45 protein-coding genes and 1 riboswitch are annotated in these 54,215 nt (G+C 42.5%); of the genes, 31 read left to right on the plus strand and 14 right to left on the minus strand.

The window, feature by feature from the left end:
• The 4 genes from IRQ78_RS19380 to IRQ78_RS19395 form a co-directional block, all read left to right on the plus strand.
• The coding region (locus IRQ78_RS19380) for an EF-Tu C-terminal domain-related protein (protein ID WP_456107211.1) at positions 1-119 on the plus strand (119 nt) is incomplete at its 5' end.
• Between the two features lie 742 nt (positions 120-861).
• Positions 862-2,451: an alkaline phosphatase gene (locus tag IRQ78_RS19385; protein ID WP_054554097.1), complete on the plus strand. Its 1,590-nt coding sequence runs from the start codon at positions 862-864 to the stop codon at positions 2,449-2,451.
• An 11-nt stretch (positions 2,452-2,462) separates the two neighbouring features.
• On the plus strand, positions 2,463-4,259 hold the full coding sequence (locus tag IRQ78_RS19390; RefSeq protein WP_138601209.1) for an alkaline phosphatase: 1,797 nt from the start codon (positions 2,463-2,465) through the stop codon (positions 4,257-4,259).
• A gap of 72 nt (positions 4,260-4,331) precedes the next feature.
• Positions 4,332-5,048, plus strand: coding sequence for a hypothetical protein (locus IRQ78_RS19395; protein WP_166339644.1), 717 nt, complete (start codon positions 4,332-4,334; stop codon positions 5,046-5,048).
• Between the two features lie 53 nt (positions 5,049-5,101).
• Here the strand turns inward: IRQ78_RS19395 and IRQ78_RS19400 are convergent, their stop codons facing one another.
• Complete coding sequence (locus IRQ78_RS19400) at positions 5,102-7,168, minus strand: TonB-dependent receptor (protein WP_194442938.1); 2,067 nt, start codon at positions 7,166-7,168, stop codon at positions 5,102-5,104.
• A 231-nt stretch (positions 7,169-7,399) separates the two neighbouring features.
• Between IRQ78_RS19400 and IRQ78_RS19405 the strand changes: the two genes are divergently transcribed.
• From IRQ78_RS19405 to IRQ78_RS19425, 5 genes are all read left to right on the plus strand, one after another.
• Positions 7,400-8,194, plus strand: a complete 795-nt coding sequence (locus IRQ78_RS19405) for a VOC family protein (protein ID WP_166339640.1) — start codon at positions 7,400-7,402, stop codon at positions 8,192-8,194.
• A gap of 113 nt (positions 8,195-8,307) precedes the next feature.
• Positions 8,308-8,973: an SDR family oxidoreductase gene (locus tag IRQ78_RS19410; protein WP_054554102.1), complete on the plus strand. Its 666-nt coding sequence runs from the start codon at positions 8,308-8,310 to the stop codon at positions 8,971-8,973.
• Between the two features lie 138 nt (positions 8,974-9,111).
• Positions 9,112-9,492, plus strand: a complete 381-nt coding sequence (locus tag IRQ78_RS19415) for a hypothetical protein (RefSeq protein ID WP_054554103.1) — start codon at positions 9,112-9,114, stop codon at positions 9,490-9,492.
• Positions 9,489-11,825: a fatty acid cis/trans isomerase gene (locus IRQ78_RS19420; protein WP_194442939.1), complete on the plus strand. Its 2,337-nt coding sequence runs from the start codon at positions 9,489-9,491 to the stop codon at positions 11,823-11,825. The genes IRQ78_RS19415 and IRQ78_RS19420 overlap by 4 nt, the downstream gene beginning before the upstream one ends.
• Positions 11,826-11,923: 98 nt before the next feature.
• Positions 11,924-13,675, plus strand: a complete 1,752-nt coding sequence (locus tag IRQ78_RS19425; RefSeq protein ID WP_194442940.1) for a response regulator — start codon at positions 11,924-11,926, stop codon at positions 13,673-13,675.
• A gap of 13 nt (positions 13,676-13,688) precedes the next feature.
• Here the strand turns inward: IRQ78_RS19425 and IRQ78_RS19430 are convergent, their stop codons facing one another.
• On the minus strand, positions 13,689-14,312 hold the full coding sequence (locus IRQ78_RS19430; protein WP_138601195.1) for a DUF4097 family beta strand repeat-containing protein: 624 nt from the start codon (positions 14,310-14,312) through the stop codon (positions 13,689-13,691).
• Positions 14,313-14,441: 129 nt separating this feature from the next.
• Here IRQ78_RS19430 and IRQ78_RS19435 point away from each other — a divergent pair, with 129 nt between their 5' ends.
• Entirely contained in the window at positions 14,442-15,899 is a 1,458-nt protein-coding gene (locus tag IRQ78_RS19435; protein ID WP_194442941.1) for an ATP-binding cassette domain-containing protein, read from the plus strand.
• Positions 15,900-15,925: 26 nt separating this feature from the next.
• On the opposite strand, the gene IRQ78_RS19440 is transcribed toward IRQ78_RS19435, so the two are convergent.
• Positions 15,926-16,804: a TraB/GumN family protein gene (locus IRQ78_RS19440; protein WP_194442942.1), complete on the minus strand. Its 879-nt coding sequence runs from the start codon at positions 16,802-16,804 to the stop codon at positions 15,926-15,928.
• A 537-nt stretch (positions 16,805-17,341) separates the two neighbouring features.
• On the opposite strand from IRQ78_RS19440, the gene ilvG reads away from it, so the two are divergent.
• The 7 genes from ilvG (at position 17,342) to can (ending at position 25,793) form a co-directional block, all read left to right on the plus strand.
• Positions 17,342-18,991: an acetolactate synthase 2 catalytic subunit gene (ilvG, locus tag IRQ78_RS19445; protein WP_194442943.1), complete on the plus strand. Its 1,650-nt coding sequence runs from the start codon at positions 17,342-17,344 to the stop codon at positions 18,989-18,991.
• A complete protein-coding gene (ilvM, locus tag IRQ78_RS19450) occupies positions 18,988-19,233 on the plus strand; it encodes an acetolactate synthase 2 small subunit (RefSeq protein WP_054554110.1) in 246 nt (81 codons plus the stop codon). The genes ilvG and ilvM overlap by 4 nt, the downstream gene beginning before the upstream one ends.
• Before the next feature lie 103 nt (positions 19,234-19,336).
• Positions 19,337-21,193 carry a dihydroxy-acid dehydratase gene (gene ilvD / locus IRQ78_RS19455; protein ID WP_194442944.1) on the plus strand — a complete coding sequence of 619 codons (1,857 nt, stop codon included), beginning with the start codon at positions 19,337-19,339 and terminating at the stop codon, positions 21,191-21,193.
• 2 nt (positions 21,194-21,195) lie between these two features.
• A complete protein-coding gene (ilvA, locus tag IRQ78_RS19460; RefSeq protein ID WP_138601184.1) occupies positions 21,196-22,749 on the plus strand; it encodes a threonine ammonia-lyase, biosynthetic in 1,554 nt (517 codons plus the stop codon).
• A gap of 138 nt (positions 22,750-22,887) precedes the next feature.
• Positions 22,888-23,883 carry an ABC transporter substrate-binding protein gene (locus IRQ78_RS19465; protein WP_228482690.1) on the plus strand — a complete coding sequence of 332 codons (996 nt, stop codon included), beginning with the start codon at positions 22,888-22,890 and terminating at the stop codon, positions 23,881-23,883.
• Between the two features lie 50 nt (positions 23,884-23,933).
• Positions 23,934-25,112, plus strand: coding sequence for a methyltransferase (locus IRQ78_RS19470; RefSeq protein ID WP_194442945.1), 1,179 nt, complete (start codon positions 23,934-23,936; stop codon positions 25,110-25,112).
• An 18-nt stretch (positions 25,113-25,130) separates the two neighbouring features.
• The gene (gene can, locus IRQ78_RS19475; protein WP_054554114.1) at positions 25,131-25,793 is read left to right on the plus strand and encodes a carbonate dehydratase; all 663 of its coding nucleotides are present in this window, start codon (positions 25,131-25,133) and stop codon (positions 25,791-25,793) included.
• Between the two features lie 50 nt (positions 25,794-25,843).
• Here the strand turns inward: can and ubiK are convergent, their stop codons facing one another.
• Positions 25,844-26,107 carry a ubiquinone biosynthesis accessory factor UbiK gene (gene ubiK, locus IRQ78_RS19480; protein WP_054561163.1) on the minus strand — a complete coding sequence of 88 codons (264 nt, stop codon included), beginning with the start codon at positions 26,105-26,107 and terminating at the stop codon, positions 25,844-25,846.
• A gap of 111 nt (positions 26,108-26,218) precedes the next feature.
• Here ubiK and rep point away from each other — a divergent pair, with 111 nt between their 5' ends.
• Positions 26,219-28,231, plus strand: coding sequence for a DNA helicase Rep (gene rep / locus IRQ78_RS19485; RefSeq protein ID WP_054554116.1), 2,013 nt, complete (start codon positions 26,219-26,221; stop codon positions 28,229-28,231).
• On the opposite strand, the gene IRQ78_RS19490 is transcribed toward rep, so the two are convergent.
• From IRQ78_RS19490 to elbB, 3 genes are all read right to left on the minus strand, one after another.
• The gene (locus IRQ78_RS19490) at positions 28,221-30,800 is read right to left on the minus strand and encodes a bifunctional diguanylate cyclase/phosphodiesterase (RefSeq protein ID WP_054554117.1); all 2,580 of its coding nucleotides are present in this window, start codon (positions 30,798-30,800) and stop codon (positions 28,221-28,223) included. The genes rep and IRQ78_RS19490 overlap by 11 nt on opposite strands.
• A 183-nt stretch (positions 30,801-30,983) precedes the next feature.
• Positions 30,984-31,376: a c-type cytochrome gene (locus IRQ78_RS19495; RefSeq protein WP_054554118.1), complete on the minus strand. Its 393-nt coding sequence runs from the start codon at positions 31,374-31,376 to the stop codon at positions 30,984-30,986.
• A 184-nt stretch (positions 31,377-31,560) separates the two neighbouring features.
• The gene (gene elbB / locus IRQ78_RS19500; protein ID WP_054554119.1) at positions 31,561-32,211 is read right to left on the minus strand and encodes an isoprenoid biosynthesis glyoxalase ElbB; all 651 of its coding nucleotides are present in this window, start codon (positions 32,209-32,211) and stop codon (positions 31,561-31,563) included.
• 511 nt (positions 32,212-32,722) lie between these two features.
• On the opposite strand from elbB, the gene polA reads away from it, so the two are divergent.
• Positions 32,723-35,458 carry a DNA polymerase I gene (gene polA, locus IRQ78_RS19505; RefSeq protein ID WP_166339620.1) on the plus strand — a complete coding sequence of 912 codons (2,736 nt, stop codon included), beginning with the start codon at positions 32,723-32,725 and terminating at the stop codon, positions 35,456-35,458.
• 142 nt (positions 35,459-35,600) lie between these two features.
• On the opposite strand, the gene IRQ78_RS19510 is transcribed toward polA, so the two are convergent.
• The 3 genes from IRQ78_RS19510 to IRQ78_RS19520 all read right to left on the minus strand — a co-directional run bounded on the left by IRQ78_RS19510 (position 35,601) and on the right by IRQ78_RS19520 (position 38,070).
• A complete protein-coding gene (locus IRQ78_RS19510) occupies positions 35,601-36,677 on the minus strand; it encodes a phosphotransferase enzyme family protein (protein ID WP_054554121.1) in 1,077 nt (358 codons plus the stop codon).
• Positions 36,678-36,714: 37 nt separating this feature from the next.
• Positions 36,715-37,602, minus strand: coding sequence for an NTP transferase domain-containing protein (locus tag IRQ78_RS19515; protein WP_194442946.1), 888 nt, complete (start codon positions 37,600-37,602; stop codon positions 36,715-36,717).
• Between the two features lie 177 nt (positions 37,603-37,779).
• Positions 37,780-38,070, minus strand: a complete 291-nt coding sequence (locus IRQ78_RS19520; RefSeq protein ID WP_054554123.1) for a hypothetical protein — start codon at positions 38,068-38,070, stop codon at positions 37,780-37,782.
• A gap of 72 nt (positions 38,071-38,142) precedes the next feature.
• Here IRQ78_RS19520 and IRQ78_RS19525 point away from each other — a divergent pair, with 72 nt between their 5' ends.
• Positions 38,143-38,355 (plus strand): hypothetical protein, encoded by a 213-nt coding sequence (locus IRQ78_RS19525; RefSeq protein WP_054554124.1) that lies wholly within the window; start codon positions 38,143-38,145, stop codon positions 38,353-38,355.
• Between the two features lie 268 nt (positions 38,356-38,623).
• Here the strand turns inward: IRQ78_RS19525 and epmB are convergent, their stop codons facing one another.
• A complete protein-coding gene (gene epmB, locus IRQ78_RS19530; protein WP_188728096.1) occupies positions 38,624-39,637 on the minus strand; it encodes an EF-P beta-lysylation protein EpmB in 1,014 nt (337 codons plus the stop codon).
• A gap of 41 nt (positions 39,638-39,678) precedes the next feature.
• On the opposite strand from epmB, the gene efp reads away from it, so the two are divergent.
• Both efp and epmA read left to right on the plus strand, forming a co-directional pair.
• The gene (efp, locus tag IRQ78_RS19535) at positions 39,679-40,245 is read left to right on the plus strand and encodes an elongation factor P (RefSeq protein WP_054554126.1); all 567 of its coding nucleotides are present in this window, start codon (positions 39,679-39,681) and stop codon (positions 40,243-40,245) included.
• A 225-nt stretch (positions 40,246-40,470) separates the two neighbouring features.
• Positions 40,471-41,445 carry an elongation factor P--(R)-beta-lysine ligase gene (gene epmA, locus IRQ78_RS19540; RefSeq protein ID WP_194442947.1) on the plus strand — a complete coding sequence of 325 codons (975 nt, stop codon included), beginning with the start codon at positions 40,471-40,473 and terminating at the stop codon, positions 41,443-41,445.
• 75 nt (positions 41,446-41,520) lie between these two features.
• Here epmA and IRQ78_RS19545 read toward each other — a convergent pair whose 3' ends face one another.
• On the minus strand, positions 41,521-43,620 hold the full coding sequence (locus IRQ78_RS19545) for a TonB-dependent receptor (RefSeq protein ID WP_194442948.1): 2,100 nt from the start codon (positions 43,618-43,620) through the stop codon (positions 41,521-41,523).
• A 123-nt stretch (positions 43,621-43,743) separates the two neighbouring features.
• Here IRQ78_RS19545 and IRQ78_RS19550 point away from each other — a divergent pair, with 123 nt between their 5' ends.
• The 8 genes from IRQ78_RS19550 to IRQ78_RS19585 all read left to right on the plus strand — a co-directional run bounded on the left by IRQ78_RS19550 (position 43,744) and on the right by IRQ78_RS19585 (position 51,286).
• Positions 43,744-44,133, plus strand: a complete 390-nt coding sequence (locus tag IRQ78_RS19550) for an acyl-CoA thioesterase (RefSeq protein ID WP_054554129.1) — start codon at positions 43,744-43,746, stop codon at positions 44,131-44,133.
• Between the two features lie 124 nt (positions 44,134-44,257).
• On the plus strand, positions 44,258-44,659 hold the full coding sequence (locus IRQ78_RS19555; protein WP_054554130.1) for an META domain-containing protein: 402 nt from the start codon (positions 44,258-44,260) through the stop codon (positions 44,657-44,659).
• 63 nt (positions 44,660-44,722) lie between these two features.
• Positions 44,723-44,824: riboswitch (TPP riboswitch) on the plus strand.
• A 145-nt stretch (positions 44,825-44,969) separates the two neighbouring features.
• On the plus strand, positions 44,970-46,922 hold the full coding sequence (gene thiC / locus IRQ78_RS19560) for a phosphomethylpyrimidine synthase ThiC (protein WP_206769770.1): 1,953 nt from the start codon (positions 44,970-44,972) through the stop codon (positions 46,920-46,922).
• Between the two features lie 73 nt (positions 46,923-46,995).
• Complete coding sequence (locus IRQ78_RS19565; RefSeq protein ID WP_187490725.1) at positions 46,996-48,000, plus strand: FAD-dependent oxidoreductase; 1,005 nt, start codon at positions 46,996-46,998, stop codon at positions 47,998-48,000.
• A gap of 8 nt (positions 48,001-48,008) precedes the next feature.
• Positions 48,009-48,206, plus strand: coding sequence for a sulfur carrier protein ThiS (thiS, locus tag IRQ78_RS19570; protein ID WP_054554133.1), 198 nt, complete (start codon positions 48,009-48,011; stop codon positions 48,204-48,206).
• Between the two features lies 1 nt (position 48,207).
• The gene (locus IRQ78_RS19575; protein ID WP_194442949.1) at positions 48,208-48,990 is read left to right on the plus strand and encodes a thiazole synthase; all 783 of its coding nucleotides are present in this window, start codon (positions 48,208-48,210) and stop codon (positions 48,988-48,990) included.
• A gap of 15 nt (positions 48,991-49,005) precedes the next feature.
• Positions 49,006-50,529: a thiamine phosphate synthase gene (gene thiE / locus IRQ78_RS19580; protein WP_194442950.1), complete on the plus strand. Its 1,524-nt coding sequence runs from the start codon at positions 49,006-49,008 to the stop codon at positions 50,527-50,529.
• Position 50,530: 1 nt separating this feature from the next.
• Positions 50,531-51,286, plus strand: coding sequence for a HesA/MoeB/ThiF family protein (locus IRQ78_RS19585; RefSeq protein ID WP_054554136.1), 756 nt, complete (start codon positions 50,531-50,533; stop codon positions 51,284-51,286).
• A 64-nt stretch (positions 51,287-51,350) separates the two neighbouring features.
• Here IRQ78_RS19585 and asd read toward each other — a convergent pair whose 3' ends face one another.
• Positions 51,351-52,217 carry an archaetidylserine decarboxylase gene (gene asd, locus IRQ78_RS19590; RefSeq protein WP_194442951.1) on the minus strand — a complete coding sequence of 289 codons (867 nt, stop codon included), beginning with the start codon at positions 52,215-52,217 and terminating at the stop codon, positions 51,351-51,353.
• An 18-nt stretch (positions 52,218-52,235) separates the two neighbouring features.
• Positions 52,236-53,294: a small ribosomal subunit biogenesis GTPase RsgA gene (gene rsgA, locus IRQ78_RS19595; RefSeq protein WP_054554137.1), complete on the minus strand. Its 1,059-nt coding sequence runs from the start codon at positions 53,292-53,294 to the stop codon at positions 52,236-52,238.
• Between the two features lie 122 nt (positions 53,295-53,416).
• Between rsgA and orn the strand changes: the two genes are divergently transcribed.
• Entirely contained in the window at positions 53,417-53,962 is a 546-nt protein-coding gene (orn, locus tag IRQ78_RS19600) for an oligoribonuclease (RefSeq protein ID WP_054554138.1), read from the plus strand.
• Positions 53,963-54,215: the final 253 nt, after the last annotated feature.

The raw sequence follows: 54,215 nt of genomic DNA on the forward strand, positions 1-54,215 counted from the left end.
ACATCAAGATGACTGTAGAACTAATCTGCCCAATCGCGATGGACGAAGGTTTACGCTTCGCTATCCGTGAAGGTGGCCGTACAGTTGGTGCTGGTGTTGTTGCAACTATCGTTGAGTAATCAACTATAGTGATGCATTAAGCATTAAGAAAAACCCGAGCTTAGTCTCGGGTTTTTTTATGGGTGAAAAAAGCTATCAGCTGTCAGCTTTCAGACGTCAGATTCGATCGGTGGGGTTGTTTAGTGTGGTGTCTCACTCAGCATTCGGCCTGTTCATTCTTCGGGTAGGTTGGTTTGAGCGGAGCGAAACCCAACGTAAACAGTGCTATCAGCTTTCAGACGTCAGATTCGATCGGTGGGGTTGTTTAGTGTGGTGTCTCACTCAGCATTCGGCCTGTTCATTCTTCGGGTAGGTTGGTTTGAGCGGAGCGAAACCCAACGTAAATAGAGCTATCAGCTTTAAGACGTCAGATTAGACCGTTGGGGATGTTTAGTTCCGTGTCTCACTTAAGCTTCGCCCTATTCATTCTTCGGGTAGGTTGGTTTGAGCGCAGCGAAACCCAACACAATCCATGCAAACCTTTTCTTTGGTAAACCCAACCATCATAAAACACTCCCAAGGTTATGCTTGACCTATAACCTAGAGCCTTTACCCTCGCTAACTCACACCTAGCAGTTAACCCTATTATTTCCCCTAAAACTAATTACTTACTTATATCTAAAGTCGTTTTGGTTTCATCATTTCGTCATGAAAAGTCACTTTTTTAGTAACAATGCCTTCTTAGTATGGCTGCGCTAATTATCCAAGTGCAGTTTAGTTAGCACTCAAATTCTTAAAATAACGTACTAACGGAACGTAACGATGAAAATTAATAAAATTGCTACTGCAATTGGTTTAACGTTGGCATTGTCAGCGACAGCCAATGCAGGTGTGTTACCAGACAGTCAAAAACAAAATGATTGGTATAGTGCCGCTGAAACAAAATTAACAGAAAAAGAGGCGGCGGCTCAGGCTGAGCAAACGTTTAAAGCGAAAAATGTCATTTTATTTGTTGGCGATGGTATGGGTATCTCAACGCTGACTGCATCGCGTATTATGGCGGGGCAAATGGAAGGTAAGTCGGGCGAAGAAGGCTTACTAAGCTTTGAGGAATTTCCATACTCAGCGCAAATCAAAACCTATAACGTTGATGCGCAAACACCTGACTCTGCAGGCACGATGACAGCAATTATTTCAGGTGTTAAAACCGATGTAGGTGTAATTGGTGTAAACGAAAATATCGAGCGTGGCGAGTGTGCAACTGTTGCTGGTAACGAGTTAATTACCGCAACAGAACTGGCAGAAATCAAAGGTCTAGCAACAGGTGTTATCTCTACGGCGCGTATTACTCACGCAACACCGGCTGCAACCTATGCAAAATCAGCTGACCGTAACTGGGAAGACGTATCAGATATGCCGGCTGATGCTGTAGAAGCGGGTTGTGAAGATATTGCCTCACAACTTGTTAATTTTGAGAAAAACCTAGAAGCACGCTTCGTAGGTACTGACGTAGATGGTCTTGAAGTTGTGATGGGCGGTGGTCGTCGTCACTTCTTACCAAAAGACGCAACGTTTAACTCAACTGATGCAGTGAGCGAAGTAGAAGGTGACCGTACGGATGAGCGTGACCTAACGGCTGAGTGGCAAGAAATGTACCCTGATGGTAAGTACGTCATGGACCAAGCAGGCTTCGATACACTAAATGCTGACAGCAAACGTGTATTTGCATTATTTAACGAATCACACATGCAATACGAAGCAGATCGCGCTAACGATGTAGCGGGTGAACCGTCATTATCTGAAATGACAGGTAAAGCAATTGATATCTTAAAGAGCAATGAAAAAGGCTTTTTCTTAACGGTTGAATCAGGCCGTATCGACCATGGCCACCATGCGGGCAATGCTTATAACGCGTTAAACGATACCGTTGAATTTGCCAAAGCAGTGCAAACAGCAGTTGAGAACACCAACCCAGAAGAAACTCTTATTCTTGTTACTGCCGACCACAGCCACGTATTCACTATCGCGGGCTACCCAAAGCGTGGTAATCCAATCTTAGGTCAAGTAGTTGCTATTGGTAGCGAAGAGCCAAGCCTTGCGGCAGATGGTATGCCTTACACCACAGTTGGTTATGCTAATGGTTTAGGTTTTCGCGATTTAGGCGATGAAACCGACGCTGATGCATCTTATAGCGAAGCGGCATTTGCAGGCCGTGTTGATTTAACGGGTGTTGATACGACTACTCCTGGTTATCACCAAGAAGCCACTGTGCCACTAAGTTCAGAGACTCATGCAGGTGAAGATATTTCACTGCATGCAAAAGGTCCAGGTGCGCAACTAGCACAAGGCGTTGTGGAGCAAAACGTAATTTTCCACATCATTAACCAAGCTCTAGAACTAATTGAAGAATAATGGCGACGACGATGAAAAAACTAAATTTAATTTCTCTTGCTGTAGTAGTGGCATTAGCGGGTTGTTCTGATGACGATGACAACTCACCAAAAACATTAACCATTGAAAATACATTAGCTGTTGGCTCTGAGCAGTGCGTAAACGGTGGTACAGAAACCCTTACCGGTGAAGATAGTAACGATAACGGTGAGCTAGACTCAGCAGAAGTAACGGATACAAGCGTTGCATGTAATGCACCAGCAACGTCGTTAACGGCATCGCAATTAGCGCCATTGACTGATAATGAATGGTTCAAGTCAGCACAAGTTAAAGTCGCTAGTAGCGAAGAAAACATTGCTGCCGTTGTAAAAGAGTCAGGTAAAGCGAAAAACGTGATTCTGTTTGTTGGTGACGGCATGGGTATTTCAACTGTCACAGCAGCACGTATTATGGCCGGTCAACTAGAGGGTAAGCTAGGAGAAGAGCATCAACTAAGCTTTGAAACACTACCATTCTCAGGGTTTGCTAAAACCTATAACGTTGATGCGCAAACACCTGATTCTGCGGGTACGATGACGGCAATGGCATCGGGCGTAAAAACGGATGCTGGCGTTATCGGTGTTGATGAAGACATCGAACGTGGTAACTGTGCAACGGTTGCAGGTAATGAACTAGTTACAGCCACTGAGCTTGCTGAGATTGCCGGTAAGTCGACGGGTATTGTTTCGACAGCCCGTATCACTCACGCAACGCCTGCAGCAACGTATGCAAAATCGGCTGACCGTAACTGGGAAGACGTATCAGATATGCCAGAAGCGGCAGTTACCGCTGGCTGTGAAGATATTGCATCGCAGTTAGTTAACTTTGAAGCAAACCTAGAGGCACGCTACGAAGGCTTAGATGTTGATGGTTTAGAAGTTGTCATGGGCGGTGGTCGTCGTCATTTCTTACCGAAAGACGCAGCATTTAACTCTGCTGATGCTGTGAGCTCGGTAGAAGGCGACCGTACAGATGGTCGTGACCTAACAGCTGAGTGGAAAGCTAAATATCCTGCAGGTCAATATGTGATGGACCAAGCTGGTTTTGATGCAATTGATGCAGAGTCAACTGAGCGCGTATTTGGTTTATTCAATGAATCACATATGCAATACGAAGCAGACCGTGCAAACGATGTAGCAGGCGAGCCTTCACTTGCTGAAATGACAGCAAAAGCAATTGATGTGTTAGATAACAACGCCAATGGTTTCATGCTAACAGTTGAAGCCGGTCGTATTGACCACGGTCACCACGCTGGTAATGCTTACAATGCACTAAGCGACACAGTTGAGCTTTCAAAAGCAGTCCAAGTTGCTCTTGATAAAACCAGCATCGAAGACACGTTAATCATAGTAACAGCTGACCACAGCCACGTATTTACCATTGCAGGCTACCCAAAACGTGGTAACCCAATCTTAGGTAAAGTGGTACCTGTGGGTAGTGATGAACCATCACTTGCAGCAGATAACATGCCATACACAACGGTTGGTTATACCAATGGTGGCGGTTTCCGCGACTTAGGTGATGAGACTGATGCTGATGCAGGTTATAACTTTGCACCGGTAACGGGTCGTGTTGATTTAACAGATGTTGACACAACAACGCCAGGTTTCCACCAAGAAGCTGTTGTACCACTAGGCTCTGAAACACACGCAGCAGAAGATGTGGGTGTGTATGCAGTAGGTCCAGGTGCACATTTAGTAACAGGCACTAATGAGCAAAGCCTTATCTTCCATGTTATGGATTATGCCGCTGACCTTGTTAAACAAGCCGATGCTAAATTAGCACAATAATGAGTGTTTGGGAGGCTCCATGCCTCCCTTACTCAATTAGTTATAAAGTAAACCAAGACAAAAGAGAATCCCGTGAAAGCAGCCATCTTACTTGCCTCATTACTTAGTCCACTTGCTGTTGCAGGGCAATGCGATATGAACACCGGTTTTACGCAAGCAGACTATAAAGTCACCACAGAAATCGTTGCTAATAAGCAGCATACTGAAAACACTTTTACCCTTTGGCGCACGCCTCACCAGGTGGCTAAGCAGAATCCACAATTTATTGAATTATGGCAACAGTTGCGCAATCAACAAATTCGCCCAATTCGTTATTTTCAGCATGCCCAGCGTGGTATTGAGTATCAACCATCGGAAGTGCAAGGTGAACAAGATTGGAGTAGCAAATATCAGCTAGTAAGCGATAAGTTTTTAGCCTCAATGACGCACCAGAAAAGCACCGGTGAAGGCTGTGAGTTAACAGAGTATTACACACAGCAGCAGGGTGAGAGCAAAATAGAGCTAAGCTGGCTTGCCAATCAAAAGTTACTCAAAGCAATTCGTATTTCAACACCAACTTATAGCCGTGAAATTGCTTTAACAGCCAGTCATTACAACCAGCAAAAGATTCAGGCAGAATTTGCGAAATGGGATAACTATCAAACGACCGATTACGCAGATATCGGTGATAATGAAAGCGATCCATTTTTAGCTAAAATGATCAACTTAGGGTTTGTTGAGCATGGTGCAAGTGGATTTTATGATGCGCAAGGTAATCAGCTCAAAGGTGAGCATGGTCATCATCACTAATTAAAAAAGGCACCTTGGTGCCTTTTTTGTTGTTTAATTACTTTAGCTTAAATCTAAAATGCATAGTTCCAAGTTAGATTTACAGTTCGGCCAGTGCCTGCAAAATAGCGAGTTGCCGATGGGTTTGTTTGCCCATAATAAGTGATGTAGTACTTATCTAGCAGGTTATCGATACCTAGGCTAAATGCACCATACTCAGCACTTTGATATTGCACTGATAAATCAACGGTTGTGTAGCCGTCAAATTCTTCACCAGTATTAAAGTCGCGATCAAACACTTTATTAACTTGTAAGCGGCTAGACAAACTTGCTGGCCATTGTTGCTGCCAGTAAAGGTTTAACCGTGTCGGTGAAATATTGCTGCCGCCTAAGTCGCTCTCTACTTTATTGTCGCCATCACCGTCATATTGGCCTTCTGTATCAGCGTAACTTGCACCGAATGTTGTGCTGTTAGTTAGGTAATACTGTGCATTGGCTTCAAAACCTGAGATCTCAGTGCGTTCACGTTTTACACTGTAAATACCATCAGCATCAGCTTGTAAACGAGAGCCTAAGTCTGAGTCAGATTCAAAGTAGCTGGCTTTAATATTGAAGCTATCGCTTGCATATTCAAAACCTAATTCGCGGTTATCAGAAATCACAGGTTCTAGGTTTAAGAAACTTTCAACCGATAAGCCAGCTTGGTTTATACCACGCAGTACACGCCCCACATCGGCCATGCTAAAGCCTTCGCTGTAGCTTGCGTAGAAACGAAGGTCATCAGTCACTTGGTAGACAACACCTAAGTTCTCTAATAATTCGTTAAAGCTTGGCTCACCGCCTTCTACAAAGCTGCTGTTGTAAGATGCTAGGGTAGTAAAGTCATCTACTTTTAATTTGCCGTACTCGTAACGAACACCGGCATTGAAAGTCCAATCTTCTAAGCCGTCATAACGTAGCTGAGCGAATGGTGCGATGTTATTAAACTTGGTTTTTGGCACCCAATGACGACCTGTTTGCGCAAGCTCTTGGTATGTTTCGTCAGAAAGTAAATCGATACCGGTCGCAATATCAAACTGGCTGCTTAATAGGTTATCTTTATTATAAGTAACGCGACTTCCAAACTTTTGTGACTTGTTTTGAGATTGGTCGTAAAGGTTTTCACCAAATTCAGGATCTTGGAAAGTACCAAATGTACCGCCGCCATACATTGCCGCAAAATCTTGCGTGAATAACTGAACTGCAAGGTTGCCGCCAGCGATATTAGTGTGGTTGTAATCAAGGGTGAAGGTTGTTACACGGTTGCGTGGTGCATCACCTTCTATATCGCCTTTTTCAGCTGATGTGGCAAGGCCTGTTGTTGGGTCACCACTAATAGCAACAAAATCTCCATTACCCTCAATTTTGTAGTGGTTCAGCATCGCTTGAATACTTTGTTCATTATCAAGCTGATATTTAACTTTTAAAAATAGGTCTAGGCTGGTTGAGTCTTGCGTATCACCTTGTGTGCCATCTAACCCAACAAAGTCTCCGTTACCATCGCGATACATACCAGTACTACGTGCCGATACACCGCCAATAAAACTAATATCATCTAGCTGTTGGCTGAATAAGTAGCTGGCTTTATAGCTTTGGCTGTCGCTGCCACCGTCTGTCGGAGTGCTAAACCCTGCGCTCATTTGGTGATTAAAATCGCCTGCTGATTTTGTGATGATATTAATAATACCGCCGCTTGCGCCCATGCCTTGGATTGCATTAGCACCACTGATCACTTCGATGCGTTCGATCATAGCAGGATCAATTGTATTGCCGTCACGAGAACCATTACGCAACGGGTTCGACTGAGGTACACCATCAATCATGTATAGCGGTTCACGGCCACGTAGTGTTTCACCTGCGCTAGTCATCTTTTGACGGCTTGGTGAAAAACTCGGTAATAAATTACCTAAAATTTGCGATAGATCTTGAGTGTGAGCAAGTTGCTCAGCAATGTCTTCACTGGTAATAACGCTGATAGTTGCAGGTACAGTACTAACAGGTGCCGTACTACGCGTTGTAGAAACAGTAATACGCTCAATATCTTGAGCCTGATTTGCTAACGCAGCGATAGGAGTAAGTAAAAAAGGAAGCGCAAATTTCATTGACATCGTTAAATCGCTATATAATTGTTATTAAAAATTGTTCGTATTTATACATGTGTTTATTACTGCAATCAATATTGTGTAAAGGCTATAAAAACTTGGTTTACTTTGGTTTTTCTGTAAGTGACTGATAATGATTATTTAATTTTTCTAAACGGTTATTTAATTAATTTAAAAAATAATTGGTAAAAAAGCCGCTTGTTGATTACCGTTAATGAAGGAGGAACAGTCATGACCAAAATAAATACAAAACACCCTGCGGGTACTTTCTGTTGGGCCGAGTTATGCGCAAAAGACTGGCAAGCTGCAAAGCAATTTTACACGCAACTTTTTGACTGGGGTTTTGATGATCAGCCAATAGGTGAAGACATGTATTACACCATGCTGCAAAAGCAAGGTGATGATATTGCCGCTATGTATCAACTGCCTGCAAGTATGAGTGAGATGCCAACCCATTGGTTATTATATATTGCTGTTGATGATGTTGACCAAAGCACTGAGCTGGCAAAATCATTGGGGGCAACGGTTTTGGCAGGGCCACATGATGTCATGACGGCAGGTCGCATGGTGATGCTGCAAGAGCCTGGCGGCGCAACATTTGCCTTGTGGCAAGCGGGTGAGCATATCGGGGCTAAAAGAGTGCAAGAGCTTAACCTACTTTATTGGTTTGAGCTTGTGTCGAAAGACATGCAAAAAAGTCGCAACTTTTATTGTCAGTTATTCGGATGGCAGTTTGAGGTGAAACCCATGGAAGGTATGGACTACACCTTATTCACTATTGATGAGCAACCGATAGCAGGCATGCTCGAAATGACCGATGAATGGCCAGATGATATTCCACCGCATTGGATGCCGTATTTTGCGGTAGCAGATTGCGATCAGGCGGTTGCCAAAGCAACGCAGCTTAATGGCGCTATTTGTGTACCAGCAACAGACATTCCAGATGTTGGGCGTTTTAGTGTGATTACCGACCCACAAGGGGCCGTTTTTTCTATTCTTAAGTCAACCATTGATGAATTAACTTAAGCTCTTGGTTTTTGCCAATCTGTCCCAAAGTATACACCTAAGCCTCATCAAGATGCAGAAACTCGCACCTTGAGGTGGTTTAGGTATAAATACCCCAACTAAGGAGCAGATTGATGACTAAGCATGTGGTGGTTACAGGGGCCAATAAAGGTATTGGCCTTAATTTATGTAAACAATATTCAGCCAAAGGTTACCGTGTTACCGCGGTGGTTCGCACCCCAAGCGAAGAACTTCAAGCACTCGATGTGAAAATTATTAGCGACATTGATGTATCTAACGCCGATGATGTTGCAACACTTGCCAATTACTTACACGGCGACAAAATTGATATTTTGGTTAATAACGCCGGTATTTTTCACAACGAAACATTCGCTGATATGGACTTTGCTGCCATCGAAAAGCAAATTAGCGTGAACAGTATCGCGCCTATTCGTATTACGCATGCATTACAGCAAAGTTTAGGCATTGATGCTAAAGTGGCGATGATTACATCGCGCATGGGCTCAATTGCTGATAACGGCTCGGGCGGTTACATTGGTTATCGCATGTCAAAGGCGGCCCTTAATGCTGCGAGTGTTAGTTTAGCCTATGAGTTAAAAGATAAAAAAATTGCTGTTGGCTTATTTCACCCAGGCTTTGTACAAACGCAAATGGTTAATTTTGCTGGCGATATCAGCCCTGAAACTGCAGCAGAGCGTCTCATCAAACGTATTGATGAACTAAACCTTAGCAACACAGGTGGGTTTTGGCATTCAAATGGTGAAACGCTACCTTGGTAATACTTTTTTCACTGTTTTTATAACTCGGTTAGTTAGTAGCTAAAAAGCTGCTAACTGCTGATAAGTTTCGCTAATTTTTGAACTTATAGTTTGCTATACTCGTACAATTAAAAGTCATTTTGATGTAGAGAACAGCACATGGAATTAGAGCAAAATAGCGAATTAACCCTTCCTCTTTTTTATTTCGATGAAAACCTTCATAGCCGCGATATTGAATCTCCAGATCTATTATTACATGTAACGTTAAGCGAAGAGTTACTCGCGCAGCTTTGTCAAAACCCAGCTGCTGATAGCAGTGTCGCTATTGCTATTAATGAATATCGTCTTGAAGCGTTAAATGATGATTATCAAGTATTGATTAATAGTGAGCACGACGCGCAGTTAACTTTAGTTCGCGGGCCATTATTGAGCGCAATGCTTAGCTGTGACAATGATCAAACTTTTGTGTCGCCGCAAGTAGATATGATGCCAACCTTCGATTTAGGTGATGACGTTGAAGATATCGAGGAGGAAGGATGAGAAAAACCCTCACGACCGTATTCGGCCTTATTCTTTTAAGTGGCTGTGCATATTTAGGCGCTGCTCATTACGATGAATTGTTTGGTGAAGAGCAACCTAGAGAGCGTGTTGTTGCTGCATCAACACTTGAAGGCGCCGAGTTTTTAAGTGACGTAAAACCTATTCTTGACACTCGTTGTGTGGTTTGTCACGGCTGTTATGATGCACCTTGTCAGCTTAAGTTATCTTCTGTGGAAGGAATTGACCGAGGTTTAAGTAAAGAGCGTGTCTATGATGGCACACGTTTGCTTGCACAAGAGCCAAGTCGTTTACTATTTGATGCGACAACCACAGCTCAGTGGCGTGAAAAAGGCTTTACGCCAGTGCTTAACGAGCGAGTACAAACCGAAGAAGCGAACCTAGCGGGTAGCGTGCTTTATAACTCTTTGGTGCTTAAGCAAAGCAGCCCTCTGCCTAAGCAAGCTATTTTAGGCGATGAGTTTGATTTTTCACTCGATCGTGAACAAACATGCACCACAATGAATGAGTTTGATTCATTTGCTAAAGATAATCCACACAGTGGTATGCCATATGGTTTACCGGGGATCTCAAGCGAAGAGTTTCAGCACCTTGCTAAATGGCTCAGAAAAGGCGGATATCTTGCTCATATTGAGCCCCCTGAAAAAGGCGTACTTAAGCAAGTGGAGCGCTGGGAAGCTTTCTTAAATCAAGATGGTTCAAAGCATCAACTAGCTGCTCGTTATATTTACGAGCACTGGTACTTAGCGCATATTTATTTTCCTGAGCATGGCGATAAACACAGCTACTTTAAACTAGTTCGCTCTTCGACTCCGCCGGGAGAAGAGATCAAGCATATTAGCACGCGTCGCCCTTATGAAGACCCTAAAGTTGAACGAGTTTACTATCGTTTAATGCATGACCGCTCGACTATTTTAGCTAAAACACATTTACCTTTAGCATTAAATGATGAAAAACTTGCCCGCTTACATTCGCAATTTATTGAAGCTGATTATCAAGTGAATAAATTGCCAAGCTATAAGCCTGAAGTAGCATCAAATCCGTTTAAAGCTTTTGCAGCAATTCCAGTAAACTCGCGTTATCAATTTATGCTTGATGAAGCAGAGCTTATAATCATGGGCTTTATTAAAGGTCCTGTTTGTCGTGGTCAAATCGCGTTAAACGTGATTAACGATCAGTTTTGGGTTGGTTTTGCTAAGCCTCAAATGGCGGCGACACCTAAAGTCGGTGAAATGTTGTTACAACATGAAGATGCGCTAGCTTTACCTGCAGAAGAAGAAAGTAACGCTTTACCGATTTCTAGTTGGGTAAAGTACTCAAAACGCCAAAACAAATACTTATCAGCAAAAGTTGCACTGGCAAATAAGATGTTTGAGAACGGTCAGCACCTTACCACCGATTTACTTTGGCAAGGTGATGGTCATAACCAAAATGCAGCGCTGACGGTGTTCCGTCATTTCGATAGTGCAACGGTTGTAAAAGGGTGGATAGGCCAGCAACCAAAGACTGCTTGGATACTCGATTATGCCTTATTTGAACGTATTCATTACTTGCTGGTGGCGGGGTTTGATGTGTACGGCAATATAGGTCATCAGCTTTTAACTCGTTTGTATATGGACTTTTTACGCTTAGAAGGCGAAGCAAATTATCTGGCGTTATTACCAGAAGCTAAACGTAAAGAAGTTAAAGCTCAGTGGTATCGTAAATCACCACCTAGTTTAACCAGTTTCTTTGAAGATGAACTGTCATTTAGTCAACCTACTGGCATTGAATTCAAAACAGCAGATCAGCAGTCTGAGCTGTATAACATGCTTAAAGAGAAGCTCAAACCAATTTTGAGTCCTCGTTATGACTACACCAAAGTGCCAGAACCGCTTGCACAAATAAATGATTTGCCTGTCAAAGCAATTAATCTACTGCCGCAAATTTCGTTTGTGTTAGTCAAAGAGGGCGATGAACAGCACAAAGCCTATACTCTTATTCATCACAATGCTCATTACAATATTTCGAGTTTATTGAATGAAGAAGGGCAGCGAGCTTATGACGAAGATACTGTAACAATTGTACCGGGGTTTATTGGTGATTACCCAGAAGCAATTTGGTATCTACATAACGAACAACAGGTTGCTGCATTTGCAGCTGGGCTTGCTAAAGTGACTGATGAGACGGCATATAGAGACCTGAAAAGCGAATTTGCGATTCGTCGAACGCATCCTCAGTTTTGGCAATACAGCGATATTTTGCATCGTGTAGCTAAAGAATACCGAGGTGTCGAATTTGGGTTATTTGATTATAACCGCCTCGAAAATAGGTAGTCTTTAAGTACAGCTTTGTTTGTTGATAAAGCCCACTTAATAGTGGGCTTTACTGCTTAATTTAGACTAGAATAAAATAAAAAAGATCAGAGAAATGCATGTTAAACCTAGTTATTGATATCCGTAAAAGATATCGCTGGGGGTTATTAGCGATAGCGCTTCTAATATCCTTGTCAGCGGCCTTGATTCAATCTTTGTTGTATATCCAAAAGGGTGATGCCGAGGTGATCAATATTGCCGGCAAGCAACGAATGCTCTCTCAAAAGATTGCTTTGCATGGTAACGCATTAATTTATGACAAGTCTCTGCCTGTAAAGCAACAGCATCGCAAGCTGCTACAAGACACCGTTGAGCAGTTTATTGCAGGTCACCAGTTTTTGGTTGCTCGCGATGGTCCAAATACGTTTCGTCATTTAAATCAGGAGTTAGAGGCACATTACTTTGCTGCTCCAAATAAGCTTGATGCGCGTGTTAAGCGCTATGTAAGTAAAGCACAGAAGCTATTAAATAGCCGTGACGACTACACAGATTTTGACGGGCCTGTTTTCGAAACTCAACAAGTTGAAGTCTTATTAAATGAATTAGATGTAGCTGTTGAGTTGCTTGAGCAAGAGTCTGTAAAAAAAGTCACATTTATTGCAACAGTTGAATTAATATTTTGGTTAACGGCTTTGCTGTTGTTATTGATTGAACTATTTTTTGTCTTTAAGCCAATGGAATCATTAATCGCTAAAACAATTAATAAGTATCAAACTCAAAAAGAATATGCGGAGCAAATAAGCAAAAATAAAGAGCGCTTTATAGCTCGCGCAAGTCATGAATTTCGAACACCAATACAAGGCCTTACAGCCTCTATTGAAGCGCTTGATATCAATGAACAACAGCTCGCAACTAAAAAACAAGCTGTTTATTGTGTGAATAGATTAGTCGCAATGTTAGATGAACTTGTTGATTTACAACAGCTCACAACAGGAAATTGGCAATTAAACCCGAGTCGTGGAAATTTAAAGTTGACTCTAAAACACGCGATCACCCCATTTGAATATGTTTGCGACGAAAAGAATATTCTGCTTAGTATCGATATTCCAGAATCTCTTAACAAAGATGTACTCACTGATCATGCTCGTTTACAGCAAGTTTTGGCTGAACTCATCAACAATGCAGTAAAGTTTACTGCTGAACAAGGTCGAATTGCGATCACAGCAAGAAGCCAAGGCGAACAAAACTATATTATTGAAGTGCAAGATAACGGCAAAGGATTTGAAAAGCCACCGACCGATATACTCAGCTTGGAAAATGATAGCGAGCAACATTTTCAAGGCCTTAAAACTGGTTTGTTGAGGGTGGTGCATATTGTTAAAGCTTTGCAGGGGAATATTGAGTTTTTAAGTGCTCAACCGCAAGGTGTTAAAGTGGTGCTTAGCTTAGAGTTAAGTAATGCCGCTGGTGATGACGCAGAGGTTTTATTACCCAATAAGTTACACTGCTTAATTGTGGAAGATAATCAGTTGAATGCCACTATATTAGGTCGTATTTTAGGGCAGTTAAATTACAGCTTTGATATCGCTGAAAATGGCTTAATCGCCACAGATAAAGCGTCAGATAAGCAGTATGATTTAATCTTTATGGATTTGAATATGCCAGTTATGGATGGCTTTAAAGCGATTGATATTATTCGTAATGAGCAGGGGCAACAGGTGCCAATTTTGGTGGTGACGGCCAATACATCAAATGATGATTTACAACGTGTGTATGAACTTGGGGCTAACCTACATGTATACAAACCGATATCACTAGATTCAGTGCAAAAAGCTCTCAGTATTTTATTTACCGAGAGCTCACAGGGATAACCAAAGCGTTAAATTAGTTTGTTACTTTGATGTCGCCAACACCTACTTCAACGTCAATATCATGCAGTCCATTGCCTCGGTAGCTTGAGTGAGAGCTAACGACTTTGCGGCTGGTGTTAGCCTCTTTTTTCAAGCCGCGAATCTTGGTGTCGCCCACACCGGTATCCAGTTCAATGCGTCTGTAATCGTCAAGCGCACTATCAATTCTTACTGCGCCCACACCAAGCTCAATCTCAACTGAATTACTTGCGTCGTTAATTTCAATATCACCTACACCTAGCTCAACATCAATTGCCATTGATTTAGGCATTTTTACATACCAGTTTTGTTGAATGTCATCGTTATCTAATTTTAAGCTAAGTGAGCTGGCACTTTGCGAGTGGCTTAATTCGATATCAGATAAGTCAACATCAGAGCTGAACCAGCTATTGTCATTTTTTGGTTCAATGCGAACCGTAACCACGACTTCACTGCCGTCATAACTTTCGACTTCTAAGCTGCCCACCGGAAAATCAATATCAAGCTGGCTTGCGCCATTCACTGTAAAGTTATGATTTAGCTCACGTGAGTCTTTTGCCATTGCGTATGTTGTTGTAAGTGCTAGGCCTATTGCTGCTACACAAAGTAATTTTTTCATTGTCTGATTCCTGTTAATGACCTTTTATACCTTAGTCGCAGCCGTGTTCAAAAAAGGTTTAAACGATTTTTAATTTTTTATCGAATGCGGTAACGTCAAGCTAACGGTAACTTAGAATGAGGATTCAAAGTGCAACAAGTGCAGTTGGTTAATGTTCGAGCCAGCCTGAAGGGCCAAGGCAATGACGTTTATTATTTAGATGAGCTCAATATCAATGTATCGCCATTGCAGCAATGGGTTTTACTTGGCGCTAATGGGGCGGGTAAATCGGCTGTGGCCGCTGCCATTGCTGGTTTTGCGAAAATAGAGCAAGGCCACTATGAGAATAGCTTTGAGCGTATAGCATTGGTATCGCCAGATAGCCAAAAGCAGCTCCTCGCGGTCGAGTTAACTAAAGATCAAGATGATATTATTGAGGGTGTTACGGCTACGAATACAGTTTATGAGCTGATTATTGCAGGTCGAGACGAGCAACAGCTTGATAGTGATTTGCTACAGCAACTAATAAGCCTATTTGATTTTAGTGACAAACTTAGCAAGGCATTTCGCGATTTATCGACCGGTGAAACCCGCAAATTGATGCTGATTAAAGCCATAATAGGTCGGCCAGATTTACTTGTGCTTGATGAGCCTTTTGATGGCTTAGATGTCAAGGCAATGGCTGGGTTGAATCAGTTACTCGCTGAGCTTAGTAAAACGACGACCCTTATTTTTGTGCTTAATCGCTTAACTGAGATCCCTGACTTTGTGGATCATTACGCCTACGTTAAAGAGGGCCATGTGGCTCAGCAATTAGCAAAGCCTACAGCCGAGCAGCGCGATGATTTACTTAAGCTATTGCACCTTACTCATACACAGCTACAAATACCTGAGGCAAATATTGACCATCAAGCGCCTCCGCTCACAGACTCTATGCTGGTAAGATTAAACAACGCATCAGTCAGTTATGGCGGTGAGGTTATTTTTGAAAAACTAAACTGGCAAATTAACCAAGGCGAACATTGGCAGTTAACAGGTAAAAATGGCTCAGGTAAAACCTGTTTGCTGAACCTTATCACGGGTGATAACCCGCAGTGTTACAACAACGATATCAAGGTGTTTGGCTACCAGCGCGGCAGCGGTGAGAGTATTTGGCAAATTAAACAACACATTGGTTATATCTCTAACGCGCTGCATATGGATTATCGAGTGAGTATCACCGCACTCAATACGGTTGTTTCGGGCTTTTATGACAGCATTGGTCTTTACCAAAAAGCCACTGATAAGCAACTTGCCATTGCCAAAAAGTGGTTAGCGTTATTAGGTTTAAGTGATAAACAAAGCAGTTCATTTAGCCAACTGTCTTTTGGTGATCAGCGCTTATTGTTGATTGCTCGGGCTATGGTTAAACACCCTAACTTATTGATTCTTGATGAGCCTTGCTTAGGTCTTGATGAAGCGAATAGGCAGCGCGTGTTATTACTAATAGAAAAAATCTGTGCTGCAGGCACCAGCACCGTGGTGTATGTTAATCACCACGCGAGTGACAAAATAGTCGGTATCAACAATTATTTAGAGATGGCTGATTTCACAAAAAAAGCGCCATAAGGCGCTTTTTAAACGATTGAAATCATTTAAATACGGGTAACGGTAAAACCCTTATCTGTTAATTGCTTCAATAAGCCGTGTTGCTCTGGTAAGTGCAAAGCGCCCACTGCAATGAACAGCTTTTCTTTACCGATGCGAGTAGATAGTTGATTAACCCAATCGTTGTTACGGTCTATCAACATCACTTGCTCGCTTAGCTGACCATACTGAGAGTCATCAAAGCTTTCGTTATAAAACTGTGTAAGTGTTTTCATGTCACCTGATTTCCAAGCCTTGATCAGGCCAAAAAAGTAGGTGTCTACATCTGCAAGTTGGTCGAACGTTTCTTCGATCATTTTGTCATTCATGATTGCTAAGTGCTCAAACATTTCCATTTGGCGTTCAAGAGTTTCTAGCTCACCAACAGAAATTTTATGTTCTTGAGCATAAGCAAGTACTTGCTTGTCTATGCCGTATTGATCTGAAAAACCAACGCTTTGGAACTCCATTTGCATCATGGTGACCATCACCGCCCACGGTGCTAAGTTCTTAAACATCGCAATATCAATTGATTTATCCGCAAAGTACTTTTGCAGTTTTGCATAGTTTTCTGATGATAATTCTGATTGTAAGGTTTTGCCATTTTTCAGCATCATAAATGGTAATGAGCGACGCTGCATTTCCATCGGTGAAATAGCGCTGATATCCACCTCAACAATGACTTTATCTGAGTTATCGAGTGCTTTTTTTACCTTGCTCGGTAAGCCTTTCATGCTGTTGTCACCCACATGTACGGTACCAAATAAATATGAAGCAACGCCGTTCTTTTCTACTTTCCATAATCCCGGCTCGGCAAGTGCATGTTGGCTAAAACCAAGCAGTAGCACCATAAAAAACAGGGCATTTATACGTTGGACGAATTTCATAACTTTCCTTTTCATTACGTGGTTATTTTCAATACTAAACTAATTTTTTAAAGAGGCGTTAAATTAAATCGGCTTTAAGCAGAAAAAATTACATTTAATTGCCAAAAATTAATCAATCATAGAATGGCAGATAAAGAGGTATGAAATTTCAATATTAAGCAAATTGCGAAAAATAAATCTTATTAATGGTAAAGTTTAGATATTTATTTCTATAAAGTCGTTTTTTTGCTTGTTTTTTGAATTGAATTTTATGTTGACTTAACGCCCCCAGCGCGGTACTAATAGAAAAAGACAGCGGGATGGCTAGATTTCCGCTACAAATGAACAGAATTTGGTTACAGATAAATGCTTACAAACAAACTTTCTCTAATTCTAATTAACGTCGTGGTGATTATTATTACCGCGGGGGCTAGTTAGTGCTTAGAGAAAAGTGAAGCATTTAAAAAGCCCCCCGCACTTAACAGTCCGGGGGGCTTTTTTGTTTTAAGGTTTGAGTCGCAGCAAATACACAATGTCACTGAGGAATGAGGATTTACGATGACAGGCGCAGAGTTAACAATCGATTTATTAGCCAAACATGGCGTTAAGGATGTTTTTGGTTACCCAGGCGGTGCCATCATGCCTATTTACGACGCCTTGTACGGTGCGCCAGTCAAACATTATTTGACGCGTCATGAGCAAGGAGCGGGTTTTGCAGCAGTAGGGTTTGCCCGCAGCACAGGTAAGTTAGGTGTGTGTTTTGCAACATCAGGCCCTGGTGCAACCAACTTAATAACCGCTCTTGCTGATGCAATGATGGATTCAGTGCCGTTACTTGCCATCACAGGACAAGTACCTACCGCCGCAATAGGCTCCGACGCCTTTCAGGAAGTGGACGTGTTAGGTATGTCGTTATCATGTACTAAACATAGTTACATGGTTGAAAGAGCTGAAGATTTAGCCGAAATCCTACAAGAAGCCATCCACTTAGCGCAAAGCGGCCGCCCAGGTCCTGTGTTAGTTGATATCCCGAAAGACATCCAAATGGCACAAGTGCCATTCCACCCTTGGTTAGCCGCCGAAGATCATTTACCAAAATTAGACCCGAACCAAGTTGCAATAGCTAATCAAATCTTAAGTGAAGCGCAGCGCCCTGTGGCGTATATCGGTGGTGGTGTACAAGCTGCTGATGCACAAAACGAGCTTATGCAGTTTTTAGAAAAAACACATATGCCTGCGGTATCAACGTTGAAAGCGTTAGGCAGTGTATTACCTGATTATGAATATGATTTGGGTATGCTAGGTATGCATGGCGGTAAAGCAGCTAACTTAGCAGTGCAAGAGTGTGATGTTTTGGTTTGTATCGGTGCCCGTTTTGACGACCGTGTTACTGGCAATTTAAGCAAGTTTGCCGCAAAAGCAAAAGTGATACACCTTGATATCGACGCAGCAGAGGTTGGTAAGCGTAAGCCTGCAAAAGCGTCATTAGTGGCAGATTTAAAAACGTCATTACCGCAACTTGATTGTTTTGTAACGCCTGATGAATGGTTAACGCATATCGAAAGCATGATGAAAGAGCATGCATGGCGTTATGACTATCCAGGCGAGAAAGTATTTGCCCCTTATTTATTAAACCAGCTAAGCCAAAAAATGCCATCAACGGGTGTTGTGTGCTGTGATGTGGGTCAGCACCAAATGTGGGTGGCGCAGCACATGAAGTTTAGCCACCCAAGCAATCATTTAAGTAGTGGTGGTGCAGGTACCATGGGCTTTGGTTTACCGGCCGCTATCGGCGCTCAAGTTGCTCGTCCAAATGATTTTGTGATCACGGTGTCGGGTGATGGCTCAATCATGATGAACATTCAAGAACTGGCTACAATTCGCCGTAACAATCTGCCAGTTAAAATTCTAATCTTAGATAACCAGCGCTTAGGCATGGTACGTCAATGGCAGCAGCTATTTTTTGAAGGTCGTTATTCTGAAACAAACCTTTCAGATAATCCTGATTTCGTGCAGTTAGCAGCGGTGTTTGGCATTCCAGGTCAAACCATCACTAAAGCAGATGAAGTCGATGCTGCGGTTGATGCGCTAGTTAATAGTGAAGGTCCATACATTCTGCATGCCTGTATTGATGATAAAGAAAATGTATGGCCGCTTGTACCACCGGGTGCTGCCAATGATGAAATGATGACGGAGACAGTAAAATGAAACACACCCTAACGATTGCACTAAAGAATCAAAGTGTCGCTGTAGAGCGCTTTTTACGCGTTGCACGTCATCGCGGCTTTGACCTAACAACCATGAATTTAGAAATGGCTGATGAAGCGTTTCACGTCACTATGACAGTAGACAGCGATAAGCCAATTTATCTACTAACATCACAATTGAATAAATTGGTTGATGTTAAACACGTTAATGTTGAAAACCAATTTCAACAGCAAGCAATCTAGTAAAAATCAACAGGTAACTAGAGCAATCAGATTGATGCTTTAGTGAGAAATAAATTAGGAATGAGGAAGTCAGTGGCATGCCACTGCAATAACTGAGGTAATTATGGCTAAATTAAGAAGTGCAACAACAACAGAAGGTCGCAAACGTGCAGGGGCGCGTGCTTTGTGGCGTGCAACAGGGATGACAGATAAAGACTTCGGTAAGCCAATTATCGCTGTTGTTAACTCATATACTCAGTTTGTACCGGGTCATGTTCACCTTAACCAACTTAGTGAGCTGATGGCTGAAACCATCACCCAAGCCGGTGGTGTACCAAAAGAATTTAATACTATTGCAATCGACGATGGTATCGCAATGGGTCACGGCGGCATGCTGTATTCACTACCATCGCGTGACTTAATTGCTGACTCTGTGGAATACATGGTTAATGCACACTGTGCCGATGCCATGATCTGTATTTCTAACTGCGACAAAATCACCCCAGGGATGATGCTAGCTGCACTGCGTTTAAATATTCCGGTTATTTTCGTATCAGGTGGTCCAATGGAAGCGGGTAAAACACGCCTAGCTGATATCGACATTAAACTTGATTTAGTGGATGCCATGGTGAAAGGCGCTGATACCACAGTAAGCGATGAAGACTCTGAAAAAGTCGAGCGTTCTGCGTGTCCTACTTGTGGTTCGTGTTCGGGTATGTTTACTGCCAACTCAATGAACTGCTTATTAGAAGCGATTGGTTTAGCGCTGCCGGGTAACGGTACCACACTTGCTACGCATAAAGACCGTAAACAACTTTACGTTGAAGCAGGTGCGCGCATTGTTGATTTATGCCGTGAGTATTATCAAAAAGATAATGCAGCAGTATTACCACGTGCGATTGCTAATCGCACTGCCTTTATGAATGCAATGGTAGTTGATATTGCTATGGGTGGTTCATCAAATACGGTTTTACACTTATTAGCTGCCGCGCAAGAAGCGGGTGTCGATTTTGACATGTCGCACATCGATGAGCTTTCCCGTAAAACTCCTTTCCTTTGTAAAGTGGCACCCGCAACCAATAAATATCACATTGAAGATGTGCACCGCGCTGGTGGCATGATGGCAATTATCCGTGAGTTAGGTAAAGCAGGCCTTGTTGATTTATCTGTTGATCACGTTGCAGGCCACAGTATGGCTGAAATGGTGGCTAAATGGGATGCCACCGATCCGAATAATGAAGTAGCGCAAAAATTCTATAAAGCAGGCCCAGCCGGTATCCGTACTACAAAAGCAATGAGCCAAGAATGTCGCTGGCCAGAACTTGATAATGACCGTGAAAACGGCTGTATCCGCAGTGTTGAAAATGCCTTTCGTCAAGATGGTGGCCTAGCTGTACTTTCAGGTAACTTAGCCCTTGATGGCTGTATTGTTAAAAGTGCTGGCGTAGTTGAAGAAATGCTGCACTTTGAAGGCCCTGCTGTTGTATACGAATCACAAGATGATTCGGTTGAAGGCATCCTTAATGGTGAAGTAAAAGCAGGCGATGTTGTTGTAATTCGTTACGAAGGGCCAAAAGGCGGCCCAGGCATGCAAGAAATGCTGTATCCAACGAGTTACTTAAAATCAATGGGCTTAGGTGAAAAGTGTGCGCTTATCACCGATGGTCGTTTCTCGGGTGGTACATCAGGTTTATCAATTGGTCACGTTTCACCAGAAGCAGCAAGCGGTGGTGCAATCGCTTATGTTGAAAATGGCGATAAAATAGTAATTGATATCGCAACCCGCGAAATCACTTTAGCGCTGTCAGATGAAGAGCTTGAAGCACGTAAACAAAAGCAACTTGCACGTGGTAAAGACGCTTATAAACCACTTGATCGTGACCGCTATGTTTCATCTGCACTTAAAGCCTATGCATTACTTGCAACCAGTGCAGACAAAGGAGCTGTTCGCGATTTAGCAAAACTTGAGGAGCTTAGTTAATTATGGTTTCTCAAGAGCTCGATTATTTTCGCGCTATCATCCAAGCGAACATGGAGCCGCTTGCAAAAGTCACTGAGGTCAGCGAAATGGCTGATCTTAGTGCACGGTTAGGCAACCATGTGTGGTTAAAGCGTGAAGACCAACAACCGGTTTATTCATTTAAGCTTCGTGGTGCTTTTCATAAACTGAGCAAGTTGCCAAAAGGGTCTGATGTGATCACAGCCTCAGCGGGTAACCATGCGCAAGGGGTTGCACTCAGTGCCTCATTTTTAGGACATAACGCAACGATTGTGATGCCAGTTACAACACCAGAAATTAAAGTGAATGCAGTACGTTCACTCGGTGGTGAAGTGGTATTACACGGCCATCATTTTGATGCGGCAAAAGCCCATGCTTTAGAACTGACAGAGCAGCGTAACGGGGTGTTTGTGCCACCGTTTGATGATCCTGATGTGATTGTTGGCCAAGGTACCGTTGCCCGTGAATTAATGCAGCAATTGAACGACCTCGATGCTGTTTTTATTCCTGTTGGCGGTGGTGGTTTACTTGCAGGCATGGCGGTGTACATTAAGTCGTTACGTCCTGATATCAAAGTCATTGGTGTTGAAGCTGACGAGAGTGCTTGCCTAAAAGCAGCGCTTGAAGCGGGCAAGCCCGTTGAGCTTGACCGTGTTGGCAGCTTTGCAGATGGTGTAGCCGTAAAAGTCATCGGCACAGAAACATTTCGTTTAGCGCAAAAGTTTTGTGATGAAGTGGTCACTGTAACGGGCGATGAAATCTGCGCCGCAATGCAAGATATCTTTGTTTCGACTCGTGCGATAGCAGAACCTTCAGGGGCGCTATCAACAGCAGGGCTGAAAAAATGGTGCCAACAAAATGGTGTTAAAGGCTTAAACGTTGCTGCAATTTTATCGGGTGCAAACTTAAACTTTGACCGCTTACGTTATGTTGCAGAGCGGACTGCTCTTGGTGAAAAGAACGAAGCACTCCTTGCTGTGACCATAAAAGAAGAAAAGGGTAGCTTTAAGCAGTTTTGTAATTCACTAGGTGGCAGAGCTATCACCGAGTTTAATTACCGTTACGCAGGCCCCGGCGAAGCACAAATTTTTGTTGGTATTGCATTAAGACAAGGGCAGCAAGAGCTTGATGAATTAAAAGCGGCACTGACAGAAAACGACTACACGTTTTGCGATCTATCAGATAACGAGCTGGCTAAATTGCATATTCGTTATATGGTGGGTGGTAAAGCGCCTGCTCAACTTCATGAGCGTTTACTACGCTTTGAGTTTCCTGAATACCCAGGCGCACTGGCGCGATTCTTAGATACCCTTGGTAGTAATTGGAATATCACTTTATTCCATTATCGTAATCATGGTGGAGCGATTGGTAATGTGCTGGCGGCCTTTGCTATTGAACCGAGTGATTATGAGGTATTCAATGAGCATTTGAACCGTTTGGGATACAACGTTCAAGATGAAACGAACAATCCATGTTTCACCCAGTTCTTAACTAGCCAAGGTCAAGAATTAAGTGAGGTTAAAGCGGCAAATCAGTAGCTTAATATAATCAAGGCTGCTAATTAGTAGCCTTGTTTTTTTGTCTATTTTTCCTATAGTTATTGCACGGTTCTCAATCAAGGATGATGCGTGCAAGGAATGAAAAGTCTACTTGGGTTAATCTGTCTAATGCTCTCTATGAGCGCACAGAGCGTTGATAACGTTAGCTTACAATTAAAATGGACTCACCAGTTTCAATTTGCAGGTTATTATATGGCTGCAGAAAAAGGCTTTTACAAGGAAGCGGGCCTTAATGTTGCTATTATACCTGCCGACCCAAATGATCCTGATACCTTTCCTAAAGTGTTAAACGGCCAAGCCGACTTTGCCATTACTCACTCAGGCATATTACAAAAACGCCAGCAAGGCGCATCGGTTGTTGCCCTTGGAGCCATTCTGCAGTTTTCGCCTTACTGCTGGATGGTAAAGAATAACTCAGATATTTTTCAGCCCAGAGACTTTGTTGGAAAGAAACTCAGCAAAGTTAGCTCACTAGAAAATGCAGAACTCTTGGTCATGTTACAGCGTGCTGGATTGAGCCAAGAAAGCTTGATGGCAGCTAGCCATGAAGGCGGCGTTAAAGAGTGGCTTGCCGGTGATTTAGATGCGGTGCAAGTTTATGTGACCAATGAGCCTTACAGCATGACTCTTAGAGGGGTTGGCTATCGACTCATTTGCCCGCAAAAGTTCGGCTTGAATGTGTATGGTGATATTTTATATACCTCTGAGCAGTTTTTAGCGAAGAAGCCTGAGGTTGTAGAGCGTTTTTACCGCGCGAGCCTAAAAGGGTGGCGATATGCTTTATTGCACTTAGAAGAAAGCATCGATGTGACCAAGCAGCACTATGCTAAACATAAAAGCGTACAGGAGCTGGCTTATGAAGCACATGTTTTGGCAAGCTATATTCAACCTCCAGGGATTAAGTTAGGCAATATGTCGATGGCAAAATGGCGTTTAATTGCAGATCTATATGGCATCGAGCAAGCTGATTTTGATCAGGCTTTTGATGGCTTTATGTATGATCAGCAGCAAGCTGAAGCTATTGAGCTGTCGTGGATGTTGATCCTCGCCATCATTTTAAGTATTGCGTGTGTGCCATTGTACAGTCGCTTGATCAGCAGTAACCGACGTTAAATAAGATAAAAGCTGTTATACTGCTCTTTATTTCTTGTCGCTAAGTAGTTATGACACTTGCCGAGCACTTTGCAGCTTTAGATGCACTGCTATTTTCAACCCGCCAATACTGGCAATGTACCGCATTTGATTTTGATGATCTTCCTTGGCCTGAATTAGCCAACTTATTATGGGCGCTTGATGACCAACAAGTGAGTGAACTTGATGCCGATCAGCAAGCTTTATATCGTTATTTTACTGAGGCAATAGAGGGTATCGACCAGTTGACTGAGTTGTGTAATTTGCCTGCTATAAGTGCTGCCCGTAATGAATTTCCATTTTGGATAAGTAATGGCATTAAGGGCCGTAAGTTTGAACAACTACAAGACTTTGTCGCGGCCATTAGTCAGCAGTCATTAAACCAGCCTGTTTTAGAATGGTGTGCTGGTAAAGGGCATTTAGGTCGTATGTTGGCATTTAATGGGGCACCACGTGTCCATAGCATTGAGCTACAACAACACTTGTGCGATCAAGGTCAACACAGTGCTAAGCAACAGCAATTGGCGATGCAGTTTTCACAGGCTGATGTATTAACCGATGACACAGATGGCTTTTTTGAAAGCCAGCAGCATGCAGTTGCATTGCATGCCTGTGGTCGTTTGCATCAAACATTTATGCAGCAAGCAAGTAAAGCGAAAACCCAGCAAATTAGTTTTTCACCGTGCTGTTATCATTTATTCACTGATAACGCTTATCAAGCAATGAGCGAGCCCGCAAAAAAAAGCCAACTTGCGCTTACTCATCGTGATTTAAAATTGGCACTACAAGAAACAGTAACAGCACCGAGCCGAGTTGATAAGGTCAGAAAAACAGAGGTTGAATGGCGTCTTGGATTTGATGCGTTACGTAAATCACTGACCGGTGAAATGCACTATGTGAGTGTACCGTCAGTGAACAAAGCAATCTTCTCTGATTCTTTTAACTCATTTTGTTTATGGGCTGCTGAGAAAAAATCATTACATTTACCTGAAGGCATTGATTACACTAAGTTTTTAGAGATAGGTAAAAAGCGCAAAAGGGTCACCGAGCGAGTTGAACTCGTCCGACATGTGTTCAGAAGGGCAATTGAAGTTTGGCTCGTGCTCGATCGTGCTTTATATTTGCAACAACAAGGGTATCAAGTAACAGTTAGTACGTTTTGCGAAAAGCAGCTGACACCAAGGAATATCTTGATCCAAGCTAATTATTAAAAACCGTAAAGAGGCGCAATGAGAAAGTTAAAAAATTTATTCGAAAATAATAGACGTTGGGCAGCGCGTACGAGTGAAAATGATCCTGAGTTTTTTAAAATTCTATCAATGCAGCAAAATCCAGAGTATTTGTGGATCGGTTGTTCTGACTCGCGTGTACCTGCAAACGAAATTGTAGACTTATTACCGGGTGAGCTATTTGTTCACCGTAACGTAGCAAATGTCGTTGTGCATACTGACCATAACTGTCTTTCGGTAATGCAATACGCTGTTGAAGTGCTGAAAGTGAAGCACATCATGGTCGTTGGTCACTATGGCTGTGGTGGTGTTCAAGCAGTATTAAACGAAGCGCGTTTTGGCTTAATTGATAACTGGCTACGCCATGTAGGTGATGTAAAAGAAAAACACATCGAACAACTCAATGCATTACCTGAGCAAGAGCGTTTAAATAGCTTAATTGAACTAAACGTTATCGAACAAGTACGTAACGTGTGCCGTACTAACATTGTGCAAGATGCTTGGGCGAAAGGCCAAGATTTAACAATTCATGGTTGGGTGTATGGCTTAGCGAATGGTCACCTTAATGATCTTGAGTCGGTTGTGACCTGTGCTGAAGAAGCTAGTGATACCTACGGTATCGCCGTTAAGCGTGTATTCGAACGCGTGGCAGAAAAAAGCTAAAACCTAAACTAGTTAGGTAGAAAAAAGGAGAGCTAATTCGCTCTCCTTTTTTATTGTTCGTCTTGTTTGCTAGCAAGTTGCTGCTCGAGTAATGCAACTTTCTCTTCAAGCTCAGTGAGTTTTTCACGAGTACGAATAAGTACTTGGCTTTGAATATCAAACTCATCACGGCTTACAAAGTCCATCTCAGCAAGTTTGTTTTGAATAGCTTGCTTTGTTTTGCCTTCAACTGTTTCGGCAAGGTTTTTCACGCCTTGCGGCATGTTGTCAGTAATTTGCTTAGCGATTTCTTCAAGTTTTGCTGGGTTGATCATCTTCGTCCCTTGAGTCACGTAAAAAAACAATCTTACCTTATTGGCTAGGCGTAGTGTAGTGATTACGGTAAAATTGCCCGTCCTGTCTTTGGATAATTTCTTTAGGGGCTTATGAAACTCAACCCAAAACAAGATGAAGCGGTAAAGTATATCAGTGGACCGTGTCTGGTATTAGCCGGTGCGGGCTCTGGTAAAACGCGTGTTATTACTAATAAAATCGCTTACTTGGTGCAAAAGTGTGAGTATCAAGCGCGCAATATTGCGGCGGTAACTTTTACCAATAAAGCGGCAAAAGAAATGCGCGAGCGTGTAACGCAAACACTGGGTAAACAAGAGTCGAAAGGCTTATGGGTTTCAACGTTTCATACCCTTGGGCTTGAGATCATCAAAAAAGAGTTAACGACGCTAGGGTTTAAACCCGGTTTTTCGTTGTTTGATGATCAAGATACCAACCAGTTACTAGCCGAGCTGACCGAAGAAGAACTAAAAAAAGACAAAGACTTACTCAACCTACTAAAAATGCAAATAGGTAACTGGAAGAACGAATTGATTCTGCCAGAGCGTGCTGTTCGCGAAGCCCGTGAGCCACAAAAAGCCTTATTTGCTCAGCTGTATGCGCGTTATCAAAATCAACTACGTGCTTATAATGCCCTTGATTTTGATGATCTGATCATGATCCCTACTTTATTGTTAGGCCAAAATGCTACTGCGCGTGAGCGTTGGCAGCAGCGTTTTCGTTACCTACTGGTGGATGAGTATCAAGATACCAACACCAGTCAGTATCAGTTGGTTAAGTTATTGGTGGGTGAACGAGCTCGTTTTACAGTGGTAGGCGATGATGACCAATCAATTTACTCATGGCGCGGTGCTAAGCCTCAAAACCTTGTACTATTGAGTAAAGATTTTCCGGGCTTACGTTTAATTAAGCTTGAACAAAACTACCGAAGCGCAGGGCGAATTCTAAAAGCGGCGAATATTTTGATCGCCAATAACCCTCATGAGTTTGATAAAAAGCTATTCAGTGAACTTGGTTATGGTGAGCCAATCAAAGTGATTGGTTGTCGTGATGAAGAGCATGAATCAGAGCGAGTGGTGGCAGAGATCATTTCTCATAAATTCATGAAACGCACCAGCTACAAAGATTACGCGATTTTATACCGTGGTAACCATCAAGCGCGCGTGTTTGAAAAAGCACTTATGAGCAACCGCATTCCCTATAAGATCAGTGGCGGCATGTCGTTTTTCTCGCGTTCAGAAATTAAAGATATCATGGCGTATTTACGCTTATTGGTGAACCAAGATGATGACAATGCCTTTTTACGTATTGTAAATACGCCACGCCGTGAGATTGGTACGGTCACACTCGAAAAACTTGGCACCCTTGCTAATGAAAAGCATATCAGCTTATTTGCAGCCTGTTTTGAACCTGAACTTGCTCACCGATTAAAAGGCCGTGGTTTTAATGCCTTAGCTGGCTTTGCTCGCTGGGTGGTTGAGCTTTCTGATAATGCGGTACGCGGCGATACCCTTGAGGCTGTGAAAGAGTTAGTTAGACAAATTAACTACGAAGCATACCTTTATGAGTCATCACCAAGTGCAAAAGCTGCTGAAATGCGCATGAAGAACGTTTCAGAGCTTTATCGTTGGATCACCGACATGCTAACAGGGGATGCAGACAACCCGCCGCTGAACCTTGCTGAGGTGGTTAGTAAACTGACTTTACGTGACATGCTTGAACGCAACGAAGAGGAAGACGAATCTGATGCGGTACAATTACTGACACTGCATGCTTCAAAAGGTTTGGAGTATCCGTATGTGTTCATGGTTGGCATGGAAGAGGGGTTACTACCACACCAAGTAAGTATCGATGAAGATAACGTTGAAGAAGAGCGCCGTCTTGCTTATGTAGGTATAACCCGTGCTCAACAAGAGTTGGTAATGACTTATGCTAAGTTACGTCGTCAATTTGGTGAAACGTCAGATACTGAGCTCAGTCGCTTTGTGCAGGAGTTACCACAAGATGACTTAGCCTTTGAAGCGAAAAAGCCACCGTCTTCACAGGCTGAGCGTATGGAAAAAGGCCAAGCCCGTGTAGCTAATCTAAGAGCGATGCTTAAGAAGTAATTATTTGTGCGCTTGGTGTTTCGTATTCGAAGGGCGCCAGCGCATGCTGTTTACCAATAAACAACGACAACCCGTGCTTATCGAGTAACGTGCGGTAGTTAAAAATCGACGGTCCTTTCGCGATTACTTTGATATTTTGCAGCTTAGTAATCGCCAGTACACCTTGCAGTTGTAAGTGATAGTTTTCTTGCTGTAATACGCGCTTGCTAAATGTTGAACTTAATAACAAGTAATCGAATTGAAACTCAGTCAGTAAGTTTAACTCACAGCGATCTTTAGCAAATTCATTCAACCCAATCGAAAATCCTTGTGCGACCAAGTTTTTTAAATTTTCAATTTGTACCGCTGATGCGTAACGAATTTCTTGTTCGTTGAATAACAGACACATTCTATTCGCATCGTGGGCTTTTAATAGCTTACATAGTGCTTGAAAATTAATACGTTCAAGGACTAAGCCAGAGCAAGGGAACAATACTTTTTCTTTCTTACTGTCACTTACTAAGCTGAATGCTTGTTTTAGTAAGTTAAGTTCAACCTCAAAGTGCTGTACTCTATCGGTCGCAAACTTCTTAAGTACTTCAAAGCTGGTGCTGCCAAGTACTGGGTGTTCACCAAATGCTTCGAGTAAAGACTCTGCGCGAGTTTGCTCATCCAAGGTAATGATTTCGGCACTTCTAAAGTGCATAGGCAAGTCATCTAAGTGATGCATATTGTCAGCATCATGTTGCACATTACTGGCATTAAGCAGCGGATGGAAACATTCAAAGCGATTACGGCCTGCATTTTTAGCGTAATACATGGCGGCGTCGGCATCACGTATAATTTCATCGGTGTGCTTGTAGCTTGGTTTTGAGTAAGTAATACCAATACTGGCACCACTTTGAATGCATTGACCCTTCATACAGAAAGGTTTTCTCATTATTTCGATGATACGTTTGGCAACATCTTGAGCTTGCTGTTGCTCAGTTAAGTGAGTGAGCAATACCACAAACTCATCACCACCTAAACGTGCAAGTAAATCATGCTCACGGATACAATGCGAGAAAGATTCAGCAACACCAATTAAAAATTGATCGCCTGCTTGGTGACCAAGGTGATCGTTGATGTCTTTAAATTTATCAAGGTCAATAAATAACACTGCAAACTGCTGCTCTGGATAGCGCTGATAATGCTGCAATGTTTTTTCTAACTGTGTTAGGAATAAACTGCGATTAGGTAAACTGGTTAATGAGTCATGATGTGCATCGTGGTACAGCTGTTGTTCTATTTTTTTACGCTCTTCAATTTGCATCTGTAAGTGAAGGTTTGCTTGGCGTAACTCTTTCGTTTTCTCTGCAACTCTGTTTTCCAGCTTTTGATGATTTAGCTTTAACTCTTGATTTGCTAAATGGGTTTGAATGACGTTGGCTATTTGATGCGATACAAAGGTAATTAACTCACAGTCATCTTGCGTGAATTCGTGTTTATTATTATACGCTTGGCAAACTATTAGACCAATGACACCTTGCGATGTTTTAAGTGGTGCACCTAACCAGCTAGTTGCTGTTCGTTCAGCCGGGACGTCTACGGGCCTTTCAACAACGCCTAACTTAATAAGATTATTTGCTTTATCAATATCGATGACTTGGCATTCTTCGGAGCTTAAAACAAGTTCACTAAAACCTTTTGCAAAAGGTCTCGGCCTGCCTGTGTCATTGTATTCATCGACACAGTACGGAAAACTTAACCAGTGAGTTTGCTCATCATAAAGGGCAATATATAGATTGTCTGCATAGGTAATGGTTTTAATAATTTCGTGAACATGTTTATAAACGTCGTCAAGATTTTCACTTAAGGTTGCCAGCTCTGATATTTTAAAAAGGATCTGTTGACGCTCTAACGCTTTTTTACGTTGCTGTATTTCTTCATTGAGAGCTTGATTACTTTGTGTCAGTGCACGAGTACGAATTTTAACTTCTGATTCGAGCAGTTCACGTTTCTTAACTCGTTCGATGGCCGTTGCCAAATAAAGTGACATTACTTCTAGCAACTCAATTTGTTGCTCAGAATAACTCAGGTCTTTTTCATAGCTTTGCGCGACCATCACTCCAATTATTGACTTATCGCGGTATACAGGAACTCCAACCCAATGCTCGGCAGGTGTGCCAAAGCATTTGAGTAAGCCTTGTTCAACCGCTAGCTCTGTTTGTTGTTTGGTAAAGTAGCTGGTTTTACCTTGCTTAAATACGTAACCTGTCAGGCCTTCTTTAAAGTACTGTTCATACTTCAATGGCACAGAGAGGCCATCTTTTTCGTCGGCAAAATAAGATAACTCAAGGTTATCGTAAACAGGGTTATGCAAAACCACGAAGAAGTTTTTACTTGGAATATAGTCTTGCAGGATGTTGTGGATAGCAGGGTAAAGCAAGGTTAATTCGGCAACAGTACTCGCTTGCTCTGATAATTGTAAAAGAGCATGTTGCAAGTGATGTGATTGCTTATACTTTTGTAAAAGCGATTTTAAGCGAACATTTTTACGTGCAAGCTTATCAAAGTGTGTTGCTGAATCTTCCAATGATTTAGAACTCATTTTATTATTGTTTAAATATCGTCCTTAATAGTTCCACTTTTTTATTAGATCGTCAAGTAACAGCTGTTAACAAAATAGTAATTTATTATGGTCATATTTGGCTACAGAGCTAGCCTCGCGCCCTGATAAAGGCATAAAAAAAGGGCTTATAAAAATAAGCCCTTAGTATTAGATTTGAAACTGTTACTTGCTAGTCATGAAATCGATAGCAGCGCTGATCTCTTCATCAGAACAGTCCATACACGTACCTTTAGGAGGCATCGCGTTGAAACCATTGATTGCATGGTCAAGTAAAGTGTCCATGCCTTTAGCAATACGAGGAGCCCAATCATCAGCTGATTTAGGTGCGCCTAGTGCACCAGTGCCGTGACAAGCAAAGCATGCTGCTTGGTAAACTTGTTCACCAGAACGAGGGCCTGTAGGTTCAGCAGCGACTGCAGCTTTATCACCTTCTAGATAGACAGAACCAATTGGCGCTAGACGCTTTTTGATAGCATCTTCAGTCAAAGAGTTGTCATACGCTTGTGCATATGCCGTTGTTGCTAGCAGTAATAATGCAGCTGATAGTTTTTTCATTTTGCCTTGCTCACTTCGATTTGAACGTGATCAATCACGATATATATGACGGAAATTAGAACGATTATAACGCTAAGCCACAATTTATAAAATGATCTAAAAGGCTTTTTCTTGAGAAAAACCGTCATTTTTTTGCGTTAGCGCAAGAAAAGCCAGCATAAAATACTGGCTCTTAGCTTGATGCTTAAGCAAGCTCTAATACTTTGTTAACTAATTTTTCGATACCCGCATCTGCATCTAAAATACTTTGGGCCAACATATAGGCTGGGGTAGTGACCACTTTATGTTGTTGATCAACAACGATATCGTTCACAGCACAGCTTTGGTGTGCTCCACCAAGTTGTTCTATAGCTGCGGCGGTCTCTGCATCGCTCCCAATGGTTGTTTTTACACCTTTACCATAAATAAGCGGCAGCATGGCAGGCGCAATACATATATAACCTGCTGCTTTGTTGGCATCGACAAAAGCCTTCGCTGTTGTCAGTACATCACCTTGAACTTGGGCATCTGCACCTTTTACTGCAAAGTCAGATAGGTTTTTCGCGGCCCCAAAGCCACCTGGTACGATCAAGGCATCGAACTCATCTACATTTAGCTCAGTGAGCGCTTTAATTTCACCGCGGGCAATACGTGCAGCTTCAACTAGCACATTACGATTAGGTGTCATTTCTTCACCTGTTAGGTGATTAACGGTGTGCATTTGTTCGATATCGGGTGCGAAGCATTCATAGCTCGCGCCTGCTTTAGCGATATGTAATAAGGTTAACACAGCTTCATTGATTTCTGCGCCGTCGTAAACACCGCAACCAGCTAAAATTACAGCAACTTTTTTCATTTTTGAACTCTCCTTAATGCGACTAGCTTAAGTTTAACAAGGATACGAGCATGGCGACAAAATAAAAAATTTTCGTCGCTTGATAACTCGCAAAGCATGATGAATAGCTGTTTATGCCTTTTTATAAATTACTAACGAAAAAAAAAGTATAAAGGATCGCTATGATCTTTGATCCATTATGCTAGAATACTCCTCCGGTTATGAAAAGGGATGTTAATTCGGTATCGAATAAGCAAAAGGTTATCGCTACTAAAACCGTTTTCCACATCGGACAAAAATAATAAAAAAAGAACGCCGTAATATCTTTTTTAAATAAAAACATAAGCTTATCTAATTTTCCTAAATGTTTTTTCATTTTGGGAGAATTAACTGTGTCTGTTATCTACAAAGTTATCCACAACTTGCTCTGTCATAAAGCTTTATTGGTTAATAATTCACAGTCGTTTTCTTCATGACCTTATGGCATGCTTACAAACAATTTAATGTTATTCAATTAGGATCCAATTTCACCATGGCTCAGATCCCTGAAAATCCACTTATTCTTGTAGATGGTTCTTCTTATTTATTCCGTGCATACCATTCGCCACCGCACCTTACTAACTCAAAAGGTGAAGCGACAGGCGCAATCTATGGCGTAGTTAATATGCTTAAGAGTTTGATCAAGCAATATGATCCATCGCACATGGTGGTGGTATTTGATGCCAAGGGTAAAACCTTCAGAAATGATATGTACAGCGAATATAAAGCGAACCGTCCGCCAATGCCGGATGACTTACGCACACAGATCGCACCACTGCATAACATTATTAAAGCAATGGGTTTTCCGCTGATTAGTATTGAAGGTGTTGAAGCTGACGATGTTATCGGTACGTTTGCGCGAATAGCCTCAGAGCAGCAGCGTCATGTGCTGATCTCGACTGGCGATAAAGATATGGCGCAGCTTGTTAATGAGCATGTTACGCTGATCAATACCATGACAGATAGCATTTCAGATCCAGAAACCGTGGTTGAGAAGTTTGGCGTTGGTCCTGAATTGATCATTGATTACCTTGCCCTAATGGGTGACAAAGTCGATAACATCCCAGGTGTTGATGGCTGTGGTCCAAAAACAGCGGTGAAGTGGCTGCAAAAATATGGATCATTACAAGGTGTCATTGATCATGCAGGTGAAATAAAAGGCAAGATTGGTGAAAAGCTTGCTACAGCACTTGATCATTTGCCACTTAGCTATGAGTTAGCAACAATTAAGTGTGATGTTGAGGTTGAGTCAGATCTTGAAAGCTTTAAGCTGCAAGAGCCTAATCGTGACGAATTGATTGCACTTTATGGTGAGTGTGAGTTCCGCCGTTGGTTAGCTGAGCTACTTGATAACCCTAAAGACGCTGACACGCATTTAGATGTGCCAACTGAAGCTAACGAACTACCAAAAGTTGCTGATGCACACTACGAAACAATCTTAACTGAAGAGCAACTTGATACCTTAGTGGCGCAGTTAAATGACGCCGAATTGTTTGCTTTTGATACTGAAACAACCAGCCTTGATTATATGCAAGCGCAATTGGTTGGTATGAGCTTTGCGGTTAAAGCCGGTGAAGCGGCTTACCTTCCGGTTGGTCACGATTACCCAGATGCGCCTGAGCAATTAAGCTTAGAAACCGTAATGGCAAAAATTGGCCCAATCTTAGCTGACGAAAACAAAGCGAAAGTGGGGCAAAACCTTAAGTACGATAAAAGCGTGTTAGCTAACGCAGGCTTTGAATTAAAAGGCATTAAATACGACACCATGCTGGAGTCGTATGTATTTAATAGTGTAGGCAGCCGCCATGATATGGACTCGTTGGCACTGAAATACCTTGGTCACAAAAATATCAGCTTTGAAGATATTGCCGGTAAAGGTAAAAAGCAGTTAACGTTTAACCAAATTGAGCTAGAAAAAGCGGCGCCTTATGCTGCTGAAGATGCTGATATAACGCTACGTCTTCATCAAGTATTATGGCCAAAAATTGATGCTGATAGCCAATTAAAATCGGTATTCGAAGAGATTGAGTTACCACTTGTCACAGTGCTTTCTGATATTGAGCGTACTGGTGTTGCAATTGATAGCAACATGCTAGCAGCTCATAGCCAACGTTTAGGTGAACGCCTGTTAGAGCTTGAGCAAGAAGCTTATGATATTGCAGGTGAAAAATTTAACTTAGGCTCACCTAAGCAACTGCAAGCTATTTTGTTTGAAAAACTTGAGCTGCCTGTTATCAAGAAAACACCTAAGGGTGCACCTTCGACAGCAGAAGAGGTGTTACAAGAACTTGCTCATGATTATCCGTTACCAAAAGTGATTATTGAGCACCGTGGTTTATCTAAACTTAAATCAACCTACACAGATAAACTTCCGCTAATGGTTGATGAGCGCACTAAGCGAGTGCATACCTCTTACCATCAAGCTGTAACAGCAACAGGTCGTTTAAGTTCAACTGATCCTAACTTACAGAATATTCCAATTCGTTCAGAAGAAGGCCGTCGAATTCGTGAAGCCTTTATTGCTGCACCTGGCCATAAAATTGTGGCTGCCGATTACAGCCAAATTGAATTACGTATCATGGCGCATTTATCTCAAGATAAAGGCCTATTAACTGCCTTTGCGAATGGTTTAGATGTTCACAGTGCAACAGCGGCAGAAGTCTTCGGGGTTAGCCTTGAAGAGGTTACCAGCGATATGCGCCGTAAAGCTAAAGCGGTTAACTTCGGTTTAATTTATGGCATGTCGGCGTTTGGTTTATCACGTCAATTAGATGTACCACGTCATGAAGCACAGCATTATATTGATAAATACTTCGAGCGTTTCCCTGGCGTACTTGAGTACATGGAAACAACCCGTGAAAAAGCAGCTGATAAAGGGTATGTAGAAACGATTTTTGGCCGCCGCTTACATTTACCTGAAATCAATGCCCGTAACGGTGCTCGTCGTAAAGCCGCTGAGCGTGCTGCGATCAACGCACCAATGCAAGGGACTGCTGCAGATATCATCAAAAAAGCGATGCTAAAAGTTCATCAATGGGTGAACGCACAAGCTGCAGGTTCAGTTAAGCTGCTCATGCAAGTGCACGATGAATTAGTGTTCGAAATTAAAGAAGAATCTGTGGACGACTATAAAGCTGAAATTTGTAAGTTAATGTCAGAAGCCGCTACTCTTGATGTGCCTCTGATTGTTGAAGCCGACAGCGGTGACAACTGGCAACAAGCTCACTAATATCTAAACTAAGAGCCACCGATATAACAATTCGAGTGGCTCGGTCTGATTAGTTAAGGAGTGGTCGGTAGCTCCTATCATCCCCATAGCTTGACGTGAAATTGCTCCAAAAGTTTAACCCCAAACTTTAATTGTAAGCTCGTTACTTATTTATTTCTAAAATAGCTTTTAGGGTATTCTCTTTTTCAAGAATATCGCGATACAGTGCGAACTGGTTTCGGGCTCGTTCGAGATTATGGTGAGCATGTTTAGTCGCAAAGTAATTGTCACCATCAATAAAATCAGTAAGAAAGCGCAAGCCAATCATAAATGTCATTACTTTTGTGCCAAGCCAAAAGCTCTCTTTTTCTGCATCAGTGATTACATTTTTTAATGGTTCTACATAGCCCTTAACAATAGCTGCAAAAATTTCTTCGCGAACTGTTACATTTTTCAGGTTAGTTGAGTCCTCTTGCTCAGGTGAACAGAAAGTGCGCACCATGTCACCAAAATCAAATAACCAATAGCCAGGCATACAGGTATCTAAATCGATAACTGCTTTTGCATCATCAGAATCTTTACAAAAAAGCATGTTATTGATTTTTGTATCATTATGACAGGGTCTTAATGGGATCTTACCTTCCAGTTTCTGTAGTTCATCAATTAGCGATTGCTGATTTAAACAGAACTCGATATCTGGTTGGCAAAGCTCGATACGATTTACAGGGTCATTTTCGATTGCTTTTCTGAAAGCATCAAAACGCATTGCTAAATTATGAAAATCTGGGATAACATGATGTAGTTGCTCAGCCTGAAAGTCTTGTAAAGCAAGCGCAAATTGACCAAATGCATTGGCCGCAGTTTGTGCTTGAGAGATGTTTGCTACAACATCCTCACTGTAACTGCCGCCAATAAATTCGAGTGCACGCCACACGCCTTGGTCACATTCCACCAAAAAATCATTTTTTATTGTCGGTACATGACGAATAATCTCGAGACTATATTCACCTTTCACATGTTTGTCGTTTAGGTGCTTTTCGATAAGCCTTGCATTCTCTACAAGCTGCTCAGGGTTAGGAAATACATCAGTATTTAGTTTTTGCACAACGACAGCATTATCTTGTGACTTAAGAAGCATCGTTGTGTTTATATGGCCGTTGCCAATAGGTTTCAGTGTCACGTGATCTGAACTTAAGCCAAAATGCTCAGAAAGATAAGTTGCAACAGGATTCGACTTCATTAATTTTCCATTACTTTTTGTAAGAAGAGGTGTAGATTTATTCATTAAGCCCGAGGCGTAACTGACGTAATGTACTTGCTATTGCATCCAATTCAGCTTTGTAGGTTACGCCGTACCATGGCTCTTGTGCGGTATAAACGGCGACAGTTTGATTGTAATCTTTAATCGCAAGTTGTATCTGATTTGGTAAATAATACTCTTTCGTGACACCGTTGTCAGTATTTTCTAAAAACTGTACAAAGCCCTTTTCTAGAACCATGAATAAATCATCTGTAATCCCCCAAAAACTCATTGAACCAAGAGCTTCCTGAGCAATACTCTGACGCTCACCTAGAGAGTTATTACCTAACAAAATATCTTGCTCTAGCTTGATATCAAGATATTCAACAACATCGATTAAATGTTGTTGCTCATCGATGCTACACACTCCGCGATTGACCCCTCCTTGAGTCGATAAAGTATCAACTACAGGGTAACCAACCATAGCCCAATCATTACTACGCTTAAAATGTTCGGCGATAATTTTAAACGAAGAGGCCCCATAATAATCATCGGCTGTAATTACAATTGCAGGGTTCTTTACATAGGGTTTTGCACATAAAAGAGCGTGGCCTGTTCCCCAAGGCTTTTGCCGCTCTTTAGCTAAAGAAAGATACTTTTCTGGAATTGCAGTGATTTCTTGATTAACTAAGATAACTTCAAGTGATTTAGGCAAACGGGGTAAAATTCTTGCTTCAAATTCGGCTCGAATATTAGCATTTATGATGATAACAGCTTGAGTTACACCTACTTGAACAGCATCTCGAATACTTAGTTCCATAATAGTGCTGTTAAGACCTGGAATATCAGCAATTTGTTTGTTTCCACCAAAGCGACTACCGAGTCCGCCAGCTAATACGATTAAGGTTAGAGAATGATGAGTCATTGCGCGAGTAATAAGATGAACAAAGGAAAAGTGTACCAGAACCTTTGATATTCGAGCAACGGCTGTTAATAAGGATTGTAAGTGTTAAAAAGCACCATGTTAAGAGAGATTTAAGAGGGCACAAAGTAGAGCTCAGTGCTCCTCAAAAATCATCAGCACGTTGTAGTGATTAAGTGCTTATTTGAAGGTTGCTAGCAACTGTAATAACTGTTGCAGTTTAATAACGGTTTTTTTCAGCTTCTCTTCGTCCATACCGTCGTTGCTTAAGCTTTCTACATCAGCCGCAACATCGAGAACGTAAGGTTTAAAGCGTTTCGCTTCAAAATCAAAGCCAGCATCTTTTGCAAATAAGGCTTTGAATTTGCCATGGCCTTGCTGCTGTAAATCATCTAATTTTTTATCAGCATCAAGTGCCTGACGATAAACGATTTTTAGGTTAGCATTGAGTTGTTCAATAATTGAATCCATTTTTTTCCTAAAGCTTTAGACTGCAATGCCGATATAGTACGTGGATTGTCATAAAAAGTCAGGTAATGAACTATGAATATATCAGGATCAAGCTTACCAGCGATGAGTGGCGGTGGCGAAAGCGCAGAAGTTTACAGCGCATCGCTTGCTAAAAAACAGCAAAAGGCTGATGGTGCTGCGGCACTTGCACTTATCGAAGGCGCAGCAATGAATACCAGTGCTGCACAAACACCTGCTAAGTCGGTAACTGCGACATTAGGTAACAACGTAAACGTATACGTTTAGTTGTTAAATTAGATAGGGCGTGTTGACCCTTTATGATTGATTTTGCAGCAGTGTGTTTGGTATTTAGGCAAGGCAGAGCCTATGTAGTGTGGTTGTTCCACATAAATAGGCGATAACGCAGCATTAATGCCAAACACGCGCTGCCCTTCGGGTTCTTCCTAGGGGCGATTAACTCTTTGTTACTCGATTTTTACTTAGCCCACTAGGTTACAAATCTCGCGCCGCGATTAAATCGCCCCTAGAGTGAACGAATTTCAATCAACAAAGGTCAACACGCCCTTAGATCGATAGGCGTTTTACTTTTTTCGCCGCCGATCTCGCGCACCAACTTAGGAACCAAGAACCCCGGCAATGCTGCCAGCATAGCCGTCACGATTTCCCGTGCCTGACTCTCAGCTATATCAAAGTGGCTGGCACCTTCAACTTTATCAAGTAGATGTAAGTAGTAAGGTAAAATGTCTGCTTCGAATAGCGCTTCACTAAGTGCAACTTGTGACTCGACAGAATCGTTCACATCTTTTAGTAACACCGCTTGATTTAATAACGTCACCCCCGCAGCCTTTAATTTTTGCATAGCGGCTTTAAAGTCATCATCAATTTCGTTAGCGTGATTGATATGGTTTATAAACACCACTTTTAACGGTGACGCGGCAAAGCGTGCACATAGCTCATCGGTAATTCTTGCTGGGATCACCACAGGTAAGCGGCTGTGTATACGTAGGCGTTTAATTTGCGGAAGCTGCTCTAACTCATCCATAAACCAACTAACGGCATCGTCTTTGGCCATCAATGGATCACCACCGCTTAAAATGACTTCGTTGATGTTGCTGTCAGCTTTAATATAAGCCAGTGCGTCAATTAAACTGCGTTTGTTTAATTGGTTTTCTTGATACGGAAAGTGGCGTCTAAAACAGTAGCGGCAATTTACCGCACAACCGGTTTTAAACATCACTAAAACCCGAGAGCGATACTTATGTAACAAACCAGGTTGGTTGTTATCTTGCTCTTTTAAAGGGTCTTTATCGTAACCGGTTTTTGCTAAAAACTCTTGGTGTCTTGGCATCACTTGCAGCAAAAGAGGGTCGTTTATGTCGCCATAACGCATTTTTTTGATAAATGGCAGCGGCACGCGGACAGGAAAAAGACTGCGTGCTTTGAGGTCTTTTTCGTCTACTTTGCTTGATAATCCTAGCATTTCTAGCAAGCGTTCAGGACAAGTGACAACATTTGCCAATTCTTTTTGCCAGTTTTTATGCAAATTTACTTCATTTCTTTGTATCATTGACACGTAGATTACTCGAAATTATTTAGACAGAGGAAACGATGGCGAATTATAGCACCAATGAGTTCAAGGGCGGCCTAAAAATTATGTTAGACGGCGAACCTTGCAGCATCTTAGAAAATGAAATGGTAAAACCAGGTAAAGGCCAGGCGTTTAACCGTGTTCGTATTCGTAAACTTATCACAGGTAAAGTACTAGAAAAAACATTCAAGTCAGGTGAATCAGTTGAAGGTGCAGACGTAATGGATACAGATTTAGCGTATCTATACACTGACGGTGAGTTCTGGCACTTCATGAACAACGAAACATTTGAGCAAATCGCTGCTGACGAAAAAGCGCTTGGCGACAATGCAAAATGGTTAGTTGAAAATGACGTTTGTACTATCACGCTTTGGAACGGTAGCCCAATCGCCGTGACTCCACCAAACTTCGTTGAATTAGAAATCACTGAAACAGATCCAGGTCTAAAAGGTGATACAGCGGGTACTGGCGGTAAACCAGCAACATTAAGCACAGGTGCTGTTGTTCGTGTTCCTCTATTCGTACAAATCGGCGAAGTGATCAAGGTTGATACTCGTAGCGGTGAATACGTGAGTCGTGTTAAGTAATAGGCTTTTATAATACCAATTCGCAATAATACTTAATCATTTTGAGGGATTAAACCTGTAGCTAGCTGCGTTAAAAACTTCTGATTTAGAACAACTAAATAACGAAATTTTTGCCTTGCTATCAACGAGGTTTTATTGCCTCAAAATAGACCACTTAATTAAGCGAGTTGGTATGAAATTTTTATAAAATCCCAGCTTCTGCTGGGATTTTTTTTGGGAAACACTATGTCTAATGTCCTTTGGCAACCAAGCGCCGATATTGAAACTTTACGAGAGCGTGCCGTCATCATTCGCCGTATTCGCGAGTTCTTTTATGCACGTGATGTTATGGAGGTTGAAACGCCAAGCCTTAGTGCTGCCAGTATAACCGATGTGCATTTAGTGACTTTTAGTACCGAGTTTGTTGGCCCTGGCCATGCTGGTGGCTTACCACTTTATTTGCAAACGTCACCTGAGTTTGCCATGAAGCGTTTACTTGCGGCGGGCTCTGGGGCTATTTTCCAGCTGTGCAAAGCCTTTCGTAATGAAGAGGCGGGTAGTCATCATAATCCTGAATTTACAATGCTTGAGTGGTACCGCCCAGGCTTCGATGAGTTTGCGCTTATGGATGAAATGGATGAGCTTATGCAATTAGTGCTCGGCGTAGAAAGCGCAGAGCGACTCACTTATCAGCAAGCCTTTATGAACGCCTTAGGTGTAGACCCTTTAACTGCTGATATTAGCACATTGCAGCAACTAGCAACAGCGCAGGGCTTTGCCGATATTGCCGCGAATGAAACGCATCGCGATACCTTGTTGCAGCTATTATTTTGTATGAAGGTTGAACCAACGATTGGCCAAGAAAAGCCTTGTTTCGTTTATCATTTTCCAGCTTCGCAAGCAGCGCTTGCCCAAATTTGTCAGCACGATGAGCGAGTAGCTGGACGCTTTGAGTTATATTTTAAAAATATGGAACTGGCAAACGGCTTTAATGAGCTGACCAATGGCAAAGAGCAAGCAGCTCGTTTTAGTGAAGATAATCAATATCGTGAAGCAAATGGATTAAAGCAAGTGCCAATGGATGAACGCTTAATAGCTGCACTAGAGCATGGCTTACCACAATGTGCGGGTGTCGCACTGGGTATAGATCGACTCATTATGCTGGCAACGAATAAACAAAAGATTAAAGACGTACTCGCCTTTGATGTTGAAAGGGCTTAACTTATTTGGCTCTAGGCTCTAGGCTCTAGGCTCTAGGTGTTTGGGTGCTAGGTAAAAAACCTAGCACCTAATTGCTTATAGCTCGTAAATAAATGTCACACCGGCAACCATAGGTTCGCCAAGTTGTGTGTATGTATGAGTGGTGTAACCATCTAATGGGTCGTTACCAAACTCAAAACCACGGGTTGGTACGTCTTCATCAAATAAGTTACGTGCCCACGCATTAATGCTCCAATTATCACTTTCATAACCAAATGAAGCATTCACTAAGTTGCTGCTAGGTGCTTTTGAGTTATGGCTATCAGAGAAGTAGTAATCGTCTTTGCCTTCTACTCCAATTGATGCATATAGTGCTGGCGTAAAGTTATAACGCGCAGTGAATGCATATTGGTATTTAGGAGCTTGTGCTTGATCTCGACCATCTTGATCTAGGCCTGATTGCGCAACAAAGTCATTGATTTCAGTATGTAGATAACCTGCACTACCCGTTAGTAGTAAATTGTCAGTAGCTTGGAAGCTGCCTTCAATTTCTAAACCGTAGTTTTCACCAGAGCTTGCGTTATCGATATAGCCTGTGAATTTTTGACCTTCAACTTGCCATGATTTTAACTGCATATCTTCGCGGTACATGTAGAAAGCGGCAAGACGTAACATAAACTTATCGTCCAAAGAGCTGCCTTTAACACCAAACTCACCGCTCCATAGATATTCAGGGGCAAATGATGTGTGATTAGCAAAGAAATCAGCATCTAGGTTTAAGCCTTCGTCTTTTGCTTTTGCTAAAGCTTCAGAGTTAATACCGCCAGCTTTATAGCCACGAGTAATGCTAGTGTAGATCATGGTGCGATCAATCACTTGGTATTCAAGTGCAAGCTTACCGCCCACCATGACATCATCGGTTTCTTCAATAAAACCGTTGTTGTCGGTGTAGTCGCCCTGATACTGCTCAACACGCAAACCCGTAATTAAGGTTGTTTTTGGGCCGATAGGTGTTGCTAATTGACCATATGCAGCAATATTGCTGGTTTCATAATTAGATGCAAATGGCTGTGCCAGCCAAGTGTATTGACGTTCTAAGTCAACTTCGCGGCCTTGATAGTAAATGCCTGCGACCCACTCGCCAGATTTACCACTAAATTGCAGCTCAGCCGCTTGATCTTGGCGATCGCGAAAGTAAGCATCTGTTGAGCTATAACCCCAATCATGCAAGCCAGCAGCACATAACTCAGGTTGGGCTTCATCATTACACACCCAGTCTTCGTCATAGCTGTATAACAGCTCGCTGTCGATACCAGATAGGTTTAAGCTAACATCAAAAAAGTCAAAGCCGGTGTATATGTTTGCTAGGCCAACCGCAATGCTTTCTTGGTTGTCTTGGCCTGGCTCATCAGCAACACTGTAACGGCTGTTATCTAGTGTGAAGGCGTCATAGCCGTTATTTATATCGATGTAATGTACATTCAGTTCAGTACGTAAATGCTCGGTCAATTGGCTGTGTAACTTAAAGCGAGAAACAAGCTCATCTTGTTGCTGTGTATCTTCACCTAAATAACGGTTTTCAACATAGCCATCCGATTCACGTTGATAAATGCTGGCGCGTACTGCTGTGTCGTCAGTAATACCCGTACCTGCGGCTATACCTGCTTCATAGCTGTTGTAGTTGCCAGCACCTAATTGTATTTTCACACTTGGATCAAGAGTGGGGGTTGCAGATTCCATTTGAATCATGCCAGCTAAGGCATCAGCACCAAAGCGAGTCCCTTGTGGGCCGCGATAAATTTCAACTTGGTCGATATCAAATAACAGTGAACTGCCGCCTAAACCAGAGTAGTTAATACCGTCGATCACTAAGCCAACCGAAGGATTAATAGGGTCAACAAACTGTGAGCGTAAACCAACACCACGAATTTGCACGAAACGACCACGAGATGCCCCTGAGGTAAAGTTTACATTCGCTGCACTAGCAAGCATCTCATCTAAAAACTTTGCACCGCGTTGATTGATTTCATGGTCTGAAAACAAGCTTGCGCTGGCACTAAGGGTTTGAATGCTTTCTCTTTTGAAATCACCGGTAACTTCAATTTTTTCAAGCTCACCGTCTTCAGCGTAAGCAATCGAAGATGCTGCGAATAAAGGCAGGATGGCAGCAGATAATAATGATAAACGTCGTTTCATGCGGATTCTTAACTCCATTTTCGGGACTGCTATTCTAGCAACCTAGCTAGCCAAATGGCTATAAAATCAATTTTTATGATATAAACGCAGGCAATTATACGTAAATTGATTAGGAATACGACTATGACCTTTAAAGTAGACTTTAAAGTGCGTGATTATGAGTGTGATTTACAAGGAATTGTAAACAACAGTGTTTATTTTAATTATTTAGAACATGCACGCCATGAGTTTTTACATGCCCAAGGTATCGATTTTGCAAAGCTCGCAAGAGAAAAAGTAAACCTTGTCGTACTGCGTAGCGAAATGGATTACAAGGCATCACTTATGCCGGGTGATGAATTTTACGTTGCAGTTGAACCTGAGCGTATCAGCCGTTTAAAGTTTGCTTTTAGGCAAACGGTGTATCGTAAACATGATGACAAAGTGATGCTGCAAGCTTTGGTGATTGGCACGTCGGTAAATGAAAAAGGTCGTCCTTTTTTACCAGAAGAAGTCGATAACTTATTCAAATAGTCTGCTTTGTTCTTTGATAAGCTAACTTAGAACAATTTTTTACAGATAAAACATGTTTTTTTAACGATCAATTGCGTTAAATGTTGTTATTATTACTACATTGAAATTTGAATAGTTAAAAAATATGAAGTTAGTAGCCTTGCCTCTTCTTTTTGTATTATTTTGCATGGGCTGCTCATCGACAGGGACAGTCACTAGTGAGCAATTAAAATATACACAGTGGCAATTATCAAAAGTGAATGGTTTAGCTATTCCTGTATCTCAAAAAGCCTCTATACGCTTTATCGAAGCGATGCAGGTTAACGGCTTTGCTGGCTGTAATAAATTTTTTGGTGAAGGTGCGCTCAGCGAAGATACGCTAACGGTAAATAAGTTAGGTATGACTCGTAAATCATGTGGCGAGCAAGTTAATGAGCTTGAGCAGCAATTATTGTCAGCGCTAAAAGAAGGTGCGGCAATTACGCTAACAGGTGAGAAACTAACTCTGCAAGGCGAGCATCACTTTACCTTCATTGCAAAAAACTAAAGTGGCTTAGCTTGCAGCAATTTTTTAACTGGCGTACACTCAGGGCGTTTTAAAGAAACGAATTTATACTTGTCGGAGTGCCTTTAACAAGGCTGAGATCGCGAAAGCGGGATCCGTGAACCTGATCAGGCTAACACCTGCGTAGGGAACAAGCTGCCTCACTGGGCGCTTGTGCGCCAAATTTATGGGGCATAAGCGGCGCAGGCTGCACTAGTAAGCATTTAGCTTATTAACGATCCAATGGCGTTTGCCACTCTCTATTGCATTTGCAATATCTGACAAGACAACCCTTAAAGCAATGAGGTAAGTCATGTCAAACACAACAACTAAACCATCTCGCCGCGAAGTTCGTGCGGCAGCATCAGATTATATTTATAACTTAACGGGTCAACCCTTTCCTAATTCTCATAAAGTTTATGTAGAAGGTACACAAGACAATGTACGAGTAGGGATGCGTGAAATCACCCTAAGCGATACCTTTATCGGTGGCACTGAAGAGAACCCTGTATTTGAATCTAACGCACCAATTCGTGTTTACGATACCTCGGGCCCATACACTGACCCAGATTTTAAACTTGATGTGCGCAAGGGCCTTGAGAAATACCGTGAAAAGTGGATTGAAAGCCGCGGCGACACTGAAATTTTAGACTCAGTGACTTCGCAGTTTTCTCAACAGCGAATGGCAGATGAAGGGTTAGACCATATCCGCTTTGAACATCTACCAAAGATCCGCCGTGCAAAAGCAGGCAAAAACGTAACGCAAATGCATTATGCGCGACAAGGTATTGTGACGCCTGAAATGGAATATGTGGCAATTCGTGAAAACATGGGACGCGCTAAAATTCGTGAAGAGTTACTTGCAGCCCAGCACAAAGGCGAATCGTTTGGCGCTAGTATTCCTGATTTTATTACCCCTGAATTTGTGCGTGATGAAATTGCCCGTGGTCGCGCTGTACTTCCTAACAACATCAACCACCCGGAAACTGAGCCGATGATCATCGGCCGAAATTTCTTAGTTAAGGTGAACGCGAATATTGGTAATTCGTCGGTGACTTCATCAATCGAAGAAGAAGTAGAAAAAATGGTGTGGTCGACTCGTTGGGGCGCCGACACGGTAATGGACTTATCAACGGGTCGTTATATTCACGAAACCCGTGAGTGGGTGGTACGTAACTCGCCAGTGCCAATTGGTACCGTACCAATTTACCAAGCGCTTGAAAAAGTAAACGGCGTGGCTGAAGACCTAACGTGGGAGATTTTCCGCGATACCTTGATTGAACAAGCAGAACAAGGGGTTGATTACTTTACTATTCATGCTGGGGTATTGCTGCGTTACGTGCCAATGACGGCAAAGCGTGTTACCGGTATTGTTTCGCGTGGTGGCTCAATCATGGCGAAATGGTGTTTAGCGCACCATAAAGAAAACTTCTTATACACGCACTTTGAAGAAATCTGTGAAATTTTAAAACAGTATGATGTGTGTTTTTCATTAGGTGATGGCTTGCGCCCGGGCTCTATTGCTGATGCTAATGACGAAGCCCAGTTCAGCGAATTACGTACTTTAGGTGAGCTGACAAAACTTGCTTGGAAACATGATGTGCAAGTGTTCATCGAAGGCCCAGGCCATGTGCCAATGCATATGATCAAAGAGAACATGGAAGAGCAGCTAAAACACTGTGAAGAAGCACCGTTTTATACTCTTGGTCCATTAACCACGGATATTGCACCCGGGTACGATCATTTCACATCAGGTATTGGCGCTGCGCAAATTGCTTGGTACGGCTGCGCTATGCTTTGTTATGTAACCCCTAAAGAGCATTTAGGCTTACCAAACAAAGAAGACGTTAAAGAAGGTTTAATCACTTACAAAATTGCTGCTCATGCTGCCGATTTGGCAAAAGGCCACCCGGGTGCGCAAGAGCGTGACAACGCATTATCAAAAGCACGCTTTGAGTTCCGTTGGCACGACCAATTTAACCTAGGTTTAGACCCAGAACGCGCCCGCGAATATCACGATGAAACACTGCCACAAGAATCAGGCAAGATTGCACACTTCTGCTCTATGTGTGGCCCTAAGTTCTGCTCGATGAAGATCACTCAAGAAGTACGTGATTACGCCAAAGATCTTGAAGCTAGAGGCATTGATCCAAATAACGTAGGCGATACTATCGAAATCAAAATGGTCGATGTTGAAGCCGAAATGAAAGCGAAATCAGACGAGTTCAAAAAAACAGGCTCTGAGATTTACCACAAAGCCGTTTAATTGATGGAGCTAGGCATCAGCGATGGGCTCTGGGTATTTACCTAGGGCCTAGAGCCTAGCGCCTAGAAAGTTTATGTCATTAAAGATAGCGATACTGGGTTTTGGTTTAACTGGCCGTTTAACTGCATTAGCACTTGCTAAAGAGCACCAGTTAAGTGTGTTTGAGCAAGATGATGAACATGCTAGCAACAGTGCTGGCAGCGTTGCTGCAGCAATGTTAGCCCCCCTTGCTGAATCAGTCTTGTGTGAACAGGATTTAGCCCTACAAGGGCTTAATAGCATCACTCGTTGGCAGCAAATTTTAAGTGAGCTCGATGACGCTGTGTATTTTCAACAAACAGGCAGTTTAGTGGTTGCTCATCAGCAAGATAAGGGCGATTTACAAAGTTTTGTGAGGCGCTTAAAACCGCTTGAAAGCTATCAGGCACAGGCATTGGTTGGCACTCAAATCGCTGATCTTGAACCAGAACTAGCTGGGCGTTTCCATCAAGGTGTGTATTTACCTTGTGAAGGGCAACTCGATAATCAGGCATTTTATAGCGCTAGTTTTAAAAAGCTTACCTCGCAAGGAGTGCAATTTAACTTTGGCTGTAAAGTTGAATTGAACGCCCATAAAGTGAATGGCCAAAGCTTTGATTATGTATTTGATTGCCGCGGCTTAGGTGCTAAACAGGCTGAACCCTTACTTCGCGGAGTAAGAGGGGAGGTGGCGCGTTTATATGCACCAGAGGTGAACCTAACCAGACCAATACGGCTGATGCATCCGCGTTACCCAATTTATATTGCTCCTAAGCCAAATCATCAATTTGTGATTGGTGCGACTGAAATTGAATCGCAAGACACAGGTAAAGTGACCGTGCGCTCGGCACTGGAGTTATTGTCTGCTGCTTATACGGTGCATAGTGGCTTTGCTGAAGGGCGTATCGAGAGCTTGCAATCAGGGCTTCGTCCAGCGTTTGCAGACAACCGTCCGAAAGTCACAAAACAAGGTCGAGTGATCAAAATTAATGGCTTGTACCGTCATGGCTATTTACTTGCGCCTCAGGTGGTCGATGATGCAGTGAGCTTAATTGCTTAAGGATAAAAATGAATATTTTAATTAATGGTCAGTCAGTTACAGTGAACGACAATACATCGCTCACTCAGGCGTTGAGCCAGTTTGGCGCAAGACCTCCATTTGCCGTTGCCGTTAATGGTGACTTTGTACCGCGCAGCCAATGCGATGCTAAACCCCTCAATGAAGGCGACAGCATTGAGCTATTGTCGCCAATTCAAGGAGGCTAAGATGGATAGTTTTTCAGTTTATGGTGAGCAATTTACGAGTCGTTTACTGATTGGCTCAGCACTGTACCCTTCGCCAAGTGTTATGACAGAGTCGATAGTGGCCTCACAGGCTGAGATTGTCACGGTTTCATTAAGACGTCAGCAAAGCGCTGCTGCGGGTGATGATTTTTGGCAATTGATAAAAAACACCGGGTTAAAGGCGCTGCCAAATACGGCGGGTTGCCATAGTGTGAAAGAAGCAGTGACCTTGGCACAAATGTGCCGCGAAGTGTTTGCCACTGATTGGATCAAGTTAGAGTTGATTGGTGACGAATATAATTTACAGCCAGATCCATTCGCACTGCTCGAAGCCACTAAAATTTTATTGGCCGATGGCTTTAAAGTTTTACCTTATTGCACAGATGATTTAGTGCTGTGTCAGCGCCTCGCTGATTTAGGCTGCGAAGTACTTATGCCTTGGGGCGCACCGATTGGCACAGGCAAAGGCTTGCTGAATCCTTATAACTTAAAAATGATCCGTGAGCGCTTGCCAAACCATACTTTAATTGTTGATGCGGGCTTAGGTTTACCATCTCATGCCTGTCAAGCGCTTGAATTAGGGTATGATGCCGTATTATTAAATTCGGCAATTGCAGGTGCAGGTTGCCCAGTAACGATGAGTAAAGCGTTTAAGAGTGCGGTTGAAGCGGGGCGATCTAGCTATGTGGCTAAAGCGATGCCAGAGAAAGACGTAGCAAGCCCATCAACGCCGACGCTTGGAATGCCATTTTGGCATCAAGAATAAAATGTGAGGAATAACATGAATCAGGTTGTATGGACCATAGCTGGCTCAGATTCGGGCGGCGGTGCAGGAATTCAAGCCGACATCAAGGCAATGCAAAGTTTTAATGTACATGGCTGTACGGTTATTACTGCTTTAACGGCACAAAATAGTTTAGGTGTAGAAGCACTTAACCCGATTTCAACAGAAGTGATTGAGTCGCAACTATTAGCCTTAGCCAGTGATATGCCTGCCAGCGTGATTAAAATTGGCATGCTTGCCAATGTGCAGCAAATACAGCTTATTAGTGAGCATTTAAAACATTACAAAGCAACTTGGGCAGAGCCGCCTTTGGTTGTTTATGATCCGGTTGCCATTGCCTCAAGTGGTGATTTATTAACAGAAGAAGATACTGTTAGTGCTATCAAAGAGTGTTTATTGCCATTAGTCGATGTTGTAACACCGAACACCCACGAAACACAGCTATTAACTGGTGTTTACCTGATTGGCCCAAGCGCAGTGAAAGAGGCCGCAAAGAAGTTAACAGGCTATGGTGCAAAAGCGGTGATCATCAAAGGGGGTCACTGGGATTACCCAAGTGGCTATTGCATTGATTACTGCGTGCAAGGTGAGCAGGAATATTGGCTTGGTAACGAAAAAATTCAAACTCCGCATAGTCACGGTACTGGATGCAGTATGGCCTCTGTGATTGCTGCGTGTTTAACCAAACAGTATCCTCTCAAAGATGCCTTTATTTTAGCGAAAGCCTATATCAACCAAGGATTAAAAGCAGCCATTCGATATGGTGAAGGGATTGGCCCCGTTGCACACACTTGCTTTCCAACAAATCTAGCTGATTACCCACAAGTCATCGAAGCGGGAAGTTGGCTGGGTGATGAGCTCGACTTTGATTGCCCGGTTGATTTTACCATGGCAGCAGGTTTTGCCGAGTGCGACTCTAAACAGCTTGGGCTATATGCCGTTGTTGATACGGTTGATTGGTTAGAGAAGTGTTTAGCCGAAGGGGTTAAAACCGTTCAATTAAGAATGAAAAATGCAGACGATGCAGCACTTGAAGAGTCGATTGCAAGTGCGGTTTTGCTGGGGCAGAAGTACGATGCGCAGGTATATATTAATGATTATTGGCAATTGGCGATTAAGCACGGCGCTTATGGTGTGCATTTAGGACAAGAAGACTTACAAACCGCTAATTTAATTGCCATAAAAGAGGCGGGGTTACGCTTAGGTGTATCGACTCATGGCTTTTATGAGATGCTGCGTGCACATAATTACAGACCAAGTTATATGGCGTTTGGTGCTATTTATCCAACCACCACTAAAGACATGACGGGGCAAATTCAGGGCTTAGAAAAGCTCGAAAAATTTGTGCCGTTGATGGCCGATTATCCAACGGTGGCAATTGGTGGAATTGATATATCACGGGCTGAGCAAGTTGCGAGCACGGGGGTTGGCAGTGTTGCAGTAGTACGTGCGATTACTGAAGCCGAAAACTACCAAGCAGCCATTGCCAAGTTAAAACAGCTGGTCGAAGGTCAGTCATAATATGAGCGCGTTAAGCGACAAAGAGCAAATTCGTTATAGCCGCCACTTGCTACTCAAAGAGGTGGGGCATGCAGGGCAGCAAAAGTTAAAAACTGCACATATTGTGGTTGTCGGAGCGGGTGGGCTTGGCTCACCGGCATTGTTTTATTTAGCGGCTGCAGGAATCGGGACGCTCACTTTGATTGACGACGATAAAGTTGAGCTTTCAAATCTACAGCGACAAATACTCTATAAAGTAAACCACATGGGGCAGGCAAAAACACAGGCGGCTGCCAAGGTGTTAGGCAGTTTAAATAATCAAATTACGGTTAAGCCTCTATGCCAAAAGCTTGATGAAAGTAACTGTGCTGAGCTACTTGAAGGTGCTGACATCATCCTCGATTGCAGTGATAACTTTGCTACCCGCTATTTGGTTAATCGCTATTGTTTAGCTAAATCTATCCCACTTGTATCAGCTGCCGCTATTGCAACGCAGGGGCAGGTGATGAGTTTTGATTTTCGTGATGAACAGAGTCCTTGCTATGGCTGTATATTCCCACAAACGGAGGAGCAAACAGCGCTTAATTGTGACAATGCTGGGGTATTGAGCCCGTTGCTGGGTGTTATGGGGAGCATGCAAAGTTTATTGGCTATCAATATATTGCTTGGCCATAAAACGGGTAGCGAGTTTATTCAATTTGATGGGCTAACACTAATGCAGCAGTGCTTTAATATTCAAAAAGATAGTGAATGTTCAGAGTGTAATCGTGGGGTGTAGGCGCGGTTTATAATGAATTTTAAGCAAACCACTATTGCTCAAGTGGTTTGCTTAATTGAACTTATTAGTCGTTAATTTTCGCAAATGGTGTGCCCATTCGCGTCACTGTTTCTGGGTGTTGATCTGATAAGAACTCAGCTTGATTTGCGCCCCAGGCTAAAATAACGGTAGAGCCTAATTTAAAGCGACCCATTTCTTCACCCTTCTTCAGAGTAATCGCATTGTCACCTTCAGTTGGGTAATTCCAACTAAATACATCTTTACCTGCTGGTGGCGTTACTGTGCCTGCCCAAATAGTCTCGATGCTAGCAACAATTGTCGCACCGACAAGTACCATGGCTAGCGGGCCAATTTCGGTTTCGAAGATAGCTACAACACGCTCGTTACGAGCAAATAGGTTAGGTACATTTTGCGCTGTTAACGGGTTTACCGAAAATAAATCACCCGGTACGTAGATCATTTTGCTCAGCGTACCATCAACAGGCATGTGAATACGGTGGTAATCTTTAGGCGCTAAATAAATAGTTGCAAACTTACCGCCTAAAAACGGCGCTGTGTCTTCTTCTTTGCCACCAAGGAGTGCTTGTAAGCTGTAGTCATGGCCTTTTGCTTGGATGATTTGACCGTCTACTACATCGCCTAATTGGCTAATTGCACCATCAACTGGGTGAGCAATAATGTCGCTTTCTTCAGCAAGTGGACGAATACCTTCTTTTAACGGGCGAGTGAAAAACTCATTAAAAGTTTTGTAATGAGCTGGATCTGGGTATTTAGCCTCAGTCATATCAATTTTGTATTGTTTGATAAACAATTTAATTAAGGCCGTTGTTAAGCCACCCGCTTTTGCTGCTGCTAACTTGCCAACCATGCGCGAAATGAAATGTTTTGGCATGGCATATTGCATAGCAATTTTGAATTTATCTAAACTCACTTGTTTTTTCCTAAATAGTTATACGCGAGGAGCGCGTGCACCAGCACGGCCGTCGGCCATAGTTTCTAAAATTCGGTGGTAACTGTCAAAACGAAGTTCTGAAATTTCACCATCATCAACAGCTTGGCGAATTATACAGCCTGGATCGTTTAAATGCTTACAATCGCGAAAACGACAGCCACCAATAAAATCACGGAACTCTTTAAAGCACCATGTAACGCGCTCAACATCTAAATGCCATAAGCCAAACTCACGAATTCCCGGTGAGTCGATTAGGTTACCACCACTTGGTAGATGGTGTAATCGCGATACGGTTGTTGTGTGTTGACCAAGGCCGCTGTTCTCAGATACTTCTTGGGTTAAGATGTCAGCATCAGGCAGTACAGTGTTCACTAAGGTTGATTTACCCACACCACTTTGACCAACAAAAATGCTGTTTTTATCGACCAGTTTTTGTTTAAGCTCATCAATGCCTTGACCCGTTTTATTACTGACTAATAGTACTTGATAACCTAGCTCACGATAGATATCGAGAATTTCATCAATAAAAGCAAGGCCTTCATCGTCAATCAAATCTATTTTATTAAGCACTAAAATTGGCTCAATCCCCATGTCTTCACAGGCAACTAAATAGCGGTCGATAATGTTTGGTGTAAACTCAGGCAATACCGCAGAGACCATTAAAATTTGGTCGATATTGGCAGCGACGACTTTCACCCCGTCATAAAAATCAGGGCGCGTTAGTTGTGAGCGACGCTCATGGGTTGCTTCAATAACGCCAGCTAAGTCGCCTTCGCTAACTTTTGCACGGCGAAAAATAACTTCATCACCACAAACAAGGCTCGATACTGTTCTGCGTATATTACAGCGCAATACTTCGCCTGACTCGGTTTCGATATCGGCATGTTGGCCAAATCGACTGATCACAACCGCATTTTCGGCAGGGCCTAAATTGTCATTTTGCCATTGCACAGTTGCCCCTTTCTGTTGCTTTTTGTCTGCATTAGAGAGGCGTTTTTGATGATTGGCCTTAATTCGACGCGATTGGCCTTTACTTAATTTCTTTTGTTTTGCCACTTTTGGCCTATAACTTGAGTAAATGTCGGGCTTTTTGAAAAAAAAGCTTTAGGTCGACTGATGATACTAATATGATATATCTAAATGCGTTGGATCTAAAGGAAAGCACCGCTAAGGTAACTATGTCTTTTCATAAATCAAATCTTATCTGGCTCGACCTAGAAATGACAGGCCTCGAACCAGCAACAGATAAAATACTCGAAATTGCCACTGTTGTCACCGACAGTGATTTAAACATCTTGGCCGAAGGTCCTGTTATTGCTATTCATCAAAGCGATGAACTGCTTGATGGTATGGACGAGTGGTGCACGACTCAGCACGGTCAATCTGGTTTAACAGCTCGTTGTAAAGCAAGCACATTCACTGAACAAGATGCTATTGATCAAACTTTGGCATTTCTAAAGCAATGGGTACCTGCGGGTGCTTCACCTATGTGTGGTAATTCTATCGGCCAAGACCGCCGTTTTATGAATAAGTACATGCCTGAATTGGAAGACTACTTTCACTACCGTAACCTTGATGTGAGTACCGTTAAAGAACTTGCACGTCGTTGGAAACCTGACGTATTAGCGCAAGTGAACAAAAAAGGTTCACATCTAGCCCTCGACGATATCAAAGATTCGATCATGGAATTAAAGGTTTACCAAGAAAAATTCTTTAATTTGTAAAAAACATTTGCAAACACATCGGATTATTGTAGAATCCTGCCCCGCTTAAGACGTTAACCCCCGCGGGGTTGGTATGTCTTTAGCTAAACTTTTATAGTTGAAATTTGCGGCACTAGCTCAGTTGCCAGAACGTTTCACCGCAACCTTCAGGTTGTGCGACAACGGACAAATTACTGACTACTTTTGAATGCGGCACTAGCTCAGTTGGTAGAGCGCAACCTTGCCAAGGTTGAGGTCACGAGTTCGAGCCTCG

Origin of the sequence: Pseudoalteromonas simplex, assembly GCF_015278155.1 — a bacterium.
In the GTDB taxonomy this organism is placed as follows: domain Bacteria; phylum Pseudomonadota; class Gammaproteobacteria; order Enterobacterales; family Alteromonadaceae; genus Pseudoalteromonas; species Pseudoalteromonas simplex.

Bases quoted from the DNA above. Each gene is read 5' to 3' on its own strand.
- IRQ78_RS19385 (WP_054554097.1), top strand. From the start codon at position 862: ATGAAAATTAATAAAATTGCTACTGCAATTGGTTTAACGTTGGCATTG.
- IRQ78_RS19390 (WP_138601209.1), top strand. From the start codon at position 2,463: ATGAAAAAACTAAATTTAATTTCTCTTGCTGTAGTAGTGGCATTAGCG.
- IRQ78_RS19400 (WP_194442938.1), bottom strand. From the start codon at position 7,168: ATGAAATTTGCGCTTCCTTTTTTACTTACTCCTATCGCTGCGTTAGCA.
- IRQ78_RS19405 (WP_166339640.1), top strand. From the start codon at position 7,400: ATGACCAAAATAAATACAAAACACCCTGCGGGTACTTTCTGTTGGGCC.
- IRQ78_RS19410 (WP_054554102.1), top strand. From the start codon at position 8,308: ATGACTAAGCATGTGGTGGTTACAGGGGCCAATAAAGGTATTGGCCTT.
- IRQ78_RS19415 (WP_054554103.1), top strand. From the start codon at position 9,112: ATGGAATTAGAGCAAAATAGCGAATTAACCCTTCCTCTTTTTTATTTC.
- IRQ78_RS19420 (WP_194442939.1), top strand. From the start codon at position 9,489: ATGAGAAAAACCCTCACGACCGTATTCGGCCTTATTCTTTTAAGTGGC.
- IRQ78_RS19425 (WP_194442940.1), top strand. From the start codon at position 11,924: ATGTTAAACCTAGTTATTGATATCCGTAAAAGATATCGCTGGGGGTTA.
- IRQ78_RS19430 (WP_138601195.1), bottom strand. From the start codon at position 14,312: ATGAAAAAATTACTTTGTGTAGCAGCAATAGGCCTAGCACTTACAACA.
- IRQ78_RS19440 (WP_194442942.1), bottom strand. From the start codon at position 16,804: ATGAAATTCGTCCAACGTATAAATGCCCTGTTTTTTATGGTGCTACTG.
- ilvG (WP_194442943.1), top strand. From the start codon at position 17,342: ATGACAGGCGCAGAGTTAACAATCGATTTATTAGCCAAACATGGCGTT.
- ilvM (WP_054554110.1), top strand. From the start codon at position 18,988: ATGAAACACACCCTAACGATTGCACTAAAGAATCAAAGTGTCGCTGTA.
- ilvD (WP_194442944.1), top strand. From the start codon at position 19,337: ATGGCTAAATTAAGAAGTGCAACAACAACAGAAGGTCGCAAACGTGCA.
- ilvA (WP_138601184.1), top strand. From the start codon at position 21,196: ATGGTTTCTCAAGAGCTCGATTATTTTCGCGCTATCATCCAAGCGAAC.
- IRQ78_RS19465 (WP_228482690.1), top strand. From the start codon at position 22,888: ATGAGCGCACAGAGCGTTGATAACGTTAGCTTACAATTAAAATGGACT.
- IRQ78_RS19470 (WP_194442945.1), top strand. From the start codon at position 23,934: ATGACACTTGCCGAGCACTTTGCAGCTTTAGATGCACTGCTATTTTCA.
- can (WP_054554114.1), top strand. From the start codon at position 25,131: ATGAGAAAGTTAAAAAATTTATTCGAAAATAATAGACGTTGGGCAGCG.
- ubiK (WP_054561163.1), bottom strand. From the start codon at position 26,107: ATGATCAACCCAGCAAAACTTGAAGAAATCGCTAAGCAAATTACTGAC.
- rep (WP_054554116.1), top strand. From the start codon at position 26,219: ATGAAACTCAACCCAAAACAAGATGAAGCGGTAAAGTATATCAGTGGA.
- IRQ78_RS19490 (WP_054554117.1), bottom strand. From the start codon at position 30,800: ATGAGTTCTAAATCATTGGAAGATTCAGCAACACACTTTGATAAGCTT.
- IRQ78_RS19495 (WP_054554118.1), bottom strand. From the start codon at position 31,376: ATGAAAAAACTATCAGCTGCATTATTACTGCTAGCAACAACGGCATAT.
- elbB (WP_054554119.1), bottom strand. From the start codon at position 32,211: ATGAAAAAAGTTGCTGTAATTTTAGCTGGTTGCGGTGTTTACGACGGC.
- polA (WP_166339620.1), top strand. From the start codon at position 32,723: ATGGCTCAGATCCCTGAAAATCCACTTATTCTTGTAGATGGTTCTTCT.
- IRQ78_RS19510 (WP_054554121.1), bottom strand. From the start codon at position 36,677: ATGAAGTCGAATCCTGTTGCAACTTATCTTTCTGAGCATTTTGGCTTA.
- IRQ78_RS19515 (WP_194442946.1), bottom strand. From the start codon at position 37,602: ATGACTCATCATTCTCTAACCTTAATCGTATTAGCTGGCGGACTCGGT.
- IRQ78_RS19520 (WP_054554123.1), bottom strand. From the start codon at position 38,070: ATGGATTCAATTATTGAACAACTCAATGCTAACCTAAAAATCGTTTAT.
- IRQ78_RS19525 (WP_054554124.1), top strand. From the start codon at position 38,143: ATGAATATATCAGGATCAAGCTTACCAGCGATGAGTGGCGGTGGCGAA.
- epmB (WP_188728096.1), bottom strand. From the start codon at position 39,637: ATGATACAAAGAAATGAAGTAAATTTGCATAAAAACTGGCAAAAAGAA.
- efp (WP_054554126.1), top strand. From the start codon at position 39,679: ATGGCGAATTATAGCACCAATGAGTTCAAGGGCGGCCTAAAAATTATG.
- epmA (WP_194442947.1), top strand. From the start codon at position 40,471: ATGTCTAATGTCCTTTGGCAACCAAGCGCCGATATTGAAACTTTACGA.
- IRQ78_RS19545 (WP_194442948.1), bottom strand. From the start codon at position 43,620: ATGAAACGACGTTTATCATTATTATCTGCTGCCATCCTGCCTTTATTC.
- IRQ78_RS19550 (WP_054554129.1), top strand. From the start codon at position 43,744: ATGACCTTTAAAGTAGACTTTAAAGTGCGTGATTATGAGTGTGATTTA.
- IRQ78_RS19555 (WP_054554130.1), top strand. From the start codon at position 44,258: ATGAAGTTAGTAGCCTTGCCTCTTCTTTTTGTATTATTTTGCATGGGC.
- thiC (WP_206769770.1), top strand. From the start codon at position 44,970: ATGTCAAACACAACAACTAAACCATCTCGCCGCGAAGTTCGTGCGGCA.
- IRQ78_RS19565 (WP_187490725.1), top strand. From the start codon at position 46,996: ATGTCATTAAAGATAGCGATACTGGGTTTTGGTTTAACTGGCCGTTTA.
- thiS (WP_054554133.1), top strand. From the start codon at position 48,009: ATGAATATTTTAATTAATGGTCAGTCAGTTACAGTGAACGACAATACA.
- IRQ78_RS19575 (WP_194442949.1), top strand. From the start codon at position 48,208: ATGGATAGTTTTTCAGTTTATGGTGAGCAATTTACGAGTCGTTTACTG.
- thiE (WP_194442950.1), top strand. From the start codon at position 49,006: ATGAATCAGGTTGTATGGACCATAGCTGGCTCAGATTCGGGCGGCGGT.
- IRQ78_RS19585 (WP_054554136.1), top strand. From the start codon at position 50,531: ATGAGCGCGTTAAGCGACAAAGAGCAAATTCGTTATAGCCGCCACTTG.
- orn (WP_054554138.1), top strand. From the start codon at position 53,417: ATGTCTTTTCATAAATCAAATCTTATCTGGCTCGACCTAGAAATGACA.